We start from the raw sequence: 56,635 nt of genomic DNA, 5'->3' as shown, positions 1-56,635 counted from the left end.
GCGGAGATCACGCCGCCGAGCTTGACGCGGGCGTCGGCGAACTCGGGCGTCGACATGTACTCGACGACCTTCTGCACGTTCTCGTCGTCGGAGAAGGCCGTGACGAACTCGCCACCACCCTCGACCGCGAGCTCACCCTCGGTGACACCGGGGGTCAGGAACGCGTAGACGTCGCCGTCGGGGGCGATCGTCGGCGTCTCGCCCGCGGCGTTGGTGACCGTGAGGAAGTTGGCCGACAGGAACGACGCCTGGTGGGTCATCGGGCAGCTGCCGTCGGCGACCTTGGCGGCGACGTCGGCGAAGGCGGTCGAGTTGATGCTGCTGACGTCGCCGAAGCCGGCGTTGACGTAGGAGGGGTTGAGGAGGATGTCGCCCACCGCGTCGAAGGCCTGCTTGATCTGCGGGTCGGTGAACTTCACCTCGTTGGCGACCCACTGGTCGTACACGTCGGGGCCGGACAGGCGCAGGACCATGTCCTCGACCCAGTCGGTTCCCGGCCAGCCGGAGGCCGCGTCGGACGCGAAGCCCGCGCACCAGGGGGCGGCACCGGTCTTCTGCTGGATGGTCGCGGTCAGCGTCATGAGCTCGTCGAGCGTCTTGGGAACCTCGACGCCCCACTCCTTGAACTTGGCCGGCGAGTACCAGACGTAGCCCTTGAGGTTGGCGAGCATGGGGGCGGCGTAGAAGGTGCCGTCCTCGGTGCCGTACGACTTCCAGTCCTCGCCCCAGTACTCGTCGACGTTGGACGAGACGGCGTCGGACGCCTTCTGCACCTCGCCGGTGCCGATGAGGGTCTTGAGCAGACCCGGCTGGGGGACGATCGCGATGTCGGGGGCGTCGCCGCCGGACACCTTCGTGACGATGTTGCCCTCGAAGCTCTTGTCACCGGTGTAGACGACCTTGATGCCGGTGTCCTGGGTGAACTGCTCGAAGCTCTGGTTCAGCGCGTCGGCCTCGGTACCGGTGATGCCGCCCGAGATGCGGACGGTGGTCTCGCCCCCGGAGCCACTTCCGCTTCCGCCCCCGCTGCTGTCGCCTTCCGCACAGCCCGCGAGCGCGATCGCACCGACCGCCAGCAGGCCGAGGGGCGCCAGCACGCGAGTCCGCTGTGACATACCCATGTGGTTCTCCTCTTTGAGTTCTGTGGTGCACCGGATCCCGTCGGGAACCGATTCCAGGCAACCGTAGAGGCAAACCACAAGACTTGCAACACGCGTCAGGTCACGAACCGGTAACTAGCGGAATGACGCGGAACTCCCCGACGCACGACGCAAGGAACCGGTTCCAGTTTCCCGAATCATCGGATACTCTTTCTCGAACGTCGACACGGACGTCGACCCCTGACGAGGAAGACCACGCATGAGCGGAATCGCCGATGTGGCGCGCCTGGCCGGCGTGTCCAAGTCGACGGCGAGCCGCGCTCTCACGGGCGGCGGCTACGTCTCCGACGACACCCGTCGTCGCGTCGCCGACGCCGCGGCATCCATCGGATACGTCCCGTCGACGAGCGCGGTGAGCCTGGCGACCGGGCGCACGCGGACGATCGCGCTGATCGTGCCGAAGGTGAACCGCTGGTACTTCGGATCGATCGTCGAGGGCGTCGAGCGCACCCTCATCCCCCTGGGCTACGACGTGACGCTCTACGTCGCCGAACCCGGTTCGAACGACCGCGAGAGCCTGTACTCCACCTATCTCGCCCGCAAACGCTTCGACGGGATCATCGCCGTCGCCCTCGAGCCCGACGATGCCGACCTCGAGCGGCTGGCGAACATCGGCAAACCCGTCGTGAGCATCGGCAACGCCCTCACCGGGGTGCCCACGCTCGGTCTCGACAACATCGCCATCACCCGCATCATCACGCAGCACCTCATCGCCCTGGGGCACACCGACATCGCCTTCGTCGGCAGCACGCCGCGCACGGATGCGCCCGCGAAAGACGTCGACGAGCGCTCCATCGGCTACCGCAACGCGATGAACGACCACGGTCTCGCCGTTCGCATCCGCAGCGTCCCGTCGACTCTGACCATCACCGACGCCTACGCCGCTGCCGCCTCCTTCCTCGCCGACGCCGCCTCCCGACCCACCGGGGTCGTCGCCGCCTGCGACGAGGTCGCCATCGGGGTCATCATCGCCGCCCGTCGTATGGGCATCTCGGTGCCCACCGAGCTGAGCGTCGTGGGCATCGACGGCCACGACTACGCCGAGATGTTCTCCCTCACCACGATCGAGCAGTTCCCGCAGACCCAGGGCGAGGAGGCCACGCGGATCCTCGTGTCGATGATCGAGGGCACGGGAGAGCCGGCCTGGCGCACCGAAGCCGACACCCGGCTCGTGGTGCGCGCCTCCACCGCTCCCCCGCGCTCCGCCTGAACAGAACGGGACCCCGGATGCCGCGGCATCCGGGGTCCCGTTCTGTTCAGCGATCAGTCGACCTGACGCGTGCTCCGTCGACGGGCCACGAGACCGAGCCCGAGCAGTGCCAGCGCGGCGAGGACTCCCGCACCCATCCAGGCGGTGTCGGCGCCGGTGGTCGCCAGCGCGCCCGATCCGGCGCCCTGGCCCTGCTGGCCCTGGCCGGCCTGCCCCTGACCGTCGCCCTGGCCCTGGCCCTGGCCCTGGCCGTCACCGGGGGTGCCGACGCCGTCGCCGGCCGCGGCCACCCGCACGGGGACGATGACGGCGGTGCCCGAGGGCTGCGCCGTCAGTCGCAGCTGGAGCGTCCCGGTGGCATCCGCCGGTACGCCCACGGTGACCGTGGCCGCGCCGTCGACGACCGCCACCGTCGCGGCCGAGGGAGCCGCCAGTGCCGACACGCGGGTGGAGGGAGCCGCGAGGGCCGAGACCGGGGTCGCCGCCGCCGCGGCGCCGAAGGAGGCGTCGAGGGTGGTGTTCGCCGGTGCGCCGAGGGAGGTGAGGTCGAGCTTCGACACCGTGACCGTCACGTCAGCACCGGGAGCGACCGGCTGCGTCGAACCCGAGACCTGCACCCCGCGGGCGGTAAAGTCCGGAGCCAGCCCCGGGTTCTCCTCGAGGTACGCGATCCAGGCATCCCGATCGATGAGACCGGAATCGCGGGTGTCCGTCCCCTGCGCGAAGACCGAGAAGCTGTCGCCACCGCCGAGCAGGAAGTTGAACGAGCCGACGCGGTAGCCCTTCGCCGGGTCGACGGCGACGCCGTCGATCCATACACCGGTGATGCGCTGGCCCGCCGGGAGCGAGGCGTCGTAGGTGTACCGGAGGTTCTCGGAGACGCCGAGCGAGAGGTTCGCTGCGTCCTTGCGCTTCGAGAAGTCGCCCCACTGCTGCTCGAGCACCTGCCGCAGCTGATCGCCGGTGAGCGTCGTGGTCCACAGGTTGTTCAGGAACGGCAGGACCGCGTTCGCCTCGGCGAGCGTGATGACGCCGTCCGCGCCGTACAGGAGCTCGTCGCGCAGACCACCCGGGTTGACGAAGGAGACCTCCGCACCGCCCCGGTCGGCGTCGTCGAGGGAATCGAGCAGCGCGTCGGCGACCAGGCCGCCCAGGGCCGACTGCTTCGTGCGGTCGCCCCGCGTGCCACCGGTGTAGACGCCGTCGACGTACGAGCCGCCACTGAAGGCCGTCGTGATGTCGGCCGACACCGAGCCGACGGGCTCGCGACCGACCACGTCGGCCTCGGCGCGCGCGGCCTTGACGATGCCGTCCACCTCCTTCACCCGCGGGTAGGTCGCGATGAGCGACGCGTCGAGCGCCGTGTTCGCCTCGGCGTCCTTGCCCGCGAGACGGGCCACGTTGCGGGCCGTGTAGTCGACCACGTCACCGGCGCTGTCGACGTCGAGCACGATCTGGCCGACGTTCTCGCCGTAGTTACCCGTCTGCACGATCGGACGGGTGCCCTCACCGCCCGGAATCGGAGCGTCCCACGCGTACAGCTGGTGCGTGTGGCCGGTGAAGATGGCATCCACCGAGGGCGAGGTCTCGTTCACGATCTTCGCGAACGGTCCCCCGGCCGCCACGGCCTGCTCGAGCGTCGTCGTCTTCTCGCCGGCGCCGGACCCCTCGTGGTACTGCGCCACGATGACGTCGACCTGGTCGTCGATCTCGGCGACCACGCGGTTGACCTCCGCCACGGGCTCGCGGAACTCGATGCCCTGGATGCCGCTGGGGGTGACCAGCGTCGGGGTCGACTCCGTGATGGCTCCGACGACGCCGACACGCACGCCGTCGACCTCGAAGATCGCGTACTCCGGCAGGAGCGGCTCGCCGTCCTTGAAGACGTTCGCGGCCAGGTAGGGGAAGTCGGCCCGGTCGGAGACGCGATCGGTCAGGTCGGTGGCGCCCTTGTCGAACTCGTGGTTGCCCGCGGCCGAGGCGGCCAGATCGAGCGCGTTCAGCACGTCGATCGTGGGCTCGTCCCCGAAGTACGACGAGGCGAACACCGACGCGCCGATGTTGTCGCCGTTCGAGATGAACAGCGAGTTGTCGTCGCCGTACTCGGCGCGCAGCTGTTCAACCGTCCCCGCGAACCGCACCGTGTTGGCGTCGATGCGACCGTGGAAGTCGTTGATGCCGACGAGGTTGACCTTCGTCGTGTCCTCCACCAGGTCGAGACCGACGATGACCGGGTCGTGGTCGCTGGAGCGGTACGGCGTCGTGTCGTAGAAGTTCAGCACGTTGTAGTTGAAGCGGCTGTACTCCAGGGCGAGGGCTTCCACCGCGTTGATGTTCCAGATGTCGGTTCCGGTCACCAGCTCCCGCGCCGACGGCGAGGCCAGCACGTGATCCAGGGAGCCCGACTGGCCGCTGAACGAGTACGAGTACTTGCCCGTGCCCGCCTCGAGCGGCTCGAAGCCGAACGAGCGGAGCTTCTCGATCGGGTCCTCCTGCGCGTAGGAGTTGAAGTCGCCGAGCAGGAACACGTCGTCGGTGCCGACGGCGGCCGAGCGGCTCTGTGCGAAGGCGCCGAGGGCCTCCGCCTGACGCACGCGGTCGCCGTTGAACGCGCCCTGGATGCCGTTCGCGTTGTCGCCCGTCGCTGCGGGACGACTGTCGCCCTTCGACTTGAAGTGGTTCACGATCGCGAGGATCTTGGCATCCGGAGCGTTCACCGGAGCGAAGGTCTGCGCGAGGGGCTGACGGGCATTGCGGAAGGCGGGGTCGTCGAGGATGACGCTCTCGCCCACCGGGGCGGCGACGGCCTTCTTGTAGATGAACGCCGTACGGATGACGTCCTCGGAGGCGGGCAGGGCTGCGGGCGACGGGACGAACGCCCACTGCTCCGAGCCCAGCGCCGCGTTGAGGGCACCGACGAGGGTCGACAGCGCCGCGTCGCGGTTCTTGCCGAACTTCGCGGAGTTCTCGATCTCCTCCAGCGAGACGACGTCGGCGCCGAGACCGTTGATGGCGGCGACGATCTTGTCCTGCTGGCGCTTCAGGTTGGCGTCGTCCGCCGCACCGCGCGGTCCGGGAGCCGGGCAGGTGTCCGCCGTGATCGGGTTGCCCTCGCGGTCGCGGTACACCGAGGTGCAGCCGACGCTGGCGGCGGTCGTGGTGAAGTAGTTGAGCACGTTGAAGCTCGAGATCTTCAGGTCACCGCCGACGGGAGCGGGCGATGCGGTGCGGGTGTTCGCGAAGGTCGCGGGCTGCACGTCCTGGGCGTTGGCGACCGTCAGTTGCTGGGTCGGCTGGAACTTCCAGGCGTTGTTGCGGTAGTCGAGGATGACCGGCCGGGTGAAGGTCACCGGGGCGCCCACACGGACCGGGTCCGTCAGCGACACGTACGGCAGTGCCGTGCCCTTGTTGGCGTCGCTGAGGAAGTTGATCGACGCACCGTCGTCCAGCACGACACCGCGGGCCTTGTTGTCGGCGACGGCCGCGACGTACTCGGGGGTGTCCGGGCGCGCGACGTCGGTCGGGGTGCGCAGCGGAGTGGTGCCGGCGGCGAGGCCGACCTCGGCGTACTGGTTGGTCGAGTAGGAGTTCGTGACGGTGAAGTCGCCCTGCGGGGCGAGCAACATCCCCTCGAAGCGCTCGCGCTCCTCATCGGTCTTCGGCCACGAGATCTTCGCGGGCAGCACGGCGGCGGCCTGCTCGGTGAGTACGCTCACCCCGGCTGCGTCGGCGGTGATCTGCGTCTGGCCCGAGAACTCCGTGGCCGTGCCCGTCACCTCGACGTGCTGACCGACGGCGACCTTGGCCGTCGCGGCCGAGCCGTAGACGAAGATCGCGTCGGAGGCCCGGTGCGCGGCGGTGTCGATCTCTCCCCCGGTGCCCGGGGTCTGGATGTAGAAGCCGTTGTAGCCCCCACTCGGGTACGCCGCCGTGACCACACCACGGGTGGTGACGGTCTGCCCGGCCAGGGGCGTGGTGGCCCCGGTGCCCTGGATCTCGCGGATCGGGACGACGCTGCCGGGGGTGACCGGGGGTGCCTGCGTCGGCGAGGTCGTCGGCGTGGCGGACGGCGAGCCGGACGGGTCGGGTGCGGGCGTCGTCGTGCCCGAGCCCTGCGGCGTCACCGTCGTGGTGGTCGTGAAGTCCTTCGAGTTGTCGTTCGAGTCGACGAAATCGGTGCGCACGAGCGCGTTCGGCGTGGTGTTGCCCCCGGTGACCGTGGCGGGCGCCGTCTCGAAGCTCACCGCGGAGCCGTACCCGAGGAAGTCGACGACGCGGGAGTCGGCGACGTCGCCCGCTGCCGGGGCGACCGGCTCGCCGACGTTGGCGAGAAGGAGCTGGCCGGTGGTTCCCGACGGCGTGATGTTGGTGCTCGTCAGATCGGCGGAGGGCAGGTCGGCCCCCGTCGTCCCGTTGCCGGGGAGCGCGATGAGGTAGTACCCGCCCGCGGCGATCGACCCGGTCAGCTTCTGAACGTTGCCGTTGCCGACGTTCTTCTCCGCGCGGTACTGCAGCGACCATCCGCTGAGGTCCTGCGCGGCGTCGCCGGCGTTGTACAGCTCCACGAACTTCTGGTTGAAGAACGCGTTGTTGCTCCCACCCTTCAGGTAGGCCTCGTTGATCACCACCTTCGAGCCGACGGCGGCCGAGGCCGGGAGGGGAACGAGCGCGGAACCGAGCAGGGCGACGCCGAGGGCGGCGCTCAGTGCGGTCGTGAAACGGCGTGCGGGCACGCGCGAAGCATCGGAAGGCATGGGTCTCCAAGGACCGACGTGCGCAGGGCGACATCGGAGGTGGGGGGATCGACGGGGGGTCTCAACGACCGTAAACGATCCGCATACCCTTCTCCCAGACTTCTTTATTTCGATCTGGTGAACATCGGTTCCTGCCCCGGTGAAACCGGGTCCCAGACGCTCCCCCGCTCCCCCGGGAACGACGAAGGCCCGGATGCCATCGGCATCCGGGCCTTCGTGTATCGCGGTGAGGCGACGGTGTGAAGCGTGATTACTTCAGGGTCACCGTGGCGCCGGCCTCCTCGAGGGCAGCCTTCGCCTTGTCGGCGGTCTCCTTGTTCGCGCCCTCGAGCACGGCCTTGGGAGCGCCATCGACGACGGCCTTGGCCTCGCCGAGGCCGAGCGAGGTGAGCTCGCGGACGACCTTGATGACCTGGATCTTCTTGTCGCCGGCGGCCTCGAGGACGACGTCGAACGAGTCCTTCTCCTCGACCTCTTCGGCGGGGGCACCACCGGCAGCGCCGGCAGCGGCCACGGCCACGGGGGCGGCGGCGGTGACGTCGAAGGTCTCCTCGAACGCCTTGACGAACTCGGACAGCTCGATGAGCGTGAGCTCCTTGAACGCGTCGAGCAGCTCTTCGGTGCTGAGCTTAGCCATGTTGTATCTCCTTGATCGGGTTAATCAGCCGGGCCGGGTCAGGCCGCGGTGTCCTGCTTCTCGCGCAGCGCGTCGACCGTGCGAACGGCCTTCGACGGAAGCGCCTGGAAGACGTATGCCGCCTTGGTCATCGTCGCCTTCATCGCACCGGCGAGCTTCGCCAGCAGGACTTCACGGCTCTCGAGATCGGCGAGCTTGTTGACCTCATCCGCGGACAGAGCGGCGCCATCGAAGTAGCCGCCCTTCACCACGAGCTGAGGGTTAGCCTTGGCGAAGGCACGCAGGCTCTTCGCGACGGCGACGGGGTCGCCGTGCACGAACGCGATGGCAGACGGGCCCTTGAGCTCGTCGTCCAGTCCCGTGACCCCCGCGTTAGCCGCGGCGATCTTGGTCAGCGTGTTCTTCACCACGGCGTAATCCGCGTCCTGACGGATGTCGTTGCGCAGCTGCTTGAGCTGTGCAACCGTCAGACCGCGGTACTCGGTCAGCAGAACGGCGGTCGAGCTCTCGAAGTTCTTCGTGAGCTCGGCGACCGATGCATCCTTCTGCGCCATGGCCACTCCTTGTGTGAACGAGGCGCTCCGCGATGGCGGGGCGCCGGCCGAAGACACCGGGGTCTGGGCAAAAAAGAAGAGCTCCGGCGCAGGCGCACGGAGCTCGAGAGAGTTTCGTTTACCTGCGTAGGTCCCCTGCTTCTCAGCAGACGCTTCGATCGACGTGCACGCACGCCGATGACCGACGGTCTTTGGCTTGGGCTCTACTGTACCCGACGCTCCCCCGCTTCGCGAATCCGGCCCGCGCCTTCTCCCGCCAGGTCACGTGACGTCGGCGAAACCACGCGCAAGGTCGTGTGTGCTCGACCACACCACGTGACCTCGCGAACGGAACACGGAGGGACGCCGCGCGCTCAATGCGCCGGCTCGACCCCGAAGGCGGCGAGGCGTGCCGCCAGAGCTTCAGGAGTGCCGATGTCGCGGAAGCCGCCCCGACAGACTTTCCAGCCCGTCGTCGCGCGAATCCAATCTTCGCGTCGCTTCTCCTCCAGCAGCACGAGGTCGGCGGACTTGTCGCCGCGGATCCTGGGATCCGTGTACTTCCCGGCACCGTCGAACTCCCAGAAGACCCGATGGTCCGGTAGCGCGAGGTCCGCGAAGTAGGTGGACCCCCGTGGCCCTGCCACCGGCACCTGGGGCTCGACGGCGTAGCCCAGACGGAGGAACTGCACTCGACTCACGCTCTCCCCGACAGACTCGGCGCGACCATCTGCGGACGCGATCACTCGCCGGGCTCGAACGATTCCCCGAGCCCCTGGCGTACGTTGGGCGCGTTCCGCCAGGCGATCACGCCACGCCTCCTGAGCAACCGGGTCGAAGGCGCGACCTTCGACCACCTCCCTTCGCACAGCCCCGTCCGCACAGGCGACCGCCGCCTCGAACGTGCTGGTCCTGGCCACGTCGAAAACCGTGCGATCCACGGACGTGCACAGGATGCCGTCTATTTCGACGACGTCTTCATCGTCCAGCCGGCCCCGATGACGGCGCAGGCCAGGTCTGCTCGACGCGCGACGGCCTCCTGCCAACGTCACCCGGATCGGTTCATTCACGAATCGATACAGAGGTAGATCGTGGAGCACCGCAGCCGACAGATGCGAGACAATCGCCGCTCCACCCCGCATCTGCTCGGCGGCCGCGACGACTCTCAGCCGGTGTTGCGCCGACGGGAGTAGCTCAGTGAATGGTGCGCGTGCGACGTAGGCGTCTCGTTGCAGACGCGCGAGCGCTCCCAGCCCGTTCGCCCGCCGGAGCTCGCTCGATGCGACGTCGCGGTCGACGAGTTGGGAGCGTGTGTAGATCGCGCGTCGGGCTTCCTTGATCGTGAGGTCGTTCGGCATCCTCCGACCCTGCCCATTTCCCGTCCACGCCGGCTCGTCGGCGCCTCGATCCGTGGTCAAAGGTCACGCTTCCTCCACTGGGGAGGAGCCGTCGAGCCCTTCTCCCGCGCCTCCCGCAGTCGCCCCCGCGTGACGCGGGCCCCATCCAGGCGCCGATGTCACGTGACCTCGACCACACCGCATCCCCTTGCGTGCGCCCCGGCCCAGGTCACGTGACCTGGCCGCGCACCACCCGACAGCCCCACCCCACATCACGTGACCTGGGCGAAGCCAAGCGCACCCCACCGGCAGAAGTAGAGGCGCGCGACCACGCCGCGTCAGGAGACCCGCGCCTCCGGCAGCAGGGCCCGCGTCATGCGCACGATGCGCGCGGGGGTGCGGGCACCGAGCCACACCGTGCACACGGGCGCCTCTCCGCACGCCCACTCGGCGCACCACGCGTGGATCGCCTGGGCCAGCCGCTCGCCGCGCGGGCGCAGCTCGCCGTCGAGCGTGCGGTCGAGCCAGGTCACGCGTGCGTCCGCCTCGATCGCTCCGACCTCGCGGGCGTCGTTCACCTCGACCAGCACGGTGACGTGCGCGGCGGGCGACAGCGCCGCGGCGATGCGCTGCATCTCGACGACGTTGCGCGCGTCGCCGCCCAGCAGCACGGCACCCTCGAGGTCGCACCACCGACCTCCGTCGGGGCGCCGAGGCGAGGTGGCATCCGTGGTCATGCGAACAACTTAGGTCACCCTTAGTTCCTCCACAAGACCCCGGATGCCGACGCGCCGCCCCTCCGATGCGTTCCACGGCCGGACGGGGTTAGGGTCGAACGCATGTCCCCCGAGCTCGTCGCCTCCCGCAGCGCCGACCTCGACGCCCGGATCGTCGCCGACTCGCGCGACCGCGTCGCGTGGATCCGTGCGCGCTCGCGCGGCATCACCGCCACCGACGTGGCCGCCCTGACGAGCGCGAACGCGATCTCGAGAGCGGCGGATGCCAAGCTCATGGGGTCGAACTTCTCGGGCAACGCCTTCACGGCTCACGGTCGTCGGCGCGAGCCCGAGATCGCGGCGTGGGTGGCGGCGACCCACGGCATCCGTCCGTCCTCGGCGCTGTACCACGCGGTCGTTGAGAAGCGTCATCTCGCGACCCCCGACGGCGTCGTGGTCGACGGCGAGGGGCGCATCGTGCTCGCCGAGATCAAGACCACCAACAAGGCGTGGCGCTCGATCCCCAAGACGTATATGCGCCAGATCTGGTGGCAGCAGCACGTGCTGGGTGCCGAGCGCACCCTCGTCGCCTGGGAGCAGCACGACGGCTTCGTGCCGATGCACGACGAGCCGCGCTGCCAGTGGATCGACCGCGACGAACGGGAGATCGCGAAGCTCGTGGGCCTGGCGACCTCCCTCATCGACGAGCTCTACCGCCGCACCATGGAGGCGCGGCGACCGGCCCCGGCGCGACCGGAGCCCACGGACAGGTATCGCGCCCTCGCGCTCCTCGATTAATAGTTGACGCAAGTCAATCAACAGGCGTATGGTTGACACCAGTCAACTAATCGCGCCACCGTCGTCGCGGCATCCGTCCCCCTTTCCGTGGAGCTCCGCATGACAGCCACTTCCTCTGACGCGCCCGCCCAGCGGCGCGTCCTGCCGGCCCTGATCGGTCTGCTGCTCGGCACCTTCGTGTCGATGCTCGCCTCGACCGTCGTCTCGACCTCGCTGCCGGTCATCGTGCACGACCTGTCCGGCGACCAGAACGCCTACACCTGGGTCATCACGGCGACCCTGCTCACCACCGCGATCTCGACGCCCATCTGGGGCAAGCTCGCCGACCTGTTCAACCGCAAGGTGCTCATCCAGATCGCCATCGCGGTCTTCGTGCTCGCCACGGCCGCTGCCGGTTTCTCGCAGGACACGAACATGCTGATCGCCTTCCGCGCGATCCAGGGCCTCGGCGCGGGCGGTCTCGCGGCCCTCAGCCAGGTCATCATGGCCGACATCATCAGCCCCCGCGAGCGCGGCCGGTACATGGGTCTGTTCGGCGCGGTCATGGCCGTCGCAACCGTCGGCGGCCCGCTGCTCGGCGGCGTCATCACCGACGCGTTCGGCTGGCGCTGGAACTTCTTCGTCGCCCTCCCCTTCGCCGTCGCGGCCCTGCTCATCCAGCAGCGCACCCTGCATCTGCCGGCCCGTGCGAAGCGGAAGGTCAAGATCGACTACGTCGGCATCGTCCTGCTGTCGGCCGCGGTGTCGCTGCTGCTCATCTGGGTGACCAACGCCGGCAGCAGCTTCGAGTGGGCCAGCACCGAGACCCTCCTCATGGTCGGTGGCGCGGTCATCGCCGCAGGCCTGTTCGTCGTGGTCGAACTGCGCTCCTCAGAGCCCCTCGTCCCGCTGACGCTGTTCCGGGATGCCACCTTCACCCTCGCCACGATCGCGTCGATCGCGACGGGTCTGGCGATGTTCGGCACCTCGGTGTTCCTCAGCCAGTACATGCAGATGGCCCGCGGCGCCACACCCACCGAGGCGGGCATCATGACGATCCCGATGATCGGCGGCCTGCTGGTCTCCTCGATCGTCGTCGGTGCGCTCATCTCCCGCTTCGGCCACTGGAAGCCGTTCCTCATCGCCGGCGGCGTGCTGCTGATCGCGGGATCGTTCCTGCTGTCGACCATCCACTACGACACGAACTTCACCCTCGTCTCGCTCTACATGGCCCTCCTCGGCGCGGGCGTCGGCATGACGATGCAGAACCTCGTCCTCGTCGTGCAGAACACCGCCAACCCCACGCAGATGGGCGCGGCGAGCTCCGGCGTCACCTTCTTCCGCAGCCTCGGCGGCACGATCGGCGTCTCGGTCATGGGTGCGGCCCTCGCGAGCATGGCGACGAGCCTGTTCACCGACCGCGCCGCCGATCTCAAGGCCGCCATCATGGGCCTCGGCGCAGACGGCGCGGCGGTCGCGCAGAGCCTGCAGTCGGGCGCCATCCCGCAGGTCTCGACGCTGCCCGAGAGCGTCCGCGTCATCGTCGAGGACATCTACGCCCAGTCGATCGCGCACTCGTTCCTCATCGCGGTGCCCGTCGCCGTCGTGAGCCTCATCGCGATCCTGTTCCTGCCGAACCGTCCGCTCACCCGCATGACGACGACCGAACGCGTCGCTGCGAGCGAGGCCGACCTCGCCACCGTGTCGGTGCCGGAGGCGATGGCGACCCTCTCGGCGACCGGGACGGTCCCGATCCAGGATGCCGCCGGCTCCCGTCGTTCGCACCGCGAGGGCGGGATGGGAGAATGATCGATGTGAGCGAACAGAGCGAAGAGCGCCAAGAGGCCGTGCAGGCCCTGGAGTCGTCGTTCTCGGAGCTCATGACCGTGTTCCGCCGCTTCGTCTCCGAAGCGGCGGAACGGGTGAGCCCGGGGATGCTCCCGGCCACGTTCAAGGCGCTGTCGGTGGTGAGCCGCTTCGGCCCCCTCACCCTGTCGGCCCTCGCTGAGCGCCTCGCGGCCGACAAGGGGTTCCTCAGCCGCGCGATCAGCGAGCTGGAAGACCTGGGCCTGGTCACCCGCACTCCCGATCCGAACGACGGACGCTCGCGTCTGATCACGGTCACCGAGCTCGGGCACGCGCGTCTCGCCGACGCGCGCGCCCCGCACGAGAGCCGGCTCTACGACGCGATGGCCGACTGGTCGATCGACGACATCCGGCACCTCTCGACGCTCCTGCACGCTCTCGCAGTCGGCGAGGTCCCCGCCCGCGGCTGACCCGGCTTCGCGACACGGTGACGGGGGTGTAACACCGTCGAGACAATGTCGCGATTGACTGAGGGGGTCGCGGCGGAGCCGCCGCCGATGTCGACGCACCGGAGAGAGAGCGCCCGATGAGATTCCGATCGACGCGTCCCGAGACCGCCCTCGCGCCCGCTCCCGCGGTGCCCGACACGATGACGGCGATCGTGCTCGACGCCCCGGGCGCCGCCGATCTGCTCCGGGTCGCAGACGTGCCCGTGCCGAGCCCCGTGCTCAGCGAGGTCCTCGTCCGGGTCGTCGCCGCCGGCATCAACCCGATCGACGCGAAGACCCGCGCCGGGCGCGGGATGTCGGCGGCGATCGGGGCCTGGCCCGCCGTGCTCGGATTCGACGTGAGCGGTGTCGTGGTTCGCGCACCCTTCGACGCGCACCCCTTCCCCGTCGGCACGGAGGTGTACGGCATGGTGGCGGTGCCGCGAACGCCGGGCTCGTACGCCGAATACGCGGTCGTCCCGACCCTCTCGCTCGCCCGCAAGCCCGCTTCGCTGTCGCACGCCGAGGCCGCGGGCGTTCCGCTCGCCGCGCTCACCGCGTGGGGGCTGGTCGTCGAGACGGCGCTCGCCCACCAGGGCCAGCGCATCCTCATCCATGCCGGAAGCGGTGGGGTGGGCCACTTCGCCGTGCAGTTCGCGGCGTACTTCGGGGCTCACGTGATCGCCACCGGCTCCGCACGCAACTCCGACTGGCTGCGCGATCTGGGCGCCGCCGAGGTCGTGGACTACACCGCCACCCGCTTCGAGGACGTCGTCGACGACGTCGACGTGGTGATCGACCTGATCGGCAACGTCTCCGACGACACCGGGACGCGATCGCTCGAGGTTCTGCGTCCCGGCGGTCTGCTGATCGAGGTGCCCACCGGCGCGTGGCCCGGTTTCCGCGAGGCGGCGGCGGCACGCGGCATCCGGAGCACCGATTACAAGACGATCCCCGATGGTGGCGCGCTCACGACGATCTCCCGCCTGCTCGACTCCGGCGCGGTGCGCGTCTACGTGGATCGCGTCTTCGACCTCGCCGACGCCGGCGCCGCCCACGCGGAGCTGGAGCGCGGACACACGCGGGGCAAGATCGTGCTGCGCGTCAGCGAGGACTGACCCTCGTCAGGCTGCGGCGAGGCGTCGGCGCCCCTCGTCGACGACTTCGTCGGCGACCTCGTCGAGCAGCGGAGAGGTGAGGTTCCACTGCTGCCAGAACAGCGGGACGTCGACCGCGTCCGCCCCGATGTGCACGAGATCCCCCGAGGCGAGACCCTCGGCGGACTGGAAGCCGGGGAGCAACCCCCACCCGAGGCCGAGGCCGATCGCCGTGGCGAAATCCTGGGATGCCGGGACACGGTGGCGGGGTGGCACCGCCGGTGAGACTCCGCGCCGCGCGAGCCACTGCGTCTGCAGGTCGTCGCGGCGGTCGAAGTCGACGAGCGGTGCCGCCGCGAGCGCCTCCGCATCGACGCCCCGCGGGAACCAGCGCGCCGCGAACGCCGTCGTCGCCACCGGTTCGTAGCGCAGGATGCCGAGGCGACGCACGCGGCACCCCGCCACCGGCGTCTCGCGCGAGGTGACGGCCGCCATCACGGTGCCCGATTCGAGCAGCCCCGCGGTGAAGTCCTGGTCGTCGCGGTGCAGGTCGAACACCACCGCGCGGCGCGTGGCGACCCGAGCCAACGGCGGCAGGAACCACGTCGCGAGGGAGTCCGCGTTCACGGCGAGCGGGACGGATGCCACGGCCCCGCCCTCCGCGCCGATCGAGGCGAGAGCGTCGTGCTCGAGCAGCGCGAGCTGACGCGCGAGGCGCACGACCGCGCCGCCCGCTTCCGTCGCGGTGACGGGCTTGCTGCGCACGAGCACCACCCGCCCGAGTTGGTCCTCGAGCGCCCGGATGCGCTGACTGACCGCGGACGGGGTGATGTGCAGACGGCGGGCGGCGGCATCCAGAGTTCCCTCCTCGACCACGACGGCGAGGGTGCGGGCGAGATCGAAAGGGATCGACATGAAGCAATGCTAATGGTCCTGCAGAATCCTGAGCTGGTCTACAGGTGGTCGTCCACCTACTCTCGACCTCGTGCTCCCCTCCCTGCTCGCCGGCCTCGGCCTCGGCTTCTCGCTCATCGTCGCCATCGGCGCGCAGAACCTCTTCGTCCTGCGGCAGGGCATCCGCCGGGAGCACCTGCTCGCCGTCGTCGCGGTGTGCGCCCTGTCGGACGCGGTCCTGATCCTGCTCGGGGTCTCGGGCATCGGCCTCGTCCTCCAGGCGGTGCCGTGGCTCATCATCGTCGTCCGGTGGGCCGGGGCCGCGTTCCTCGTGGGCTACGGCCTGCTCGCCGCGCGGCGGGCCCTGCGACCGAGCGGCGCGACGCTGCATCTCGACGCCCCGGCGTCCGCCCCCGCCACCCCCGCCGGGAGCGCGACGGTGCTGACCCGTCCCGCACGCACGACGCTCACCGCCACCGTGCTCACCTGCCTCGCCCTCACGTGGCTCAACCCGCACGTCTACCTCGACACCGTGTTCCTGCTCGGCTCGGTCGCCTCGACGCACGGGGACGGCCGGTGGGCGTTCGCGATCGGGGCGTGCGCGGCGAGCCTGGTGTGGTTCTCGGCCCTCGGCTACGGCGCTCGGTACCTCGGTCGTTGGCTCGACACCCCGCGAGCCTGGCGCCTCCTCGACGCCGTCATCGCCGTGGTGATGTTCGCGCTCGCGATCTCACTCGTCCTCCCCCACTGACCCGCGAAGCCGGAGCCGCCGTGCGTGCAGCAGAATGGCCCGATGCGAACGGTGACGATGACAGTGACGGGGCGCGTCCAGGGGGTCGGCTTCCGGTACTCCCTGCGCGCTGAGGCAGAGCGTCTCGGCGTGAGCGGCTGGGTGCGCAATCGTCGGGACGGGTCGGTCGACGCGTTACTCACGGGCGACCCCGACGCCGTCGAGGCGGTGATCTCGTGGGCGCACGACGGGCCGAGCGGAGCCCGGGTCGACGACGTCGACGTGATCGAGGGCGCCGGGGAGGCGGCATCCGGATTCGAGATCCGCGCCACGGCCTGAGTCAGACCCCGAGGCCCGCCTTCAGCTCGGCGAGGACGTCGACGGCGTCGTCGAAGCGCGACAGCGCGGCCGACTGACCCGCCCACAGCGATACCAGGTCGCCGTCGCCGCGCGCGGTCGCTGCGGCACGGAACACCCCGGTCAGCCAGTTCTGCGCCGGGAACGGGGCGATCATCCCCGAGGCCTCGAGCTCCCGCATCGCCCGGTTCGGGATGCCGCGCGCCAACCGCCCGCTCATCGCCCGGGTCAGGACGGTCTCGGTGTCGGCAGACCCCGCGATCGCCTCGCGGTGCGCGGCGGTAGCCGCCGACTGTCGGGTGCGCAGGAACGCCGTGCCCACCTGCACGCCCTCGGCACCGAGGGCGAGAGCGGCGGCGACGCCCCGTCGATCGGCGATGCCGCCCGCCGCGATGACGGGGACCTCGACCGCGTCGACCACCTGCGGCACGAGGGCGAACGTGCCCACGAGCGAGGCGGTCGCCTCGCGCAGGAACGACACCCGGTGCCCTCCCGCCTCCGAACCCGTGGCGACCACGGCGTCGACCCCCGCCGTCTCGAGGGCGACGGCCTCGGCGACCGAGGTGGCGGTGCCGATCACACGGATGCCGCGGTCCCTCGCGGCGGCGAGGGTGTCGGCATCCGGGACGCCGAACACGACGCTCAGGACGTCGGGGCGCGCCTCCAGCACGGCCTCGAGTTGCTCGCCGATCGGCGGGAGGAACGACGCCGGCCGAGTCGGCACCTCGACGCCGGCCGCCGCGAACAGCGGAGCCGCGGCGTCGAGGAACGGCTGCACGTCGAGGTCGGCGGGGCGCACCTCGTCGCCGCGCGGCAGCCACAGGTTCACCGCGACGGGCCGGTTCGTGGCGGCGCGCAGCTGCGACACGGTGTCGTGGATCCGCTCGGGGCCGTACCCGTAGAGGCCGAACGAGCCCAGGCCCCCGCCGTCGCTGACCGCGGCGGTCAGAGCGACCGACGACAGCCCGCCGAAGGGGCCGAGGACGATGGGGACGTCGATGCCGAACAGGGTCTCGAGGCGGCTCATGCCTCGACGCTACTCCGCGACGAGGAGGAGTTACGCGGCGTCGGGGCCGTCGAGCGGACGCAGCAGACGGTTGAGGAAGCGCTGCGTGCGCTCCTTCTTCGGCTGGCGGAGCAGCTCGGACGGCGCACCGCGTTCGACGATCACTCCCTCGTCGAAGAACAGCACCTCGTCGGCGACCTCTCGCGCGAAGCCGAGCTCGTGCGTGACGATGACCATCGTCCAACCCTCGTTCGCGAGTTCGCGCAGCACCGTCAGGACTTCGCCCACGAGTTCGGGGTCGAGGGCGCTCGTCGGCTCGTCGAAGAGGAGGAGGGAGGGCTGCAGGGCCAGGGCGCGGACAATGCCGACACGCTGCTGCTGGCCTCCCGACAGCTCGGAAGGGTAGGCGTCGCGCTTCTCCGACAGACCGACGCGGGCGAGGAGCTGCTCCGCGCGAGCGACGGCTTCGGCCTTGGGTATGCCGTGCGCCTGGACGGGCCCCTCGATCACGTTCTGGATCACCGTGAGGTGCGGGAAGAGGTTGTGGTGCTGGAACACCATTGCGGAACGGTCCCGGAGGGCCGTGCGATCGGCCTTCGACACCTTCGCGCCGAAGTCCACGACCGGGCCGCTCTCGAACGCCACGACACCGGCATCCGGGGTCTCCAGCCCATTGAGGCAGCGCAGCACGGTCGTCTTGCCGGAGCCGGAGGGGCCGATGAGCACGAGCACGTCACCGCGGTTCACCTCGAGGTCGACGCCGTCGAGCACGCGATTGGTGCCGAAGCTCTTCTCGAGTCCGGTGACCTTGAGCAGCGGGGAGTCAGTGCGCGACATGGCGGTCCAGCCTCTTTTCCAGGGCGTTCTGGCCGAACGACAGCACTAGGCAGAACAACCAGTAGATGAGCGCGGCCTCGAGGTATACGGCCATGAACTCGTACGAGAACGCCGCGATCGCCTGCGCCTGGCGGAAGAGCTCGGTGACGAGGATGAGGGATGCCAGCGAGCTGTCCTTCACGAGCGAGATGAACGTGTTCGACAGCGGCGGCACCGAGACGCGCGCGGCCTGCGGAAGCACGATGCGCGTGAGCGTCTTGCGGGGAGACAGACCCACCGTGTGCGCCGCCTCCCACTGGCCGCGCGGAACCGACAGGATCGCCGCGCGGATGACCTCGGCCGCGTATCCGCCCACGTTCAACGAGAACGCGATCACCGCGGCGGGGAAGGGGTCGATCGTGAGCCCCAGCGAGGGCAGACCGTAGAAGATCACGAACAGCTGCACCAGCAGGGGCGTGCCGCGGATGACCGAGATGTAGAACCGGGCGATCCCCGACAGCACCACGTTCGGCGACAGGCGCAGCAGCGCCATGAAGAGGGCGATGACGAGCCCGATCGCGAAGGACGCCAGCGACAGCGGGATGGTGCCCGTCAATCCGGCCAGCAGCATCGGCCAGAACGAATCGAGCAGCAGCGTCCACAGGTCGTTCATGGGCCTCCTTTCTCACGCGGGCGCGGATCGTCCGCTTCCCACGCTACGGGCGGGAAGCGGACGATCCGCGGGGGTTTACAGTTCGCTCTTACTGCGTGACGTCGGCGCCGAAGTACTTCTGGCTGATCTCGGCGAGGGTGCCGTCGGCGCGGAGCTCCTCGAGGGCGCCGTCGACGGCCTCGGCGAGCTGGTCCTTGCCCTTCTTGAACGCGAAAGCGCTCTCGGAGGTGTCCTCGGTCTCGGCCGCGATCTTCAGGCCCGTCGGGCTGTTCGTCTTCTCGTAGTCGAGGTACGTGAGCTGGTCGTTCACCGTGGCATCCACGCGGCCCTGCTTGAGCAGAGCGACGGCCTGGGCCCAGCCCTCGACGGCCTCGACCTGGGCGCCGCTGGAGGTGGCGAGCTCGTACCAGTTGCTGGTGAGGGACTGCGCGGTGGTCTTGCCCGACAGGTCGGCGAAGCTCGAGATCGCGTTGTCGTCCTCGGTGGTCACGATGACCCCGCGCGAGACGGTGTACGGCGAGCTGAAGGTGTACTTCTCCTCGCGCTCGGGGTTGATCGACACCTGGTTGGCGATGACGTCGAATCGACCTGCATCCAGGCCCGCGAAGATCGCGTCCCACTGGGTCTCCTGGAACGTGACCTGCAGGCCGAGCTTGTCGGCGACGGCCTTGGCGATCTCGACGTCGAAGCCGGTCAGCTCCCCCGCGCCCTCGTGGTACGAGAAGGGGCGGTAGGTGCCCTCGGTGGCGACGGTGAGGGTGCCGCCCGTGACAAGCCCGTACTCCGCTCCGGCGTCGGAGTTCGTCGAGGTGGAGCCGCCGCTGCAGGCGGTCAGCGCGAGGGCGCTCAGGCCCAGGGTGGCGGCGAGGACGGTCAGGCGACGGGGCATAGCTGTTCCAGACATGTGATGGGGACGGTGAGGGGGGGGGTACGCGGTGCAGGCGTACCCTCCAGGAGAACACGAGCGGGCGTCCGACTCTTCCCGGATGACGCCGTGTTGCACGATCGTGCAGCCGCGCGGACGCCGAGAACGCGAAAGCCCCGCCGGCACGAGGCGCGGCGGGGCTTCCGGTGACGAACGTCAGACGATGGCGTTCACGTCCAGCGGGATGCCGGGACCGAAGGTGGTCGAGACGGCGCCCTTCTGGATGTAGCGGCCCTTCGAGCTGGAGGGCTTGAGGCGGACGATCTCCTCGAGAGCGGCCTTGAGGTTCTCGTCGAGCTGCTCGGCCGAGAACGACGCCTTGCCGACCACGAAGTGGACGTTGGCGTGCTTGTCGACGCGGAACTCGATCTTTCCGCCCTTGATCTCCTCGACGGCCTTGGCCGGGTTGGGGGTCACGGTGCCGGTCTTGGGGTTCGGCATAAGGCCGCGGGGTCCGAGGACCTTACCGAGGCGACCGACCTGGCCCATGAGCTCGGGCGTGGCGACGGCCGCGTCGAACGCGGTGTAGCCGGCGGCGACCTTCTCGATGAGGTCGGTGCCACCGACCTCGTCGGCGCCGGCGGCGAGGGCCGCCTCGGCCGCGGGGCCGTTGGCGAAGACGATGACGCGCGCGGTCTTACCCGTGCCGTGGGGCAGGATGACCGTGCCGCGGACCATCTGGTCGGCCTTGCGGGGGTCGACCGAGAGCTTCAGCGCGACCTCGACGGTCGAGTCGAACTTCTTCGAGCCGGTCTCCTTCGCGAGCGCGACGGCGTCGGTCGGGGTGTAGTACGTGTCGGGCGCGATCTTCTCGGCGGCGGCCCGGAATGCCTTGGACTTGGTAGCCATGTTCTTCTCCCCTTAGTCCTCGACCGTGATGCCCATGGAGCGGGCGGTGCCGGCGATGATCTTGGCCGCGGCCTCGATGTCGTTGGCGTTCAGGTCGGGCTGCTTGGTCGTCGCGATCTCGCGCACCTGATCCTTGGTGAGCTTGCCCACCTTGGTCGTGTGCGGGGTGGGCGAGCCCTTCTGCAGGCCGGCGGCCTTCTTGATGAGCTCGGCGGCCGGGGGCGTCTTCAGGATGAACGTGAAGCTGCGGTCCTCGTACACCGTGATCTCGACGGGGATCACGTTGCCGCGCTGCGACTCGGTCGCGGCGTTGTAGGCCTTGCAGAACTCCATGATGTTGACGCCGTGCTGACCGAGCGCCGGGCCGATCGGCGGCGCCGGGTTGGCAGCACCGGCGTTGATCTGGAGCTTGATCAGGCCGGTCACCTTCTTCTTGGGTGCCATGTCCTCTTCCTTTCCTCGAGCACGAGCGGACACCCGTGCTCTCCCGCGCACCCGGCGTCTCCGGGCAGCGGTCGTGACGCGCCGAAGCACGCAACCTCCTCATCATACGCGACGGCCGGCGTTCCGGCATCCGCTGCTCTCCCCGACCGTTCCGGGCTCCCTCGCTCGGGGCCCTGCGCGCGGGTTGCGCTCGCGATCACCGCGATAGCCGCGTCACACCTATAAACGCGGTTCGGGCGTGTAAACGCGGACACGCCGTGTTTATACGCCCGAGGAGCGTTTATGCGTCGGGGGGGGGCGGCGGTTGTCCACAGCCCCGGAACGAGCCGCGTTCGGACCTGGCACCCTCGCCGCATGCAAACCTCTCCGAAAGCGCTGCGCGCGTCGCCGACACCCCTGCTGCGTGTCTCGACCATGCCGCGGTCCGGGCCTCGACTCGCTCGGGACGCATCGTTGGTACGCGTCCGCGCGGGGATCTACACTCCTCGCGCCGCGTGGGAGGGCCTACCGCCGTGGGATCGCTATCTCGTCCGCGTGCACGCCTTCGCCCTGACGAGACCGGATGCCATGTTCTCCCACGAATCCGCCGCCGCGCTCCTTGGACTCCCCGTTTTCGGCCACCCACGCTCCATCCACATCTTCGACACGCGACGCTCCCGGTCGGTGACCTATAGCGATATCACCGCTCACACCAGTGCGGATGCGCGGCCCGCGTGCGAGGTCGCCGGCATCCGCATCACTGCCGTTGAAGACGTCGTCGTCGACCTCGCCCGGGTCCTCCCGCCCGCGTTCGGACTCGCCGTCGCCGACGCCGCACTGCGCATGTACGGCCTCGACCGTCAGAGGCTGTGGGACCGCGCTGCGGGGCAGCGGAACGCCTTCGGGCTGCGGCGCGCGGAATCGACGTTGACGCGTGCCACCCCGCTCGCCGAGTCCCCAGGTGAGTCCATCAGCAGGGCGGTCATCGACTGGTGCGGCTTCCCCGCCCCCGCTCTGCAGACCGAGCACAGGCTCGAGGGACGGACCTTTCGATCGGACTTCTGCTGGCCGGAGCAGCGCATCATCGGCGAGGCCGACGGGTGGGTGAAGTACAGCGCCACAGACGCGGCCGCTGCGGCCGAGGCTGTCCGTGCGGAGAAGCGGCGCGAGGACGCACTTCGACGGGGAGGGTGGCGGATCGCCCGGTGGGACTACGCGGGGGCCCTCGGCGCGGACGGCTTGCGGTCGGCACTCATCGCCGCGGGCCTGCGGCCGGTGCGCTGGCCGGACCTCACCGCCCTGGCATCCCTCAACCGGAATAGCCGCTCGAGGTGAGGGCGCATAAACGCGATCCGTGCGCGCAAACGCGGTCACACCGTGTTTTTGCGCGTCGATCGCGTTTATGCGCCCGCCCACACCACGCCCGCCGAACGCGAGGGGCGTCAGATCATCTTGGTGACCTGGTCGAACGACAGCTCGACGGGGGTCTCGCGCTCGAAGAGCGACACGAGCACGGTGAGCTTGCCGCTCTCGGGCTTGATCTCGCTGATCGTGCCGGGCAGGCCCGCGAACGAACCTTCCTTGATGGTGATGGTCTCGCCGGCTTCGAAGTCGACCTCGGCGGGGATGACGCGCTGCGCGGTGGGGGCGCCCTTGGCGGCACCGGCCTTGGCGGGCGCGGACTCCTTGACCTCGACGAGGCTCTTGAGCATGTTGAACGCCTCTTCGAAGCGCAGCGGCGTGGGGTTGTGGGCGTTGCCCACGAAGCCGGTGACGCCGGGCGTGTGACGCACGACCGACCAGGTGTCCTCGTTGAGGTCCATGCGCACCAGCACGTAGCCGGGGATGCGCACGCGGTTGACCATCTTGCGCTGGCCGTTCTTGATCTCGACGACGTCCTCCATGGGGACCTCGACCTGGTAGATGTCGTCCTCGACCTCGAGCGTCGACTTGCGCTGCTCGATGTTGGCCTTCACCTTGCGCTCGAAGCCGGCGTAGGAGTGGATGACGTACCACTTGCCGGGGAGCATCCGCAGCTCGGTGCGGAACGTCTCGTACGGGTCGGCGTCCTCGTCGATGTCGTCGTCGCCCGCGGCGTCGGCGGGCGACTCGCCGGCCTCCACCTCGTCGACCACGCCGGCGGCGGCGGAGACCTCGTCGACGAAGTCCTCGTCGAGCACGGGAGCGTCGGGCTCGCCGTTGACGTCGGGACCGTCGTAGGGGGTGACCTCGTCTTCGGCCTCGGCGGCCTCTTCGGCCTGCTCCTCGGCGAGGGAGTCGTTCAGGACCTCGGCAGCGGCCTCGGCCTCGCTGGTCTCGTCGATCTCGAGAGCGTCGTTCACGATCGCGTCCGCCTCCGGGTCGGTGATGTCGATGTCGCCCAGGTCGGCGTCGTCGGTGTCGGTCTCGTCGTCGACGATGTGGACGGCGGAGTGCTCGGCCGAGTCGGAGGCGCGCTCCTGCGAGGCGAGCACGTTGCCCTCTTGGGCTTCGTCGTCCTCGCTGGACTGCTCGGCGGCCGTCGCCCAATCGGCGTCGTCGACATATCTTTCAGACACTGTGATCTCTTCCGTTCAAAGGCGGCCGCTCTTGGCGCCGCTCGTCCGCACAGACGCCGGTCAGGCGCCGGCGGTACCGGGGACGCCGAAGACGGCGGTGGTGATCCACACGAACAGCACGTCGAGGCCGTAGACGATCGCCATCATGACGACGACGAAACCGAGGACCACGGCGGTGAACTTCAGCAGCTCCTGCCGCGTCGGCGTGACAACCTTGCGGAGTTCTGCGAAGACCTGGCGGATGAACAGAGCGATCCGCGCGAAGAAGTTGAGCTTCTTCTCACGGGGAGCGCCGCGCTCGGCGACGATCTCGCCCTTCGCCTCGTCCTGCGTCATCGAACCACCTTGGTCTGTGTCTGTGCCAGCGTGCGCTGTGCGCAGGGCGGACAGGAATCGAACCTGCAACCTGCGGTTTTGGAGACCGCTGCTCTGCCAATTGAGCTACCGCCCTAAAATCCCGAGGGATCCAGGATTCGAGACCGGCACGCTTTCGCCTGGAATCTCACGGGGGAGGATGCCGCGCACCCGAAGGCACAGCGAAAGAATGCAGATTTCGACTGCACTACCCAGTCTATGTCATGTCCCCCGGCGAGGCGAACCGGGCCGGGGGACGGACACGGATCAGACGGTGCGGATGAGCTTCTTGTTCACGAATTCATCGGCCGCGAGCAGCCCGAGCTCGCGCGAGGTGCCGCTGCGCTTGACGCCGCCGAACGGCAGCTCGGGCGAGTCGGCCAGCACGACGTTGACGTAGACCATCCCGGCCTCGAGGCGGTCGGCCACGCGCTGAGCCTGCTCGGCATCCGTGGTGAAGACGTAGGACCCGAGACCGTAGCCGGTGTCGTTCGCGAGGGCGACGGCCTCGTCCTCGCTCGAGACGCGGTAGACGGTGCCGACGGGGCCGAAGAACTCCTCGCCGTACGCGTCCATGTCGCTCGTGACGCCCGTGAGGACCGTGCCCGGGTAGAACGCGCCGTCGCGGGTCCCCCCGACCTCCACGGTGGCGCCCTGAGCGACCGCGCGCTGCACCTGCTCGTCGAGGCGCTGGGCGGCAGCGAGCGAGGACAGCGGGCCCAGCACGGTGTCGTCGGCGAAGGGGTCGCCGACCTTGGCCTCGCCCAGCGCGGCGGCGAACTTCTCGAGGAAGGCGTCGTACAGCTCGTCGATGACGATGAAGCGCTTCGCGCCGTTGCACGACTGCCCGTTGTTGTCGAGGCGCGCGTCCACCGCCGCCTGCACCGCGGCATCCAGGTCGTCCGTCGACAGCAGGATGAACGGGTCGGATCCGCCGAGCTCGAGCGCGACCTTCTTGAGGTTGCGACCGGCGATCTCGGCCACAGCCGCCCCGGCCCGCTCGGAGCCCGTCACCGACACGCCCTGCACGCGGCGGTCGGCGATGATGGTCGCCGCCTGGTCGTTGGTGGCGCGGATGTTCACGTACGCCCCCTCGGGCAGGCCCGCGTCGCGGTAGATCGCCTGCAGCGCCTCCGCCGACTCCGGGCACTGGGGCGCGTGCTTGAGCAGGATCGTGTTGCCGACCGCGAGGTTCGGGGCGGCGAAACGGGCGACCTGGTAGTACGGGAAGTTCCACGGCATGATGCCCAGCAGCACCCCCAGCGGCGAGCGGCGGACCACGGCCGTTCCTTCGCCCAGGATCTCGAGCGGGCTGTCGCCGGTGATCTTGTCGATGTTGTCGGCGTAGTACTCGGTGATGTCGGCGGCGAAGTCGACCTCGCCCAGCGCCGCTTCGAGGGGCTTGCCCATCTCGCGGACGATGATGGCGGCGAGCTCGTCCCGACGCTCGCGGTGGAGTTGCGCGACCTGGCGCAGTCCCTCGGCCCGCTGGGCCGGGGCCGTGCGCGACCAGACGCGGTATCCGTCATGGGCGGACGCGATCGCGGCCTCGACCCCGGAGTCGCTCAGCGTGTCGTACTCGGCGAGGGTCTCACCGGTGGCGGGATTGACGACGGCGTAGTCGCTCATGGTGCTCCTATTCGTTTCGTGGTCAGGACGTGACGCGGCGGCGGCGTGCGCTGGCGGGGGCTTCTCGACCCAGCGTCTCACCCCGGAAGAACCCGGGGCTCGCGATGCGCTGGGCGATCATGAGCACGACCCCGACCACGATGATCACGACCGTGATCACGAACACGAGGCCGACGCCGCCGATCTCGGATCCCGAACCGTAGTCGGGGCTCGCGCTGTCGATCAGGGTGGTGACGAACAGCACGGCGAGGATCACCCCGCCGATGAGGGGGGCCAGCAGCGTCAGGAAGACGTTGCGCACCGAGTCGAACCACTGCTTGCGGAAGTACCAGACGCACGCGAACGCGGTGAGGCCGTAGTAGAAGCAGATCATCGCGCCGAGGGCCGTGATCGTGTCGGTGAGCACGTTCTCGCTGAGCACGCGCATCACGGCGTAAAACGCCGAGGCGACGATCGCCGAGACGATGGTGGCGTACCCGGGGGTGAAGAACCGCGGGCTGACCGTCGCGAACCTCTTCGGCAGGGCGTCGTAGTGCGCCATCGCCAGGAGCGTGCGCGCCGGACCCACGAAGGTGGCCTGCAACGAGGATGCCGAGCTGGTGAGCACCGCGAGCGAGACGAGGAACGCCAGGGGTCCGAGGATCGGGCCCGACAGGTGGAAGAAGACGTTCTCCTGGATGTCCTCGTTCCCGAGCCCCAGCTCCCCCGTCCCGTTGCCGGCGAACATGAGCAGCGCGACGGCGATCAGCAGGTACAGGGCGACGATGAGGAACACCGTGACCGTGGCGGCTCGACCGGGGGTCTTGTCGGGGTCCTTCGTCTCCTCGTTCATGGTGAGGATGACGTCCCACCCCCAGAAGATGAAGATCGACAGCGACAGGCCCGCGGCGAACGCGCTGAACGAATCGACCTCGAACGGGTTGAACCAGGACGCCTGCACGGGGCTCGCGTCGAACGCGTTGCCGTTCATCATCTCGACGACGGCCGCGCCCGCGAACACCAGCAGCACGAGCACCTGGAAGCCGACCAGGCCGTACTGCAGACGCTGGGTGGTCTGCAGGTCGCGGTAGGACACGATCGTGGCGAGCAGCATGAAGAGCAGGCAGACGGCCACGTTGATGGGAACCACGCGAGTCAGCTCGGCGATGTCGGCGTTGCCGGTGACCTGCGCGATGAGCAGGAAGAGGAAGTCGACCGCGATGCCCGCGAGGTTCGACAGCACGATCACCGTGGCGGCGATCAGCCCCCAGCCGGCCATCCACCCCACCCACGGCCCGAAGGCGCGGGCGGCCCAGGTGAAGGAGGTGCCGGCATCCGGCATCCGCGAGTTCAGCTCGCGGTAGCCGAGGGCGACGAGGAGCATCGGGATGAAGCCGACGAGGATGATCGCGGGGACCTGGAAGCCGACGGCCGACACGGTGGGGCCGAGGGCTCCGGTGAGCGTGTACGCGGGGGCGATGGTCGAGATGCCGATGACGACGGCGCCGATCATGCCGATCGAGCCGACCCGGAGTCCCTTGTTGGAGATGCCGGTGGTGACGGCGCTGTCGGGCGCCGGGCTCGCGCCGTTGCGAGGGGTGGTCATGAGGAGGCCTCCGAGGTGCGCGGCACCACGATCATGGGGACGGGGAGGGCGCGGAGGATGCGCCCCGCGGTGGAGCCGAGGAACAGACGCCGGGGCTGCGCGAGACGGCTGGAACCGACGAGCGCGACGTCGCCGGGCTGCCAGTCGATGCGCGAGACGGCGTCCTCGATGTCGGAGCCGGCGCCGACGAGGGCCTCGGCCTCGATCTCGGCGGGAAGCGCCGCACGAACGGTCTCGAGCACGTCCTCGGCGTGCGCCTGACCGGTCAACCGGGTCAACGACGGGTCCACCCGCCCGGGCAGGTCGACGCCCGCGAGCGAGAGCAGTCGCAGGGGTGCCTTCGCGCGACGAGAGAGGGATGCCGCGGTTTCGAGCAGGACGTCGGCTCCGGGGCGGGTGCCGATCGCGGCAGTGACGCGCGGCAGCCCGACGGACGGATCGACGTCGCGCGCGCCCTCGGGAGCGAGGGCCACGGGGACGGGTGCCGAGTGGACGAGCTCCTCGGCGGTCGTGCCGAGGCGGTGGCGACCGCGGGGTCCTCCCCCGCCGGTGCCGACGACGATGACTCCGGCGTCGAACTCCTCGGCGGCCGCGACGAGTCCGTCCGACACCGCGTGGGCGGAGCGGACGTGACCGCGGATGCCGGGGTAGGACGCCAGGGCCTCGCGCAACCAGCCGCGGGCGGTGTCCTGCACGAGACGCTCGTAGCCGGCATCCGTCGGGATCGACACGTTGTTCTCAGCCGAGGGGAGCACCACGACCGCGTGCACGGGGGCGTCGAGGGCCGCGCCCAGCCGCGCACCGAGCGCGAGGGCGTCGGCCCCCGCGTCGGTCGCGGTGTAGCCGACCACCACGCGACGCGCGCTCATCCGCGCGTCCGCTCGAGGATCTCCTCGGCCGCGCGGTGGCCCTGACGGATTGCGCCGTCGACGTGCTGGAAGCCGGCGCCGGCCATGTCGCTGCAGGCGAGGTGGAGCGCTCCGACGGGCTCGCGCAGGTCGGCTCCGTAACGGTGCAGGCCGCCCAGGTCGAAGCTCGCGGCGTAGGCGCCGCGGGTCCATTCCTCGGTGCCCCAGTCGCTCTCGTAGTAGACGACGGGGTTCTTCGCCTCGGGTCCGTAGTAGTGCGACAGCGACTCGAGGATGCGCTCCTTGCGCTCTTCGGCGCTGAGACGGAACAGGTCGTCGGCGTTGTGGTCCGAGACGAAGCCCACGAGCGTTCCGCGCTCGTCGCCGTGGTTGGTGTTGTCGTATGCCTCGTGGCACAGCTCGTAGGGGCTGAAGGCGGTACCGGAGAGCCCCTGCTCGCGCCAGAACGGCGTCTCGTACACGGCGTGCACCTTGATCACGAAGCCCATCGAGATGTGCTGGTGCATCTGGTGCTGCAGGCGCGGCAGCGGGGGCTCGAACGAGATGCGCGAGTACAGCACGGGGGCGAGCGCGAGGATGGCGAAGCGGGCACGGACCGTGACGCCGTCGGCGATCACGGTGACCCCCGCCGAGGCGGTCTTCGCCGCGTCGACGCGGGCCGTCAGCGCCTGCAGGTCCGCCACCTTCTGGCCCGTGTCCGCGGAACGCTCCGGTGCCGCCGTGTCGGCGCCCCAGATGATGCGGCGCACCGGCTGATTCAGCAGGACGTCGTCGCCGAGACGCTCGGCGAGCAGCTCGGGCACCTGCTGGAGGCCGCCGGTCACGCGCTTGTCGAGGATGAAGTCGGCGTCGACGAGGTTCGAGTACGAGCCCGCGGATGCCGCCATGTGCAGCGACTGCAGGAGAGAGAACGAGTGCGTGGGCTTGGTGAGCATCGCGGAGCCCGTCGCGAAGGCGAGGTTGCGGATGGCCTCGTCGTCGTCGGTCTGCTCGCGCAGCCAGGCGTCCCACGAGATCGTGTCCCACTCGGCGGCCCGGGGGTGCTCCCAGGGGCGGTCGGGGTCGATCTCGGCGACCATCGCGTCGAGGCGCGCGGTCACCTCGTCGATGACTCTCTCGGTCTCGGGCGCGACGGGGAACATCTCGCCCGTGAAGCGCTTCGTCTCGCCGTCGGGACCGACGTAGACGCTCTCGCCCTCGCGGTAGCGGCTGTAGGTCGACAGGCCCAGGTCGGCGACCGTGTCGATGAGGGCCGTCTGGTCGGGCGAGACCCACTGACCGCCGAGCTCGAGCATCGCTCCGTCGACCACGTCGGTCCACAGGCGCCCGCCGACGCGGTCGCGCGCCTCGAGCACGACGACCGACAGGCCGGCTTTGCGCAGGTCGTTGGCGGCGGTGAGTCCGGCAGCGCCGGCTCCGATGACGACCACGTCTCGGGTGATCTCGTCCATGGTGTTCTCTCTTCGTCGGTGATCGAGGGGCGAGGAGGCGGCGTCCGTCGGGTCAGCGCCCCCTCGGGTCGGGTCAGTGGGCGGCGAGCGCCGCCGCGACGACGTCGAGGCCCTCGTTCAGGAGGTCGTCGCCGATCGACAGCGGGGGCAGGAACCGGATGACGTTGCCGTAGGTGCCGCAGGTGAGCACGATGACCCCCTCGGCGATCGCGGCCTTCGCCACGGCGGTGGTGAGGGCCGCGTCGGGGGCACCGGTGGCGGGGTCGACGAACTCGGCGGCGATCATCGCGCCGTGTCCGCGCACGTCGCCGACGCGGGGGTCGCTCCGCTTCAGCGCCTGCAGGCGGTCCATGAGGAGTTCGCCGATCTGCTGAGCGCGCTCGATCAGACCGTCGTTCTCGAAGGCGTCGATGGATGCCAGAGCAGCGGCGCACGCGATCGGGTTACCGCCGTACGTGCCGCCGAGCCCGCCCGTGTGGGTGGCATCCATGATCTCGGCGCGCCCGGTCACCGCGGCCAGCGGCAGACCCGCGGCGATGCCCTTGGCGGTGGTGACGAGGTCGGGGACGATGCCGAAGTGCTCGCTGGCGAACATGGCGCCGGTGCGGGCGAAGCCGGACTGCACCTCGTCGGCGATGAAGACGACGCCGTTGTCGCGGCACCAGTCCACGATCGCGCCCAGGAAGCCGTCGGCCGGGACGATGAAGCCGCCCTCGCCCTGGATGGGCTCGATGATCACGGCGGCGAGGTTGTCGGCACCGACCTGCTTCTCGATCAGCGAGATGGCCTTGGCCGCGGCCTCGGGGCCCGAGAGCCCGTCGCGGAAGGGATACGACAGCGGAGCGCGGTACACCTCGGCCGCGAAGGGGCCGAAACCGCTCTTGTACGGCATGTTCTTCGCCGTGAGCGCCATCGTCAGGTTGGTGCGCCCGTGGTACGCGTGGTCGAAGGCGACGACGGCCTGGCGGCCGGTGAACTTGCGGGCGATCTTGATCGCGTTCTCGACGGCCTCGGCGCCGGAGTTGAACAGCGCGCTCTTCTTCTCGTGATCACCCGGGGTGAGGCGGTTGAGGGCCTCGGCCACCGCGACGTACGAGTCGTAGGGCGAGATCATGAAGCACGTGTGGGTGAAGGCGGCCACCTGCTCCTGCACGGCCTTCACGACGGCGGGGTGGGCGTTGCCGACGCTGGTGACGGCGATGCCCGAGCCGAGGTCGATGAGCGAGTTGCCGTCGGCGTCGACGACGACCCCGCCGCCCGCGGCGACGGCGTGGATGGGCACGGTGTGGCCGACTCCGGATGCCACGGCGGCGGCCTTGCGGTCCAGCAGCTCCTGCGAGCGCGGGCCGGGGATGGCGGTGACGAGGCGGCGCTCCTGGGCGAGGGACGGACCGCCGACGAGGGGAAGGGTGTCGAGGCTCATGGCCGCGATGCTACGGACGCCGCGACGGGGCATGCACTCTCCTGGATGTACAGTCGCAGGCACCGTCGTATACGAGCCGTACAGGAGTCCCATGGCCGACACCGCCGTCGCCCCGCCGAGTCTGCGCGCGCTGCTCGGGCGTTCCGACCTGCACCTCCGTCTCGTCGTCGACGAGGACGCCCTGCCCGCCGACAGCATCGACCGGCCCGTCCGATGGGTGCACTCGAGTGATCTCGCCGACCCCACGCCGTTCCTCAGCGAGGGCCTCGTGCTGCTCACCACCGGGACGCAGTTCGACGACGCCTCCCCCGCCGACTACGAGGCGTACGTGGGACGCCTGCGCGCGCGGGGCGTGCGCGGCCTGGGCTTCGGCACCGAGGTGGTGCGCGACGGCATCCCCTCCGCTCTGCTGGAGGCGTGCCTGCGCAACGGGATGCCGCTGTTCGAGGTGCCCTATCGCACGCCCTTCATCGCGGTGGCCCGCGCCGGCGCCGAGGCGATCGCCGCCGACGCCTATGCGCGACGCAGCTGGTCGCTCGCCGCGCAACGCGCCGTGTCGCTCGCGGCGCTTCGACCGGACGGCCTGTCGGCGACGCTCGCGGAGCTGTCGCGGCAGCTGGGCTGCGGCGTGGGTCTGTTCGATGCGGCCGGCGCGCTGCGCACCGAGCATCCGGCCGGCGCGTTCAGCGGCGACCGGCTCCCCGCGGTCGCGAGCGAGGTGACGTCGATGCTGCGCCGCGGTACGCGCGCCGCCTCGACGGTTCGCGTGGACGACGTGACGGTGAGCGTGCAGACGCTCGGCCGCGGCGGCCACCTGCGCGGCGCCCTCGCGATCGCGTCCGACGACCTCGACCACGAGGGGCGCAACGTCGTGACCGCGGTGGTCGCGATGGCCGCGCTCGCCCTCGAGCAGCAGGACGGTCTCGGGCGCGCGATCGGCACGTTCCGCGCCGGTCTCGTGCAGGCCCTCTCCACCGACGACCCCTCACTGGCGCGTCGCGCGGGCCGCGACCTGTTCGGGCCCCTGCCCGCGGCACCGGTGGTGGTAGCGGTGACGCCCGCGGCATCCGTGCGCTCGACCGCCCTCGCGGAGTGGCTGGAGGTGCGCGCGCAGGACCGGCGTGGCGACGTGTTCTTCGGGCGCGGCGACGACGGGGTCGTCGTCGTGGTGCCCGCCGCGGGGCGAGGCGTCCTCGAAGAGATCGCCGAGCGGTTCGAGATCGTGGTCGGATGCTCGGCGCCCGCCGGATACGACGGTTTCTCGCACGCCCTCGCCCAGGCCCGCACCGCGCGCGACCGGGTAGCCGCCCCGGGTGTCGCCGACTTCACCGACACAGCCCGCGCGGGCCTTCTCGCGGCGCTCGACTCCGAGGCGGCGCGGGCCATCGCGACCGGGACGCTCACGCCGCTGCGCCGTCACGACGACGCGCAGGGATCCGCGCTGCTCGACACCCTCGATGCCTGGCTGGCGCACGACTGCTCGCACGAGGCGACGGCCCAGGCGCTCGGCATCCATCGCCACACCGTGCGCGCCCGCATCGCTCAGGCCGAACGGGTGCTCGGACGCGACCTGTCGTCGTTCGCCGCCCGTGCGGAGCTGTGGGCGGCGCTGCGGCTGGCGGAGTAGCGACCCCCCAGCGCCTCACCCCGGCGCGTGCGCCTGCAGGAACTCGTACATCTCGGTCGTGTCGACGCCGGGGAACGCCCCGGTCGGCAGGGTCGCCAGGAGCGTGCGCGGCGTGCGGACGTTCGGCCAGGCCGCACCCCGCCAGGCGGCCTCCAACTCGGCCGGCGCTCGACGACAGCAGGCCTCCACCGAATGACGTGAGACACCACGGTTGGGGGTGTCGCGGCCGCGGAACCAGCGCGTGTCGTCGAAGCGCACGCCCACGCTCACCGAGTGCGCGCCCTCGCTGGACTGCTCCACGCGCGCGGTGCACCAATAGGTTCCGTTGCCGGTGTCGGTGTACTGGTAGTAGGGGTTGAACAGGTCGTCCTCGTCGAAGACCACGCGGCTCGTCCAGCGCCGGCAGCACATCTGCCCCTCGATCGAGCCGAGCCGGTCGGTGGGGAAGTTCACGTCGTCGTTCTCGTACGCCTTCGTGATCGTCCCCGACTCGTGCACCTTCAAGAAATGCACCGGGATGCCGAGGTGCACCGTCGCGAGGTTCGTGAAACGGTGCGCGGCGGTCTCGTACGACACCGAGTAGGCGTCGCGGAGGTCCTCGATGCTGATCGTGCGCCGCTCCTTCGCCTCGCGCAGCGCCCGGACGACGTGGCCCTCGGGCATGAGCAGCGCCCCGGTGAGGTAGTTCGTCTCGACCCGCTGCCGCAGGAACTCGTCGTAGCTCCTCGGCTCGCCGTGGCCGAGGATGCGACTCGACAACGCCTGCAGCACCGCCGCGCGCGGATCGCCCTTCGCGACCGTGGTCGACAGGTACAGCCGGCCGTTCTTGGCATCCGCGATGCTCCGCGTCGACGAGGGCAGGTCGGGCACGTAGTGCAGCGTGAAGCCGAGGTGGGCGGCGATGTCGCTCGCCCCGCGCTGCGTCAGAGGTCCGCCCGGGTGCTCGATCGCGGTGAGCATCTCGGATGCCACCTTCTCGAGCTCCGGGAAGTGATTGTCCTGCGTGCGCATGAGGCGACGCAGGGCGACGTTCGCACGGCGGGCCTCCTCCGGCGTGGCCGAGCGCTCCTCCCGCAGGCGCTCGATCTCGGCCTGCAGCGCGAGCATCGCGGCGAGCGCTTCGTCGGGCACCGACCGCCCGATCCGGAACGGCTCGATGCCGAGGGCTTGGAACGTCTGCCCGCGCATCGCGCGTTCGACCGACAGCTCGAGGGTCGCGCGGGGGTCGAGGGGCTCGGCATCCAGGATCTGGTCGAGCTTGCACTCCAGCGCCCGGGCGATCGCCTGCAGGAGGGTGAGTTTCGCCTCGCGACGACCGTTCTCGATCATCGACATCTGGCTCGGCGCCCGCCCGACGGCGCCGGCGAGGTCGTCGAGGGTCATGCCGCGCGCGGTGCGCAGCTGGCGGATGCGTCGGCCGATGGTGAGGGTGTCCACCTCTTCATCGTCGAGCGGAAGGGATGCCGACACAGCAGAGACTCCGGTGTCCATACGCCAGAGTCTCACAGCCGCAGAAGATCGGGCAATCTTCACACTGCGGATGTGGTTTCAGAGTGTTGATCTTCGCCCACAGTGGTCGTCACGGGGCACCGAGGCCCCGGCATCCGAAGGAGAAGCTCATGACGATCAGCCCCCTGCGCCCCGGCGACCAGACCGAGACCGCCGCCGAGCTCCGTGCCTCGTGGGAGGCCGACCCCCGGTGGGACGGCATCGAGCGCACGTTCTCGGCGGAGGACGTCGTCCGCCTCCGCGGCACCGTCCGCGAAGAGGCGACGCTCGCCCGCCGCGGGGCCGAGAACCTCTGGAACCTCATCCACACCGAGGAGTACGTCCGCGCGCTCGGCGCCTACACCGGTGGGCAGGCCGTGCAACAGGTGCGCGCCGGGCTCAAGGCCATCTACCTCAGCGGCTGGCAAGTCGCCGCCGACGGCAACCTCGCCGGGCAGACCTACCCCGACCAGAGCTTGTACCCGGCCAACTCGGTGCCGGCCGTCGTGCGTCGCATCAACAACGCCCTGCTGCGCCAGGACCAGATCGAGGGCGCCGAAGGCGAGGTGACGCAGGACTGGCTCGCGCCGATCGTCGCGGATGCCGAGGCCGGCTTCGGCGGGCCGCTCAACGCCTACGAGCTCGCGCAGTCGCTCATTCAGGCGGGGGCCGCCGGCATCCACTGGGAGGATCAGCTCGCCAGCGAGAAGAAGTGCGGCCACCTCGGCGGCAAGGTGCTCGTTCCGATCCAGCAGCACATCCGCACGCTCAACGCTGCGCGTCTGGCGGCGGATGTCGCGGGGGTGCCGACCGTGATCATCGCGCGCACCGACGCGCTGGCCGCCGACCTGCTCACGAGCGACGTCGACGAGCGCGACCGCGAGTTCCTCACCGGCGAGCGCACGAGCGAGGGCTTCTACCGTGTGCGTCCGGGGCTGGACGCCGTCATCGCCCGCGGCCTCGCCTTCGCGCCCTACGCCGACCTGCTGTGGGTCGAGACGGGCGAGCCCGACATCGAGCTCGCGCGCCGCTTCGCCGAGGCGATCCACGCCCGTTACCCGGGCAAGAAGCTCGCCTACAACTGCTCGCCGAGCTTCAACTGGAAGCGCCACCTCGACGACGAGCAGATCGCCACGTTCCAGGCCGACCTGGCCGCTCTCGGCTACGCCTTCCAGTTCATCACGCTGGCCGGTTTCCACGCCGTGAACCACTCGATGTTCGACCTCGCCCGCGGCTACGCCGAGCGCGCCATGAGCGCGTACGTCGAGCTGCAGGAGGCCGAGTTCGCCGCCGAGGCCGTCGGATACACCGCCACGCGCCACCAGCGCGAGGCGGGCACCGGCTACTTCGACGTCGTCTCGACCGCGCTCAACCCCGACAGCGCCACCCTCGCCCTGGCCGGCTCGACGGAGACGGCCCAGTTCCACTGACCCACTTCCCTCGCCCACCCTCCCCCTCCGCCCAAGCCCCGGCCCCGGCCCCGGCCCCGGCCCCGGCCCCGGCTTGAGTGTCCAAAACACCCGGACCTTTCCGAGTTCCATCCGGGTTTCTTGGACACTCAGCACGGCTCAGACCGCACGAACGGGGCGCGGGCGAAGCGGAGCGGAGCAGCGACACAGACAGAAAGACACGATCATGACCCTCATCACCTCACCCCCGCCGACCACCGAAGGATCCCGGATGCCGCAGCCCCCGGCATCCGTCCCCCACCTGCGCCTCGAACGCCCCCTCGAGGGCCGGGATGCCGAGATCCTCACGCCCGCGGCGATCTCCTTCCTCACCGAGCTGCACGACCGCTTCGCCCGGCGCCGGCACGACCGGCTCGCCGCGCGCGAGCGCCGCCGCTTCGAGATCGGCACGGGCGACGACCCGCACTTCCGCGCCGACACCGCGCACATCCGCGACGATCCCTCGTGGCAGGTGGCCGGGGCCGGCCCGGGTCTGGAGGACCGCCGCGTCGAGATCACCGGCCCCACCGACCCGAAGATGACCATCAACGCACTGAACTCCGGCGCGCGGGTCTGGCTCGCCGACCAGGAGGACGCCACCAGCCCCACCTGGCGGAACGTCATCGGCGGGCAACTGTCGCTGTTCGACGCGATCCGCGGGCAGCTGTCGTTCACGAGCCCCGAGGGCAAGCGCTACGAGGTCACCGCCGAGCGCACCCCGACGATCGTGATGCGCCCGCGCGGCTGGCACCTCCCCGAGAAGCACGTGACGTTCATCGATCGCTCCGGCCGGGAGCTGGCGGCATCCGGATCGCTCGTCGACTACGGGCTGTACGTGTTCCACAACGCGCACGCGCTGATCACGGCGGGGCGCGGGCCGTACTTCTACCTGCCGAAGATCGAGTCGGCCGAAGAGGCGCGACTGTGGGACGACGTCTTCTCGTTCACCGAGGAGCGCCTGGGCCTCGCCCATGGCACGATCCGCGCGACCGTGCTGATCGAGACGCTGCCCGCGGCGTTCGAGATGGAGGAGATCCTCTTCGCCCTGCGTGACCACTGCGCGGGCCTGAACGCCGGCCGCTGGGACTACATCTTCTCGATCATCAAGACCTACCGGGGTCGCGGGGCGCGGTTCGTGCTCCCGGACCGCAGCGAGGTCACGATGACGGTGCCGTTCATGCGGGCGTACACCGAGCTGCTCGTACGCACCTGCCACAAGCGGGGCGCGTACGCGATCGGCGGCATGAGCGCGTTCATCCCCAATCGCCGAAAGCCCGAGGTGACCGAGGCGGCGTTCGAGAAGGTCGCCGCCGACAAGCGCCGCGAGGCCGGCGACGGCTTCGACGGCACGTGGGTCGCGCACCCCGACCTCATCCCGGTGGCGCGCGCCGAGTTCGATGCGGTCCTCGGCTCCCGGCCGAACCAACTCGAGCGCCGACGGGAGGACGTCTCGATCGAGCCCGGGCAGTTGCTCGACCTGCGCATCGGCCTCCCGGTGACGACGGCGGGCGTGCGCGGCAATGTCTCGGTGGCGATCCGCTACCTCGAGGCGTGGCTGCGGGGCCTGGGGGCCGTCGCGATCGACGACCTCATGGAGGATGCCGCGACCGCGGAGATCTCGCGCTCGCAGATCTGGCAATGGATCCACCAGGACCGCGAGACGGCCGAGGGCGACACGATCACCCGGGCCTTCGTGGAGTGTCTGCTCGACGAGGTGCTGGTCGAGGTGCCGCGCTCCGACGGCGACCGCTTCGACGACGCCGCGGAGATCTTCCGCGAGGTCGCCCTCCGGCCGGAGTTCCCGGCGTTCCTCACCCTGCCGGCGTACGCGACCTACCTCGACTGACACCGGCCGCCGTGCGAGCCCTCTCCCCGACCGGGGAGGGGGCTCGCGTCACACCGTCGCGGCGGACCGGAAGCGCCGGGGCTTGCCCTCACCGAGGTCGATGAGGCGGTCCACGCGCGTCACCTCGACGGGCTGGTCCAGTAGCGCCTCGAGTGCACCGCGGATCGCCCGCGCATCTCCCCCGGCGACCGTCACCTCGACGGCGCCCCCGGCGCTCTGCGCGACCGACCACCCGAGCGCACCGTGGCTCTGCAGCTGCTGCGTGAGGTCGACGGACGGGACGCGAACCCCCGAGCCCGTCACGAACTCGGTGTGCTCGCGCCCCTCGAGGTCGGCGATCCCCACCGCGCCGTCCGGGAGACGCACCCGTCGTCCGACGTCTCCCGTGCGGTACCGCACCAGCGGCAGCAGCGGGTTCTCGCCGGCGGTGACGACGATCTCGCCCATCTCCCCCTCGGGCACCGGGTGTCCCTCGGCATCCAGGACCTCGACGAGGACCCGCCGGTCCAGCACGCGGAACGGGCCGTCGTCGACACGAGCCGCGATCGGCCGCGTCTCGTGCAGCCCGTAGACGTCGATCACGGGGCAGGCGAACGCCACCCTGAGCTCGGCCCGCAGCGGGGCCGACAGCGCCATCGCGCCCGAGAAGATCACGAGGGGGTGCAGGATGCGGCGGAGGTCGTCGCTCAGCAGCTCGGCGAGGCTGGTCGGGTTGCCCGAGATCGCCTGCGGATCCGCGTCGCCCAGGAAGAGGGAGCGATCGGATGCCGCCCCCCAGGCGCGCGCGTCGAGGTTCACGCGCGCCATAGCACGGTGCGCGAAGCCGCTGATCAGCGAGACGTAGGTGAAGGCCTGCCGCTGCTGGAGCACCCAGACGAGCGCGAGCCGCTCGGCATCCGGTCGCCAGTCGACTCCCGCGCGACGGGCGAGATCGACGAGCAGGTGGAAGCCGCGGGCGACCTCCTCGACGTCGTCCGGGATCACGAGCGCCGCGCCCGTCGATCCCGAGCTCGTGCCGTGCAGCATCCGGTCGAGGTCCGCGTCGAGGGGCACGAACGCCGACACATCGGTGACGAGATCGGAGCGCCCGATGGGCGGGAAGTCGTCGAGGGTGCGAAGCCCCGGCATCCCGCGGTAGAACGGCAGCCTCCGCGCGACGGCGAGGTGCTCGTCGAGCCAGCCGTCGAGCGGGAGCGGCTCGCGCGTGCGCTCCACGGCCTCCGCGGTCAGCCGGTCACCGGTGGCGTGCACCCATGACGGCGCCGCCGGGTGGGTGCGCCAGCGCTCGAGACGCGCGGCGCCGTCGTCGTCGAGGGTCGGCCACCTCTCGGCATCCGTCAGCACCGCCGCCGAGCCGGGGCGGTACTCCCCCAGGGCGAGCGGGTCGTCGAGGTCACTCACTCGAATACCTCGCCGCGGCCTCCCTCGCGCGGGCCTCGGCCAGACGCCGGGCGATCTCCTCGCGGTGCTCGTACGCCGCGTAGGCCTCGGCGAGCGCGCTGCTGCGCCGGAGGGAGTCGCGGGCCTGCCAGAGAGCCTGCGCGGTCGCCCGATCCTCACCCGCGGGCAGGAAACCCGCCCACAGCACGAAGGTGCGCGCGGCCTCCTCGCGACGTTCGTCGTCGGCGAGCCAGTCGAGCGGATCGACCACCGGCGCGACCCGCAGGGCGAGAGCGTCGACGGCGCGCACGGCCCAGGGGCCCGCGAGCGCCGGGCGGAAGGGCTCGACGAGCTGCTCGCTGGCGAGGAGCCAGAGCCCGATCGCGGCTCCCCGACGCACGCGCGGGTCGGCGGCGTGGGCCGCGGCGGCGCAGGCCACCCCCGCCACATCGCCCGAGAGAGCGGTGATCGACACCTCGTCGTCGAGGAACGACCGCGGCACGCTCGAGAGCCGCGCGGCGACCGCCTCGAGCGGGGGGCCGGGACGCGCGAGGGCCCAGGTCTCCCCCTCCGTCGGGACGAGGGTCGACCAGATCTTCAGCAGTTCGTCGGCCTCAGCCATTCAGCACCTCCGCCAGGTCGGCGCAGACCGTGGGCGCATCATCCATGGACTCCAGGTAGAGGATCTCGTAGCCCGCGGCACGGGCCAGGGGTTCCACGCGGCGCGAGCGATCGAGAACGACGAGCGTGCCGGTCGACAGCGTGGAGCGCACCTGGGTCGCCACGCCCGCCCGATCCGGATCGCCCTCGCCGAACATCGAGACCAGGCCGTCGTCCGAGAGGACGACGAGGTGGCGGCGGTCCTCGTCCGACGCCGGGCCCCGCGCGTGGGAACGATGCTCGAGCAGGTCGAGGGGGAAGGTCGTCCCGCCGCCGAAGAACAGGGCGAGGTCGCGCACGATGCGCACGGGATCGCGCGAGAACTCCTCGCTCCCGCCCACCTGTCCCCGCCCCGAGAAGCTCGCCACGCGCACCCGTCCTCCGCCGCGCAGGATCGACAGCGCGAGAATCGTCCCCGCCAGCACCGCGGGTGAGCCCGTCTGCGGGTTCGGCATGGAGCCCGACGAGTCGATGTACAGATCGAGGGTGATGCTCGTGTCCCTCGGCAGGGGGTCGTCGGCCAGGTACGAGCGACGGCGCGTGGTGATCCCCGGCACGAGGACGCCACCGGCACGGAGAGTCGCGGGCCAGTCGAGGTCGGCGAGATCGTCCCCGGTCTCCCACGTCTCCACCGGTCCGGGCAGCTCCTCGGACGGCGCCGACGCAGCGCGCCCTGTGACGGGGCGCACCCACCGCGCGGCCTCCGACCGGTACCAGGCCGCGATCACGGCATCCCGGTCGGCGCTCGCGTACAGCTCGAGGGTCTCCGAGATGCCGAGGGCCTGCCCCGACCCGTTCCCCGCGGACCGGGCGGCGGCGGGCCCGCGGCCGGTGGGAGCGGGAAGCGGTGCCTGCAGCCGGCGGTCCGCGAGGACGCGACCGAGCTCCCCGGCTCCCGCGGGAGCCTCGTCGGCGGAGCACTCGCCACCCGGCATCGGGACCCCGGCCGCGCGTTCGGCGACGACGTAGGGGGCCATCAGCACGCCGAAGCGCAGGGCGCCCGCGACCGCGTCGCCCGCGAACGTGCGCACGAGCTCGGCGAGCGTGTCGGCGTCGAGACCGGGGCGCGTGATGGTCGCTTCCGCGAGCTCGCGCGCCGTCCGCTCGGCTTCGGCCCGCGCTTCGCGCAGCCGGTCGTCGCGGCCTCGGTAGCCCGCCCGGGTCTTCTCGCCGGCGGAGCGAGCGGTGGCGGCCCGCTGCGGGGGCGCCGACGGAGGATCGACCGCGCACAGGGTCCCGGCGGGCAGGTTCCACAGCAGCTCGTACGTGCGCAGATACACCCACCACAGCCGGCCGCCCGTGTCTCGCGAGGAGCGGTAAAGCGCGCGCGACAGCCGCACGATGCCCGGCTCCCCGGCCCCGTCGCGCCGCCGCTGCAGCAGGGCCACCCGCGCGTTGACCAGCAGATCGGTCCACAGGTTCGACAGCATCGCGACATCGTCGTCGCGCACCGAGCTCGCTCCGGCGGCCACGAGGGTTCGCGCCAGCTGGTGGCGGATCTTCAGCGCGTCCAGGCGCGTCCCCGGCGCGAGGGCGTGATGGCCCAGCTCGTGCGCGAAGACGCTCTCCATCTCGTCCTCCCCGCCCAAGGCGGCGACCATCCGCGGATCGACGACGATCGCGGGCGGGAAGCGGAACCACGCCGGAGCCCCGTGCCTCGCCCCCGCGCCGGGCTGCAGCTCGGCGTCGTGCATGTGCACGCCCCAGAGCTCCTGCGCGTCCTCCCACGCCCGGCGGGCCTCGCCCTCGAGCGGCGCCGTCTTCACGCGTGCTCCGCGACGTGGACCCACGCCAGGTAGGACTCGGCGAAGGTGAGGAGGGATGCCGCGCGCCCCGCGCCCCCGCCCACCGCGGACGGCTCGCCCTCGAGGGGGACCAGCCGCGAGCCCCAGACATCGGCATCCACCCGCCACCACCGCTGGCCCGTGAGCACGGCGAAGGAGCCCTCGTCGTCGAGCGGTCGCGTCTCGGTGGGCGGGGCGGTCCACGCACCCCCGAGGCCCGCGAAGCCGCCCACCGCGCACACGTACCCGCGCTGGGCCGTGCGACCGGGCCACCAGAAGCGGTCGGTGCGCTGACGCTCGAGGAAGGCGTCGAGGTCGCTTTCGGCGAGACCGAGCGCGGCCGAGGCGGCCGTCCGCGGAAGATCGGCGAGGTGGCCGAACGCGTCGGCTCGGAGCCCGAGGACTCCGGCACGCCACCCCGCGACGCCCGCGAGCGCCACGAGGCGGTCGGTCGCGGTGTCCGGCGGGAGGTGCGCCTGACCCGCAGCGAACGCGTGCCGGAACCGCTCCGCCGATCCGCCCGACGCCCGCACGATCGTCGCCGCACGCTCGAGATCGAGACCCGGGACGTCGGCGGGCACCGCGGTCGGCGGCTCGGCGTCGGCCAGGTGGCCGGGGCGACGGATCACGCCCGCCCCTCTGCCCAGCGCAGGTACGCGGTGTATCGCTGGTGCAGGTACTTCAACGCCGTGAGGTCGTCGAAGTCGCGGCCGTAGAGCTTGCCCGTCGCGGACGCCGCTCGCAGGCGCGCCTCGATCGCGGTGAGTCGACGCGACGCCTCGACGGCGGAGACCCCGTCGAGGCCGGCCTCCACCTGCGTCAGCAGATCGCGCACGGGGTCGTGCGTGCCGCGCCCGAGGGCGTCGTACTGGCGGCACGACTCGGCGAAGATGTCGCTCAACCAGCTCATCGTGTCGGTCGACAGCTCGCGCTCGACGCCCACGTCGAAGCGCGGGTGGGTGGGGTTCGGCAGCAGCTTGCCGCGCAGCACGAAGGGCACCATCGCCGCCACGTCGGCGAGCGAGACGGCGTCGCGTCCGCGGAACCAGGCGACGGCCTTGGCGTAGACGATGAGGGTCTGCAGCGCCCGTACCGACAGACCGTTCAGCGTCTGGGAGCCGAGGTCGGCCATGAGGTCGGCCCCCGAGTTCGCCTCGATCGCCTCGGCCACCCGCCCTCCCGCGGTGGTGACCGTGTCTTTCGTGCGGTATTCGAACCGCCGCCCGCCGCCCTGCACGAACTCGAAGTGACTGAGGAAGAACTCCAGGCGCCGGCGCACCTCGGCCGGCACCGGCACCGCCCGGATCGCCGCGCGCATCGCGGTCTGCTCGTCGGGGGCGAACACCAGTTCGGCGGGGACGTGCTCCTCGGGTTTCTCGCCCGCCTCCACGCGCGTGATGAGCTCGTCGAGGAACCGGCTGTTGAAGCCCGCCGCGGGCACCGTGACGTCCATACGGTCACGCAGGGCCTGGATGACGGGGAACGTGCCGCCGCCCGCATCGTCGTTGGCGGTGAAGAACCAGCTCTCCACCCCCGCGGCCGGGGCGGTACGGCGCATCTGGTCGTGACTCTCGACGTAGCCCTCGGCGACCATCGTCAGCAGCGCCGACTGCGTCTTGGTGGGGATGCGGTTGTACTCGTCGACGATCTTCACCGGCCGTGACAGCCAGTCGCGCCACGCGACGCCCACCTCGGCGAGGCTCGACGCGTTCATCAGGTCGCGCGGGAGGGGGATGCCGACGAGGTCGCTGATCGTGAGCTGCGGCTGCCCCTGCTGCACCCCGCGGCGCACGTCCTCGGGCGTCGATCCCGAGAGCACGCCCATGAGCACCGCGACGGTGGTCTTGCCGCGACCCGGACCCCCGATGAGCAGGCACCGACCGCCGACCGCCAAGCTCAACAGCGGCAGCAGGACGTTCGACGAGAACGACGGCTCGCTCGGCAGGGTGAGCTCGGCGCCCGCGTCGCCCAGACTGAACGCCAGCGGCGCCCCCGACGAGAACTCCACGTCGTAGTAGGGCGAGATGACGGCGCGGTTGACGATCCAGTAGTAGGTCTGTCGCAGTTTCTCGTCGAGAGGCACCGCCGCGGCCTCGGGGGCGGGACGGAAGAGGTCGGCCGCGCTCATCGGCGCCACGCCGTCGCCGGGTCCCGAGGTCGTGGGTGACTGCGAGAGCTTGTGCCAGCGGTCCGCCATCGCGCCAGCCTAACGGGCCGCTCTCCGGCGCAACTCCTCCTGCTCGGCGTACGGTCGCCCCTCCATGGGTGCCGCGAACGAGGTCGCCTCGGTCACCGCCCGACGGATGGCGGGCAGAGCGGATGCCACCCGCTCGGGCACCGAGCCGCGCACCTCGAGCCACGGCACCGGCTGCTCCGCGAGCACCTCGCGGAAGCGCTCCTGCATGTCGGCGCGGATGTGTTCGCCGTCGCGCATCCCGTCCTGCACGAAGGGGATCTCGTCGCCGGTGAGCACGTAGAGGGCCGGTCGGTGCGCGGCGGCCCGCTCGAAAATGCGCGGGGCCGTCGCCCCGACGTATCGCTCGTGCCACAAGGCCGTCGCGAGCACGTCGGTGTCGCACACCAGCACCGAGCGCGGGGCCCGGCGCACGGCATCCTGTTCCCACGCGATCTGACGGTCGACGACGAGGTCGAACTCGTCGCTGCGCCACGGGGCGTCGAGGCCGCCCTCGCGGGTCTCGCTCAACTCGCGCCCGTACTCGGGCACCCAGATCGTGCCGAGCTCGGCGGCGAGGGCCTCGGCGAGGGTGGTCGACCCCGTCGACTCGGCGCCCAGCACCACGATCCGCGCGGTCAGGTCGGCGCGCACGGCGGCCGAGAGCTCGTGCCAGTGCGCGTCGAGATCGGCGCGGATCGCGGTCCCCGACACGGGGTTGATCCGCCGGCCGGGGTCGACCTGCACCCAGTCCGCCCCGAGGCGGCGCGCGAGCTCGGCCCCGTACTCGTCCGAGGTGAAGACCACGTCGACCGGCTCGTCGAGCAGCCCCGCGATCGTCGCCGTATGCGCGTCCCACGCGGTGTCGGAGGCGAAATCGACCGGGGTGTCGTCGAGCAGGTCGACCACGCGCACGGTCGGGTGCTCCTCCCGGATCCACGCCGCCCGCCGTTCGAGCGGGATGGACTCCACGGATGCCGCGATCACCTCGACCGTGACCCGCTCGCACGCCCGCACGGCGGAGCGGATGAGGTGCGCGTGGCCGACGTGCAGGGGGTAGAACTTGCCCACCACCACCCCGTGCCGGTACCGGCGCTCAGACACGCGCGTCGCTGAGGTCGTCGGCATCCGTCGACTCCCGCTGGACGCTGCGCCACGACCGCAGACCGCCGAGGCACAGGGCGATGAACAGGACGTATAGGGCCGCGATGATCCACAGCCCCGTGGCGATCGACAGCGCGACGAAGGCCACGTCGACGCCGATCCACACCCACCAGTTCTCGATCCACTTGCGGTTGAGCATGTATTGGGCGACGAGGCTGAACGAGGTCGTCGCGGCGTCGGCGAGCGCGACCTGCGAGTCGGTGTAGGTGCCGAGCAGCCAGGTGAGCGCGAGCGTTCCCGCCACCGCCACGAGGATCAGCCACGGCACGGCCCTGCGGGGTGTGCGCGCGACGTACTCGCGGTCGTTCTCGACCCGACGGGTCCACCGGAACCAGCCGTGCACGCCCAGCACCAGGTAGATCACCTGCAGGCCCGCCGCGGCGTAGAGCCCAGCCGGCACGAACACCGCGAGGAAGACGAGGTTGTTGGCGATGCCGATCGGGTAGGTCCACACGTTCCGCCGGGCAGCGAGGAACACGCACGCCGCCCCCGTGGCGAAACCGAGGATCTGCATCCACTCGGCGAGAATCCAGTCGATCACCCGACGAGCCTAGGGGGGTTCTACGGGCGGGCCGGGTCGACCGGTGCGAAGCCGCGCAGGCTCTCGCGCGAGGTCAGCCTGGACGCCGCGAGCGACCCGGCGACGGCGAGGAAGATCGGCAGCAGCAGCGTGAACCCCGTGTCGGTGAACTCGATGACCAGGGCGATCGCGGTGAACGGCGCACGCATGTTGGATGCCAGGAACGCCGCGGCCGCGACGATCGCCAGGGCCGTGCCGTCGGCGCCCGGCCAGACGAACGCCCAACCGGCCGCCGCGGCCGCACCGAGGGCGGACCCGATCGCGACGGAGGGCTGCAGGGTGCCGCCGATCGCCCCGGCGCCGAGGGAGACGCTCGTGGCGACGTACTTCATCACCGCGAGGGCGAGCAGCAGCAGCGCCGGTTGGGAGAGGTCGAAGCCGGCCGAGGCCAGGGCGCGGCCGTTGCCCAGGATGAGGGGGAAGGCCGCCCCGAGGGCCCCGACCGCCGTGAAGGCGAGCGGCATCACGACGAGCAGCTTCCACCCCTGCGGACGGAACCGACCGAGCTTCTTCGTCACCGTCGAGAAGCTCGTCGCGCCCCACCCCATGAGCGGGCCGATGAGCACGGCCGCCACGATGAGGGAGGCGTTCACGTCGACGGCGCCAACGGAGTAGAGCGAGCCGTCGCCCACCAGCGGGCGCGCGACGAGGGTGGCGATGGTGCTGGCGGCGAGCGCGACGACCGCCGCACCGACGCTGAACTGCGCGAGGAGGATCTCGATCGCGAAGAGCGCCCCGCCCAGCGGCACGTTGTACACCGCCGCCAGACCCGCCCCGGCCGCGGAGGCGATCACGATGCGGCGCCAGCGGGCATCGAGGCGGAACCAGCGCACGATCTTGGAACTCGCCATCGCGGAGAGCTCGCGCGGAGCGACCTCCTTGCCGATCGACGCGCCGAAGGCGACCGATCCGACCTGCAGCACGGTGTCGACGAGCGTCTCCCACCACGGCATCCGGGACCCGGCAACACCCTGCTCGACGGTGGCCAGCGGCCGCCCGAACCGACGGATCAGGTACCAGCCAACGGCGGCGACGACGCCCGCACCGCCGACCGTCACGATCGGCAGCCACCACACGCTCGGGTACGCCAGCCCGTCGAGGAACGGCCCCTCCTCGTGACCCCAGACGAGGTGCTCGAGGCTGTGCACGATCCACACCAGCAGCAGCACAGCCAGTCCCGCACCGACGCCGGCGATGAGGGTCGCCACGCCGAGGCGCACGAGGGTACCGAGACCGCGACGTCGAGAGCGCACGGGAGAGGGCAGCGAAGCGGTCACCTCGCCACGCTAACGGACCCGTGTTTCGTGTTCCGCACGCGGTCGCCCTCGGCGGGGACGGGCGCGAACAGTAGGCTCTGACTCGTGACTTCCCGCGCCCCGCTCTCCCGCAAGCTGTCCGCCATCGCCGAGTCCGCGACCCTCAAGGTCGATGCCAAGGCCAAGGCCCTCCAGGCCGCCGGTCGACCGGTCATCTCGTATGCGGCGGGCGAGCCGGATTTCGCCACGCCGTCGTTCATCGTGGATGCCGCCGCCCAGGCGCTGCAGGACAAGAAGAACTACCGGTACACGCCCGCCGCGGGCCTTCCCGTGCTGCGCGAGGCGATCGCGGCCAAGACGCTGCGCGACTCGGGCCTCGAGGTGGCCCCCTCGCAGGTGATCGTGACCAACGGCGGCAAGCAGTCCGTCTACCAGGCGTTCCAGACGGTGGTGAACCCCGGCGACGAGGTGCTGCTGCCGGCGCCCTACTGGACCACCTACCCCGAGGCCATCGCCCTCGCCGACGGCACCCCGGTCGAGGTCTTCGCCGGTGCCGACCAGGACTACAAGGTCACCGTCGCACAACTCGAGGCCGCCCGCACCGACAAGACCACGGTGCTCGTGTTCGTGTCGCCCTCGAACCCCACCGGCTCGGTGTACACGCCCGAGGAGACGGCCGAGATCGGCCGCTGGGCGCTCGAGCACGGCATCTGGGTCATCACCGACGAGATCTACCAGAACCTCACCTACGAGGGCGTCCGCGCGGTCTCGATCGTCGAGGCCGTCCCCGAGCTCGCCGAGCAGACGATCCTCGTCAACGGCGTCGCGAAGACCTACGCCATGACCGGGTGGCGCGTGGGCTGGATGGTGGGACCGGCGGATGCCATGAAGCTCGCCGGCAACCTTCAGTCGCACCTGTCGAGCAACGTCAACAACGTCGCGCAGATCGCCGCGGCGGCGGCCCTGAACGGCCCGCAGGACGAGGCCGAGCAGTTCCGTCTCGCCTTCGACCGGCGCCGTCAGCTGATCGTGTCGGAGCTGTCGAAGATCGACGGCGTCGAGGTGCCCAACCCGCTCGGCGCGTTCTACGCCTACCCCGACGTGCGCGGCCTGCTGAACCGCGAGTGGGGCGGCGTGACGCCGCGCACCTCGCTGGAGCTGGCCGACCTCATCCTCGAGCAGGCCGAGGTGGCCGTGGTCCCTGGCGAGGCCTTCGGCCCGAGCGGTTACCTGCGCCTGTCGTACGCCCTCGGCGACGACCAGCTCCTCGAGGGCGTCCAGCGCCTACAGCGCCTCTTCTCCTGACCCCGCCCTTCTCGCGCGTGAGTCGCCAGATTTTGTCGCTTCGGCACCGGTTGAAGCGACATATCTTGGCGACTCACGCGCGGGGCGACGGGGGGTTGTGGAGAGAAAAGCGGGAGCCGGTGGGGGAACGAGCATGATCGGCGGATGCCGAGAAACCGCCGTCTCACCGGACCCGCTGCCGCGTTCACCGTCGCCGAAGGCGCGCATCACGGCCTGACCCCCAGCACGCTGCGCGCGGCTGCGTGGGCCACTCCGCACGCCGGCATCCGCGTCGCGGAGTCCTCGACGCAGACGGATCAGCTCGCGGCGCTGCTGCGTGCGTTGCCCGATCACGCGTTCTTCTGCGGCCCGACGTCCGCCGCCCTGCAGGGGCTCCCCCTGCCGTACGCCCTGTCGGAGACGGCGCTGGAGCAACCGTTCGTCGGGGTCCCCGCGGGCCAGAACCGGATCCGCCGCCCTCGCACCACCGGTCGGGCTCTCTCGGTGCTGCCCGACGACATCGTCGAGGTCGGCGGCATCCGGTGCACGTCGCCGCTTCGGACGTGGGCGGAGCTCGCGGAGATGCTCGGGGTCGGCCAGCTGACGGCCGTCTCCGATCACCTGATCTCGCACCGACAGCCGATCGCCACACGCGAGGAGCTCGAGAAGATGCACCGACGTTTCCTGGGCGGTCGAGGGTCGAAGAGACGCCGGCTCGCGGTGGATCTGGCCGATGAGCGCGCCGAATCGCCGCGTGAATCCGAGCTGCGCGTTCTTCTGATCCAGTCCGGATTACCCGCGCCGCAGTGCAACGTCGAGATCTTCGACGGTGCGCGGTTCGTGGCGCGCGTCGACCTGTTGTATCCCGACGAACGCCTGATCCTCGAGTACGACGGGGACTACCACCGGGACCCGCGACAGTGGAGCAGAGATCAGTCGCGTCGAGCCCAACTCGAGTCGCTCGGCTACCGGGTGACGACCGTCACGGCACGCGACTTCGATGATCCTCCGGCTCTGCTCGCGCGCATTCGCCGTCTACTGGCCGTCACCCCCGCGTGAGTCGCCAAGATTTGTCGCCTGAACAGGTCGTGAAGCGACAAATCTTGGCGACTCGCGCGAAAGAGACGGGGGGCGCTACAGCTCGACGTTCACCAGGACGGGCTCGGGCTGCAGGAGCAGGCCGAACTCGGAGTGCACGCGCTGCTGCACGAAACGGGCCAGCTGCGCGATCTCGGCCGCCGTGGCCTCGCCGCGGTTGGTCAGCGCGAGGGTGTGCTTGGTGGAGAGGCCGGCGCGCGAGCGCGGGAAGCGGAAACCGCGCGAGAGCCCGGCGTTCTCGATAAGCCACGCGGCGCTCACCTTCACCTCGCGCCGCTCGATCGGAGGCGGGGGCAGGATGCCGTCGAACGCGGCCAGGGGGATCACCGTCACCGGGTCGAGATCCGGCGCCAGCGGCCACTTCGGGCACTCGGCGGGCAGCGTCCGGGCGAACGACTCCGACACGATCGCGTTCTGGAAGAACGAGCCGGCACTCCAGGTGTCGGGATCCTCCGGATCGAGCACCATGCCCTTGCGCGCGCGGGTCGCCAGCACGTGATCGCGGATCCAGCGCAGCGACACCGCGTCGGCGGCATCCAGGCCCAAGGCACCGCGCAGTTGCGCGCCCGCGATGGGACGCTCCCCCGCACCGACGCGGGCGAGTTCGAGCGTCACCGACAGGATGACCGCGGACCGCTCCGGGACGGAGCCGTAGTGCTGCTTGAGCACCGAGGTGCGAAAGCCCAGGCCCAGTTCGGATGCCGGAACGGTCGACACGTCTCCCGTCGCCTCGTCGATCAACTCGACCTCGACGAGGGTCTGCACGATCTCCTGACCGTAGGCGCCGACGTTCTGCACGGGGGCGGCGCCCACGGTGCCGGGGATGCCGGACATCGCCTCGATCCCGGCGAGACCGCGCTCGACGGTCTCGGCCACGAGGGCGTCCCAGTCGTGGCCCGCCTGCACGCGCAGACGCACGGTGTCGGGACGGGTTCCGGGCAGCTCCTCGATCCCGCTCGAGCGTACGCGGATCACCGTGCCCTCGAACGGTTCGTCGCCGACGAAGAGGTTCGAGCCGCCGCCGAGGACGAACCACGGCTCCCCCGTCGCCCAGGTCTCGCGCAGGGCGGCGACGAGCTCGTCGGCGGATGCCGCCTCGACCAGGCGCGCGGGTACGCCACCGGTGCGCAGCGTCGTCAGCTGCGAGAGCGGGACGGCGTCGACCTCGGGCATCAGGACGGCCGCACCCGCACCTGCGCCTTGCCGAGCACGGTGGTGCCGCCGAACGTCATGGTGAGGTCGATGCGGGCGGTGTCGTCGTCGACGGCGCCGACCTTGGCGCTGACGTGCAGATCGGCACCGGTCTCGGGGTCGACCACGACGGGGCGCGTGAAGCGCACACCGTACTCGGCGATGCGGCCGGAGTCGCCCAGCGCCTCGGCCAGGGTGCCGACGGCGATGCCCATCGTGAGCATGCCGTGCGCGAGGACCCCGGGGAGACCCACGGCGGCGGCGACGTCGTCGCGGTAGTGGATGGGGTTGAAGTCGCCCGACGCGCCCGCGTAGCGCACGAGCGACTCGCGGGTCAGGTGCACGGAGCGCTCGGCGATCACGTCGCCCACGGTGAACGCGCTCATGCGCCGCCCTCCCCGGCCAGCAGGACGCTGGTGGTCGTCACGACGTGGGCGCCGTCGGCATCCACGATCTCGGCCTCGCTGGTGATCATCGCGTTGCCGCCCATCGAGCGGATGCCGGTGACCGACAGCGTCGCGACGAGCTCGTCGCCGGCAACGATCGGGCGCGAGTAGCGGAAGCGCTGCTCCGCGTGCACGAGCCGCGAGAGCTCGATCCCCGAGTCGGGGTCGCCCAGGAGCTGCTGGAGCGTGAGGTCCTGCACGACCATCGCGAAGGTCGGCGGCGCGACGACGTCGGCGTAGCCGAGCGCGCGAGCGGCCTCGGGGTCGGAATGCTGCGGGGCGTCGGCGAACACGGCGCGGGCGAACTCGCGCACCTTCTCGCGGCCGACCAGGTACGGCGCGGTCGGCGGGAAGGCACGACCGACCAGTTCGGGGTTCACGGGCACCGCCTCAGTGTACCGAGGGCGGGTCGCCCGTCGTCCGGCGTCAGCGCTGGTGGCGTCCGCGGACGGCCTTGACCGCGATCTGCGTGGCGATGAACACGAGGAACACCGAGAACAGGACGTTGGCGACGAACGGGTCGATGGCCTTGGCGATCTGCGCACCGAGCGCCGTCGTCGCGCACGCCGCGATCCCGACGCACACCGCCGCGGTCAGATCGACGTTGCGCCGGCGGATGTTGCCGACCGTTCCCGACACGGCCGTGGGAATCATCATGAGCAGCGAGGTCCCCTTGGCCACCAGATCGCTCGTTCCGAAGACCAGCAGCAGCGCGGGCACGACGATGATGCCGCCACCCACGCCCAGCAGACCCGCCAGGATGCCGGTGACGACACCGAGCGCGGCGAGCCCGGGACCCGTGATCCAGGTCAGCTCGAGCTCGGCGTCGCGGGAGGGGATGACGAAGTAGAGGCTGACGATCACGGCGAGGAGGAACGTCACGAACGCCCACCGCAGCGCCGTCTGCGACAGCTTCGGCAGGAGCCACGTGCCGATCTGCGCACCCACCACCGCTCCGGACGCCAGGATCAGAGCGGGCAGCCACGCGACATGGCCGTCAACGGCGTACGTGATGACTCCCACGGACGCGGTGGGCACGATCGCCGCGAGCGAGGTGCCGGCGGCCAGGCGCTGATCGAAGCCGAGGATCAGCACGAGCAGCGGGACGATGACGGTGCCGCCGCCCACGCCGAAGAGCCCCGACAGCAGGCCCGCGAGCAATCCCACCCCGATGCAGACCAGATACAGGCGGGTGGTGCGAAGCGGGCGGGTGTCGCTGGTCACGTCGATGATTCCTCGGGGAGGGCGGGGCACGGGAGATGTCCCGCGCCCTCCAGTGTCGCACCGCACTGTCGCCGTCCCGGGCGAGCGGGCGGGAGGGGGCGGAACGAAAGCGGCCCCCGGTGGTCCGAAGCCGCGTCCACCGGGGGCCGTCGCCCTCACAGGTCAAGCAGGACGGTGACCCGAACACCGGACTGCGACCACTCGCGTGAGGGTGCGACAGAAATGACGATAAGCGCCGCACGCGTAGAGAACAGACCGGTTGACGAAGGTCCTTAAAACTGCTAATTATTTAGGTCGCTGAAGACATGGAACCGCTCCCGGGAATGTCCGACAGGATGCCGCGGTTGACGAGCCCATGACAACCGTAGGAATCATCGGCGCAGGACACATCGGCTCGGCTCTCGCGAAGGGCTTCGCACAACACGGCTACGACGTCGTGATCGCGAACTCCCGAGGCCCCGAAACCCTGTCCGACCTGGTCTCCTCCGTCGGCGAGCGCGCCCGCGCCGCCACCGCGGAGGAAGCGGCCCGGGCCGGCGACATCGTGGTGGTGACCGTGCCGCTCAAGGCGTACACCGAGGTCCCGGTCGCCCCGCTCGCGGGAAAGATCGTCCTCGACACGAACAACTACTACTTCGAGCGCGACGGGCACATCGCCGAGCTCGACGAGAAGAAGACCACCACCTCGCAGATGCTGCAGGAGCACCTTCCCGAGTCGCACGTCGTCAAGGCGTTCAACCACATCATGGCCGCCGACATCCTCACCGACGGCTCCCCCGCCGGCACAGAGAACCGTCGCGCCCTCGCCACCTCGAGCGACTCCGACGAGGCCGTGGCCCTCGTGACCCGCATCTACGACGAGTTCGGCTTCGACGCGGTCAACATCGGGCCCCTGAGCGAGAGCTGGCGGGTCGAGCGCGACCAGCCCGCCTACGTCGTGCGCCAGAACGCCGAGGAGCTCGAGCAGAACCTCACCCGCGCCGAGCGCTGACCCCGCCCCTCCCTCGCGTGAGGTGCCAGTTTTTGTCGCTTCGAGGCCCTCGCAAGCGACAGAAACTGGCACCTCACGCGAAACACTGAACCCGGCGCCCGCACTCGCGGGACGCCGGGTTCGTGCGTTCGTCAGAGCGACGCGAGCGCTTGGTCGACGTCGGCGACGAGGTCGTCGACAGACTCGATGCCCACCGACAGGCGCACGATCGTCTCGGGCACCGCGAGCTCGGTCCCGCGGACGGAGGCGTGGGTCATGGCATCCGGGTAGTTCACGAGCGACTCGACACCGCCCAGCGACTCCGCGAGCGTGAACAGACGCGTCGACTCCGCGAAGCGCCGCGCCGCGGCCCCGTCGGCCAGTTCCAGCGACACGATGCCCCCGAAGCCGCTCATCTGCGACGCGGCGAGCGCGTGGCCGGGGTGCGTGGGCAGGCCCGGGTAGTACACCTTCGCGACGCGACCGTGTCCGGCCAGGTGCTCGGCGACGGCCTGGGCGTTGGAGCTGTGTCGCTGCATGCGCACGGCCAGCGTCTTGATGCCGCGGGTGGTCAGGTAGGCGTCGAACGGGCCCGACACCGCGCCGGCGGCGAACTGCAGGAACTGCACCTTCTCGGCGAGGTCGGCGTCGGCGAAGGCGAGCGCCCCGCCCACGACGTCGCTGTGCCCGCCGAGGTACTTCGTCGCGGAGTGCACCACGACATCGGCGCCGAGCGGGATCGGACGCTGCAGCGCCGGCGAGGCGAAGGTGTTGTCGACGACGACGATCGCGCCGGCGGCGTGCCCGAGACGAGCGAGCCCGGCGATGTCGGTGATGCGCAGCATCGGGTTGCTGGGGGTCTCCACCCACACCATCCGCGGCGCGCGCTCCTCGATCGCGGCGGAGACGGCATCCAGGTCGCTCATGTCGACCACGCGCAGCTTCACGCCCCACGGGCCCAGCACGCGGGCAAGCAGGCGGTAGGTGCCGCCGTAGACGTCGTTGCCGAGCAGCACCTCGTCGCCCGGGACGAGCGCCGCTCGCAGCAGCGCGTCCTCGCCGGCGAGACCCGACGAGAACGACAGCGCCCGCACGGCCCCCTCGAGAGCGGCGACCTGCGTCTCCAGAGCGGTGCGCGTGGGGTTCCCGCTGCGCCCGTACTCGTAGCCGTTGCGGAGACCGCCGATCCCGTCCTGCGCGTAGGTCGTCGACACGTGGATCGGCGGGATGACCGCACCGGTGGTCTCGTCGGGCGCCTGCCCGGCGTGGACGGCGAGGCTGTCGAAGCCGCGGGCGGCGTCGTGGGTGCTCATGCGGAGTGCTCCTGGCTGCTCGGGGGGATGACGGATGCCACGGGTGCAACGTCGTAGCCCCGCTGGATCATCCAGTCGTCGTCGAAGATCTTGCTGAGATAGCCGCGCCCGTGGTCGGGGAGGACGACGACGACGACCGCGTCGGCGGGGAGATCGCGGGCGACGCGGAGGGCGCCGACCACGGCCATGCCGCTGGATCCGCCGACCAGCAGGCCCTCCTCGCGGGCGAGGCGCCGGGTCATGGCGAAGGACTCGGCATCCGAGATGCGCTCGTAGCCGTCGACGATCGCGGGATCGAAGGCCGGGGGCCAGAAGTCCTCGCCGACGCCCTCGACGTCGTACCCGTGGATGTCGCCGCCCGAGTAGATCGAGCCGACGGGGTCGACGCCGATGATGCGCACGGCCGATCCGGCGACCTCGCGAAGGTAGCGCCCGGTACCGCTGATCGTGCCGCCCGTGCCGACGCCGGCGACGAAGTGCGTGAGCTCCCCGTCGGTATCGCGCCAGATCTCGGGGCCCGTGGTCTCGTAGTGGCTGCGCGGGCCGTTCGGGTTGGCGTACTGGTTCGGCTTGAAGGCGCCGGGGATCTCGCGCACGAGACGGTCGGACACGCTGTAGTACGAGTCCGGGTCCTCGGGCTCGACGTTCGTCGGCGTCACCACGACCTCGGCGCCGTAGGCGCGCAGCACCGCGCGCTTGTCTTCGGCGACCTTGTCGGGCACCACGAAGACGCACCGGTAGCCGCGCTGCTGCGCGACGAGGGCGAGACCGACGCCGGTGTTGCCGCTGGTCGGTTCGACGATCACCCCGCCCGGTTTCAGCAGACCGTCGCGCTCGGCGGCGTCGACGATGTTGGCCGCGATGCGGTCCTTCGCAGAACCGCCGGGGTTGAAGTATTCGATCTTCGCGAGGACCGTGGCGGCGATGCCGTCGGTGACGCGGGAGAGGCGGACGAGGGGGGTGTTGCCGACGAGGTCGGCGACGCTCTGGGCGTAACGCACGATGGAGTCCTGGAGGTTGGTGCGCCCGATCCGGGCACGGCTGACGGGGTCGTCGAAAAAGAACGCGGGGCGTTCAGCGACAACAGCGACAGGTCAGCACGCCGTCAGCATACCCGACGCACCTTCCTCAGGACACGGCGCCGAGGAACTCCTCGAAACTCTGCGCGGGGCGGCCGGTGACCCGTTCGACATCGGTCGACACCACGGCGAGGTCACCGCTGGCGATCGAGGTGTACGTGCTCACCCATGCATCGACCTGCCAGCGCGGAGCGCCGAAGGCCGCACGCGAGACGTAGGCCTCGTCGACCGTCTCATCCACGAACCGCACGGGGTGACCGCGCACCGCCGAGATCTTCTCGGCCACCTCCGCCATCGTCAACGCCTCGGGACCGGTGAGGTCGTACGCGGCGTCGGCGTGCGCCGAGGGTTCGAGCAGCACCGCCACCGCGGTCGCTGCGACGTCGGAGCGCGACACCAGGGAGCAACGTCCTTCGCCGGCCGGACCGCGGATGACGCCGTCGTCGCCGGCGAACAGCTCCATCATGTCCATGTAGAAGTTGTCGCGCAGGAACGTCCAGCGCATTCCCGACGCGCGGATGATCTCCTCGGTGGCCGCGTGATCGCGGCCGAGCGTGAACACCGCGTCGGGTGCCGCCGCCAGGAACGAGGTGTACACGATCGAGCGCACGCCGGCCTGGGCGGCCGCCTCGACGAAGGTGCGGTGGTGCTCCACCCGGTCGGCGGTCTCGGAGGCCGAGACCATGAAGAGCGTGTCGACACCCTCGAGCGCCGTGCGGGCGGCATCCGCGTCGGAGTACCGCGCGACGTGCACCTCGGCGCCGTCGAGTCGCGGAGCACGGGAGGCATCGCGCACCAAGAGGCGCTGCGGGATGCCGCGGGCGGCGAGATCGCGAGCGACGCGGCCGCCGACTGCTCCGGTGGATCCGGTGACGGCGATGACGGGCGACGTGGGCATACGGCCTCCGGTGGGCGGGTTCTCGACCCCTCCAGAGTATGCCGCCTCGACGTGTCGCGGCCGAGAACTCCTCAGGAAGCGGGAGCGATCAACCGCGCCACGCGCACCCGCACGGATGCCGGTACGTCGTCGTCGCCCGCGCCGCGGGCGGCCTCGGCCACCGCGCCGGCCACCTCGGCGGCGTCGTCGAGGTCGGACACACCGATGCACACCGTGATGGCCCGGGCGCCCGCGACGTCCTCGACGGCGGCGAGCGAACCCTCCACGTCGGCGACGCGTTCGAAGGCGCGCGCCACGACCGGACGCGCCGAGTAGCTCTCGCGCACGCCCTCCACCGCCGTCACGGCGAGATCGATGCGCGGGGCCAGTTCTGCGGCGGTGTTGCGGGTCATGAGTCCTCCCCCTCGTCCAGGTGCACGTCGCCCACGGTGATGTCGACGCGACCCACCCGGAGCTCGCCGTGTCTCTCGATGGCGGAGCGCACGCCCTCGCGCATCTCGTCGACCGCGGAGGTCATCCGGCGGCCGAACCGCACGCTCACCGTCGCGCGGACGTCGAGCGCCCCGTCGTCGGGGCGGTCGATGCGCACGCGCCCCACCAGCAGACCCTCGATGCCGTCGCCGACCGAGCGGATCAGCTCGTACAGAGCGCCCTCGGTCACGACGAGCT

General features: G+C 70.7%; 52 protein-coding genes and 1 tRNA gene (2 of these 53 cut by a window edge). 14 read left to right on the top strand and 39 right to left on the bottom strand.

Annotation, left to right across the window (positions count from 1 at the left end):
- Positions 1-1,121: the 5' portion of an extracellular solute-binding protein gene (locus tag Q9R20_RS10135; protein WP_311249225.1), read on the bottom strand. 217 nt of this gene lie to the left of the window's left edge; only the first 1,121 of its 1,338 coding nucleotides appear in the window; its start codon is at positions 1,119-1,121; its stop codon lies off the left edge, out of view.
- 238 nt (positions 1,122-1,359) lie between these two features.
- Here Q9R20_RS10135 and Q9R20_RS10130 point away from each other — a divergent pair, with 238 nt between their 5' ends.
- Positions 1,360-2,370, top strand: a complete 1,011-nt coding sequence (locus tag Q9R20_RS10130) for a LacI family DNA-binding transcriptional regulator (RefSeq protein ID WP_311249224.1) — start codon at positions 1,360-1,362, stop codon at positions 2,368-2,370.
- Between the two features lie 53 nt (positions 2,371-2,423).
- Here the strand turns inward: Q9R20_RS10130 and Q9R20_RS10125 are convergent, their stop codons facing one another.
- From Q9R20_RS10125 to Q9R20_RS10105, 5 genes are all read right to left on the bottom strand, one after another.
- Positions 2,424-7,103: an ExeM/NucH family extracellular endonuclease gene (locus Q9R20_RS10125; protein ID WP_311249223.1), complete on the bottom strand. Its 4,680-nt coding sequence runs from the start codon at positions 7,101-7,103 to the stop codon at positions 2,424-2,426.
- A gap of 271 nt (positions 7,104-7,374) precedes the next feature.
- The gene (gene rplL / locus Q9R20_RS10120; RefSeq protein WP_058595390.1) at positions 7,375-7,761 is read right to left on the bottom strand and encodes a 50S ribosomal protein L7/L12; all 387 of its coding nucleotides are present in this window, start codon (positions 7,759-7,761) and stop codon (positions 7,375-7,377) included.
- Positions 7,762-7,799: 38 nt separating this feature from the next.
- Positions 7,800-8,315, bottom strand: a complete 516-nt coding sequence (gene rplJ, locus Q9R20_RS10115; RefSeq protein WP_150958360.1) for a 50S ribosomal protein L10 — start codon at positions 8,313-8,315, stop codon at positions 7,800-7,802.
- Positions 8,316-8,668: 353 nt separating this feature from the next.
- Positions 8,669-9,652, bottom strand: a complete 984-nt coding sequence (locus Q9R20_RS10110) for a hypothetical protein (protein WP_311249222.1) — start codon at positions 9,650-9,652, stop codon at positions 8,669-8,671.
- Between the two features lie 317 nt (positions 9,653-9,969).
- Entirely contained in the window at positions 9,970-10,368 is a 399-nt protein-coding gene (locus tag Q9R20_RS10105; protein ID WP_311249221.1) for a hypothetical protein, read from the bottom strand.
- A gap of 102 nt (positions 10,369-10,470) precedes the next feature.
- Here Q9R20_RS10105 and Q9R20_RS10100 point away from each other — a divergent pair, with 102 nt between their 5' ends.
- From Q9R20_RS10100 to Q9R20_RS10085, 4 genes are all read left to right on the top strand, one after another.
- Entirely contained in the window at positions 10,471-11,145 is a 675-nt protein-coding gene (locus Q9R20_RS10100; protein ID WP_311249220.1) for a YqaJ viral recombinase family protein, read from the top strand.
- 99 nt (positions 11,146-11,244) lie between these two features.
- Complete coding sequence (locus tag Q9R20_RS10095) at positions 11,245-12,933, top strand: MDR family MFS transporter (RefSeq protein ID WP_311249219.1); 1,689 nt, start codon at positions 11,245-11,247, stop codon at positions 12,931-12,933.
- Positions 12,930-13,400: a MarR family transcriptional regulator gene (locus Q9R20_RS10090; protein WP_311249218.1), complete on the top strand. Its 471-nt coding sequence runs from the start codon at positions 12,930-12,932 to the stop codon at positions 13,398-13,400. The genes Q9R20_RS10095 and Q9R20_RS10090 overlap by 4 nt, the downstream gene beginning before the upstream one ends.
- Before the next feature lie 116 nt (positions 13,401-13,516).
- Positions 13,517-14,536 carry an NADP-dependent oxidoreductase gene (locus Q9R20_RS10085; protein WP_311249217.1) on the top strand — a complete coding sequence of 340 codons (1,020 nt, stop codon included), beginning with the start codon at positions 13,517-13,519 and terminating at the stop codon, positions 14,534-14,536.
- Positions 14,537-14,542: 6 nt separating this feature from the next.
- Here the strand turns inward: Q9R20_RS10085 and Q9R20_RS10080 are convergent, their stop codons facing one another.
- Positions 14,543-15,430, bottom strand: coding sequence for a LysR family transcriptional regulator ArgP (locus Q9R20_RS10080; protein WP_311249216.1), 888 nt, complete (start codon positions 15,428-15,430; stop codon positions 14,543-14,545).
- Positions 15,431-15,500: 70 nt separating this feature from the next.
- On the opposite strand from Q9R20_RS10080, the gene Q9R20_RS10075 reads away from it, so the two are divergent.
- Positions 15,501-16,160, top strand: coding sequence for a LysE/ArgO family amino acid transporter (locus tag Q9R20_RS10075; protein WP_311249214.1), 660 nt, complete (start codon positions 15,501-15,503; stop codon positions 16,158-16,160).
- Positions 16,161-16,202: 42 nt separating this feature from the next.
- Positions 16,203-16,478: an acylphosphatase gene (locus Q9R20_RS10070; protein ID WP_311249213.1), complete on the top strand. Its 276-nt coding sequence runs from the start codon at positions 16,203-16,205 to the stop codon at positions 16,476-16,478.
- A 1-nt stretch (position 16,479) separates the two neighbouring features.
- Here Q9R20_RS10070 and Q9R20_RS10065 read toward each other — a convergent pair whose 3' ends face one another.
- From Q9R20_RS10065 to rplK, 6 genes are all read right to left on the bottom strand, one after another.
- Entirely contained in the window at positions 16,480-17,523 is a 1,044-nt protein-coding gene (locus tag Q9R20_RS10065; protein ID WP_311249212.1) for a nitronate monooxygenase, read from the bottom strand.
- 30 nt (positions 17,524-17,553) lie between these two features.
- Complete coding sequence (locus Q9R20_RS10060; RefSeq protein ID WP_311249211.1) at positions 17,554-18,339, bottom strand: amino acid ABC transporter ATP-binding protein; 786 nt, start codon at positions 18,337-18,339, stop codon at positions 17,554-17,556.
- Positions 18,326-18,991, bottom strand: coding sequence for an amino acid ABC transporter permease (locus tag Q9R20_RS10055; RefSeq protein ID WP_311249210.1), 666 nt, complete (start codon positions 18,989-18,991; stop codon positions 18,326-18,328). Before Q9R20_RS10055 ends, Q9R20_RS10060 begins: the two co-directional genes overlap by 14 nt.
- 88 nt (positions 18,992-19,079) lie before the next feature.
- Positions 19,080-19,880 carry an amino acid ABC transporter substrate-binding protein gene (locus Q9R20_RS10050; RefSeq protein WP_311249209.1) on the bottom strand — a complete coding sequence of 267 codons (801 nt, stop codon included), beginning with the start codon at positions 19,878-19,880 and terminating at the stop codon, positions 19,080-19,082.
- 192 nt (positions 19,881-20,072) lie between these two features.
- Entirely contained in the window at positions 20,073-20,765 is a 693-nt protein-coding gene (rplA, locus tag Q9R20_RS10045) for a 50S ribosomal protein L1 (RefSeq protein WP_311249208.1), read from the bottom strand.
- A 12-nt stretch (positions 20,766-20,777) separates the two neighbouring features.
- Entirely contained in the window at positions 20,778-21,209 is a 432-nt protein-coding gene (rplK, locus tag Q9R20_RS10040; protein WP_295839746.1) for a 50S ribosomal protein L11, read from the bottom strand.
- A gap of 663 nt (positions 21,210-21,872) precedes the next feature.
- Between rplK and Q9R20_RS10035 the strand changes: the two genes are divergently transcribed.
- Positions 21,873-22,523 carry a hypothetical protein gene (locus tag Q9R20_RS10035; protein ID WP_311249207.1) on the top strand — a complete coding sequence of 217 codons (651 nt, stop codon included), beginning with the start codon at positions 21,873-21,875 and terminating at the stop codon, positions 22,521-22,523.
- Between the two features lie 107 nt (positions 22,524-22,630).
- Here Q9R20_RS10035 and nusG read toward each other — a convergent pair whose 3' ends face one another.
- From nusG to gabT, 8 genes are all read right to left on the bottom strand, one after another.
- Entirely contained in the window at positions 22,631-23,746 is a 1,116-nt protein-coding gene (gene nusG, locus Q9R20_RS10030) for a transcription termination/antitermination protein NusG (RefSeq protein ID WP_311249206.1), read from the bottom strand.
- Positions 23,747-23,806: 60 nt separating this feature from the next.
- Positions 23,807-24,082, bottom strand: coding sequence for a preprotein translocase subunit SecE (gene secE / locus Q9R20_RS10025; protein WP_115919456.1), 276 nt, complete (start codon positions 24,080-24,082; stop codon positions 23,807-23,809).
- A gap of 42 nt (positions 24,083-24,124) precedes the next feature.
- A tRNA-Trp gene (locus Q9R20_RS10020) sits at positions 24,125-24,197 on the bottom strand.
- Positions 24,198-24,367: 170 nt separating this feature from the next.
- Positions 24,368-25,729 (bottom strand): NAD-dependent succinate-semialdehyde dehydrogenase, encoded by a 1,362-nt coding sequence (locus Q9R20_RS10015; protein WP_311249205.1) that lies wholly within the window; start codon positions 25,727-25,729, stop codon positions 24,368-24,370.
- A 22-nt stretch (positions 25,730-25,751) separates the two neighbouring features.
- The gene (locus Q9R20_RS10010; RefSeq protein ID WP_311249204.1) at positions 25,752-27,314 is read right to left on the bottom strand and encodes an APC family permease; all 1,563 of its coding nucleotides are present in this window, start codon (positions 27,312-27,314) and stop codon (positions 25,752-25,754) included.
- The gene (locus tag Q9R20_RS10005) at positions 27,311-28,183 is read right to left on the bottom strand and encodes a universal stress protein (protein ID WP_311249203.1); all 873 of its coding nucleotides are present in this window, start codon (positions 28,181-28,183) and stop codon (positions 27,311-27,313) included. Before Q9R20_RS10005 ends, Q9R20_RS10010 begins: the two co-directional genes overlap by 4 nt.
- The gene (locus tag Q9R20_RS10000) at positions 28,180-29,634 is read right to left on the bottom strand and encodes an NAD(P)/FAD-dependent oxidoreductase (RefSeq protein WP_311249202.1); all 1,455 of its coding nucleotides are present in this window, start codon (positions 29,632-29,634) and stop codon (positions 28,180-28,182) included. Before Q9R20_RS10000 ends, Q9R20_RS10005 begins: the two co-directional genes overlap by 4 nt.
- Before the next feature lie 73 nt (positions 29,635-29,707).
- Complete coding sequence (gene gabT / locus Q9R20_RS09995) at positions 29,708-31,057, bottom strand: 4-aminobutyrate--2-oxoglutarate transaminase (protein ID WP_311249201.1); 1,350 nt, start codon at positions 31,055-31,057, stop codon at positions 29,708-29,710.
- Between the two features lie 91 nt (positions 31,058-31,148).
- Here gabT and Q9R20_RS09990 point away from each other — a divergent pair, with 91 nt between their 5' ends.
- Entirely contained in the window at positions 31,149-32,684 is a 1,536-nt protein-coding gene (locus Q9R20_RS09990; protein ID WP_311249200.1) for a PucR family transcriptional regulator, read from the top strand.
- A gap of 15 nt (positions 32,685-32,699) precedes the next feature.
- Here the strand turns inward: Q9R20_RS09990 and Q9R20_RS09985 are convergent, their stop codons facing one another.
- Entirely contained in the window at positions 32,700-34,175 is a 1,476-nt protein-coding gene (locus Q9R20_RS09985; protein WP_311249199.1) for a helix-turn-helix domain-containing protein, read from the bottom strand.
- A 128-nt stretch (positions 34,176-34,303) separates the two neighbouring features.
- On the opposite strand from Q9R20_RS09985, the gene aceA reads away from it, so the two are divergent.
- Together aceA and aceB are read left to right on the top strand one after the other, a co-directional pair.
- The gene (gene aceA / locus Q9R20_RS09980) at positions 34,304-35,602 is read left to right on the top strand and encodes an isocitrate lyase (RefSeq protein ID WP_311249198.1); all 1,299 of its coding nucleotides are present in this window, start codon (positions 34,304-34,306) and stop codon (positions 35,600-35,602) included.
- A 205-nt stretch (positions 35,603-35,807) separates the two neighbouring features.
- On the top strand, positions 35,808-37,466 hold the full coding sequence (aceB, locus tag Q9R20_RS09975; RefSeq protein ID WP_311249197.1) for a malate synthase A: 1,659 nt from the start codon (positions 35,808-35,810) through the stop codon (positions 37,464-37,466).
- A 48-nt stretch (positions 37,467-37,514) separates the two neighbouring features.
- On the opposite strand, the gene Q9R20_RS09970 is transcribed toward aceB, so the two are convergent.
- The 8 genes from Q9R20_RS09970 to Q9R20_RS09935 are packed head-to-tail and all read right to left on the bottom strand — an operon-like array spanning position 37,515 to position 46,484.
- On the bottom strand, positions 37,515-38,867 hold the full coding sequence (locus Q9R20_RS09970) for an AMP-binding protein (protein ID WP_311249196.1): 1,353 nt from the start codon (positions 38,865-38,867) through the stop codon (positions 37,515-37,517).
- A complete protein-coding gene (locus Q9R20_RS09965) occupies positions 38,860-39,468 on the bottom strand; it encodes a phosphohydrolase (RefSeq protein WP_311249195.1) in 609 nt (202 codons plus the stop codon). Before Q9R20_RS09965 ends, Q9R20_RS09970 begins: the two co-directional genes overlap by 8 nt.
- Positions 39,461-41,272, bottom strand: a complete 1,812-nt coding sequence (locus tag Q9R20_RS09960; RefSeq protein ID WP_311249194.1) for a VWA domain-containing protein — start codon at positions 41,270-41,272, stop codon at positions 39,461-39,463. Before Q9R20_RS09960 ends, Q9R20_RS09965 begins: the two co-directional genes overlap by 8 nt.
- Positions 41,269-41,919 carry a potassium transporter Kef gene (locus Q9R20_RS09955; RefSeq protein ID WP_311249193.1) on the bottom strand — a complete coding sequence of 217 codons (651 nt, stop codon included), beginning with the start codon at positions 41,917-41,919 and terminating at the stop codon, positions 41,269-41,271. Before Q9R20_RS09955 ends, Q9R20_RS09960 begins: the two co-directional genes overlap by 4 nt.
- Positions 41,916-43,487: a MoxR family ATPase gene (locus tag Q9R20_RS09950; protein ID WP_311249192.1), complete on the bottom strand. Its 1,572-nt coding sequence runs from the start codon at positions 43,485-43,487 to the stop codon at positions 41,916-41,918. Before Q9R20_RS09950 ends, Q9R20_RS09955 begins: the two co-directional genes overlap by 4 nt.
- A gap of 9 nt (positions 43,488-43,496) precedes the next feature.
- Positions 43,497-44,591 (bottom strand): AAA family ATPase, encoded by a 1,095-nt coding sequence (locus Q9R20_RS09945; protein ID WP_311249191.1) that lies wholly within the window; start codon positions 44,589-44,591, stop codon positions 43,497-43,499.
- The gene (gene pnuC / locus Q9R20_RS09940; RefSeq protein ID WP_311249190.1) at positions 44,560-45,168 is read right to left on the bottom strand and encodes a nicotinamide riboside transporter PnuC; all 609 of its coding nucleotides are present in this window, start codon (positions 45,166-45,168) and stop codon (positions 44,560-44,562) included. Before pnuC ends, Q9R20_RS09945 begins: the two co-directional genes overlap by 32 nt.
- A 20-nt stretch (positions 45,169-45,188) precedes the next feature.
- Entirely contained in the window at positions 45,189-46,484 is a 1,296-nt protein-coding gene (locus Q9R20_RS09935; RefSeq protein WP_311249189.1) for a chloride channel protein, read from the bottom strand.
- An 84-nt stretch (positions 46,485-46,568) separates the two neighbouring features.
- On the opposite strand from Q9R20_RS09935, the gene Q9R20_RS09930 reads away from it, so the two are divergent.
- Together Q9R20_RS09930 and Q9R20_RS09925 are read left to right on the top strand one after the other, a co-directional pair.
- Complete coding sequence (locus Q9R20_RS09930) at positions 46,569-47,768, top strand: pyridoxal phosphate-dependent aminotransferase (protein WP_311249188.1); 1,200 nt, start codon at positions 46,569-46,571, stop codon at positions 47,766-47,768.
- 144 nt (positions 47,769-47,912) lie between these two features.
- Positions 47,913-48,806, top strand: coding sequence for a DUF559 domain-containing protein (locus Q9R20_RS09925; protein WP_311249187.1), 894 nt, complete (start codon positions 47,913-47,915; stop codon positions 48,804-48,806).
- 75 nt (positions 48,807-48,881) lie between these two features.
- On the opposite strand, the gene Q9R20_RS09920 is transcribed toward Q9R20_RS09925, so the two are convergent.
- From Q9R20_RS09920 to Q9R20_RS09905, 4 genes are read right to left on the bottom strand one after another with little or no spacing between them, the layout of a single operon-like run.
- Positions 48,882-50,018: a UDP-N-acetylmuramate dehydrogenase gene (locus Q9R20_RS09920; RefSeq protein ID WP_311249186.1), complete on the bottom strand. Its 1,137-nt coding sequence runs from the start codon at positions 50,016-50,018 to the stop codon at positions 48,882-48,884.
- Complete coding sequence (locus Q9R20_RS09915) at positions 50,018-50,422, bottom strand: MaoC/PaaZ C-terminal domain-containing protein (protein WP_311249185.1); 405 nt, start codon at positions 50,420-50,422, stop codon at positions 50,018-50,020. Before Q9R20_RS09915 ends, Q9R20_RS09920 begins: the two co-directional genes overlap by 1 nt.
- On the bottom strand, positions 50,419-50,868 hold the full coding sequence (locus Q9R20_RS09910) for a MaoC family dehydratase N-terminal domain-containing protein (RefSeq protein ID WP_295839781.1): 450 nt from the start codon (positions 50,866-50,868) through the stop codon (positions 50,419-50,421). Before Q9R20_RS09910 ends, Q9R20_RS09915 begins: the two co-directional genes overlap by 4 nt.
- 40 nt (positions 50,869-50,908) lie before the next feature.
- Positions 50,909-51,706, bottom strand: coding sequence for a sulfite exporter TauE/SafE family protein (locus tag Q9R20_RS09905; RefSeq protein WP_396653678.1), 798 nt, complete (start codon positions 51,704-51,706; stop codon positions 50,909-50,911).
- 355 nt (positions 51,707-52,061) lie between these two features.
- On the opposite strand from Q9R20_RS09905, the gene Q9R20_RS09900 reads away from it, so the two are divergent.
- Positions 52,062-52,697, top strand: coding sequence for an NADPH-dependent F420 reductase (locus tag Q9R20_RS09900; protein ID WP_311249184.1), 636 nt, complete (start codon positions 52,062-52,064; stop codon positions 52,695-52,697).
- Positions 52,698-52,828: 131 nt separating this feature from the next.
- Here Q9R20_RS09900 and Q9R20_RS09895 read toward each other — a convergent pair whose 3' ends face one another.
- The 5 genes from Q9R20_RS09895 to Q9R20_RS09875 all read right to left on the bottom strand — a co-directional run.
- Complete coding sequence (locus tag Q9R20_RS09895) at positions 52,829-53,989, bottom strand: cystathionine gamma-synthase (RefSeq protein ID WP_311249183.1); 1,161 nt, start codon at positions 53,987-53,989, stop codon at positions 52,829-52,831.
- Positions 53,986-54,990, bottom strand: coding sequence for a pyridoxal-phosphate dependent enzyme (locus tag Q9R20_RS09890; protein WP_311249182.1), 1,005 nt, complete (start codon positions 54,988-54,990; stop codon positions 53,986-53,988). Before Q9R20_RS09890 ends, Q9R20_RS09895 begins: the two co-directional genes overlap by 4 nt.
- A 127-nt stretch (positions 54,991-55,117) precedes the next feature.
- Positions 55,118-55,966: an SDR family oxidoreductase gene (locus Q9R20_RS09885; protein WP_311249181.1), complete on the bottom strand. Its 849-nt coding sequence runs from the start codon at positions 55,964-55,966 to the stop codon at positions 55,118-55,120.
- A gap of 71 nt (positions 55,967-56,037) precedes the next feature.
- A complete protein-coding gene (locus Q9R20_RS09880) occupies positions 56,038-56,358 on the bottom strand; it encodes a hypothetical protein (RefSeq protein WP_311249180.1) in 321 nt (106 codons plus the stop codon).
- Positions 56,355-56,635 carry the 3' end of an Asp23/Gls24 family envelope stress response protein gene (locus tag Q9R20_RS09875; RefSeq protein WP_311249179.1) on the bottom strand. Its footprint extends 289 nt past the window's final position, so only the last 281 of its 570 coding nucleotides appear in the window; the start codon falls outside the window, past its right edge — the gene reads right to left on this strand; its stop codon occupies positions 56,355-56,357. Before Q9R20_RS09875 ends, Q9R20_RS09880 begins: the two co-directional genes overlap by 4 nt.

The sequence above is a fragment of the Microbacterium sp. PRF11 genome, assembly GCF_031844085.1.
GTDB lineage: Bacteria > Actinomycetota > Actinomycetes > Actinomycetales > Microbacteriaceae > Microbacterium.
The sequence above is the reverse complement of the archived record's forward strand: the minus strand, read 5'-3'. Positions and strand labels throughout refer to the sequence as shown.

Coding starts and splice junctions, on each gene's coding strand:
- Q9R20_RS09945 (WP_311249191.1), bottom strand. CDS start 44,591: ATGCCGACGACCTCAGCGACGCGCGTGTCTGAGCGCCGGTACCGGCAC.
- Q9R20_RS09880 (WP_311249180.1), bottom strand. CDS start 56,358: ATGACCCGCAACACCGCCGCAGAACTGGCCCCGCGCATCGATCTCGCC.
- Q9R20_RS10100 (WP_311249220.1), top strand. CDS start 10,471: ATGTCCCCCGAGCTCGTCGCCTCCCGCAGCGCCGACCTCGACGCCCGG.
- Q9R20_RS10110 (WP_311249222.1), bottom strand. CDS start 9,652: ATGCCGAACGACCTCACGATCAAGGAAGCCCGACGCGCGATCTACACA.
- Q9R20_RS10010 (WP_311249204.1), bottom strand. CDS start 27,314: ATGACCACCCCTCGCAACGGCGCGAGCCCGGCGCCCGACAGCGCCGTC.
- Q9R20_RS09990 (WP_311249200.1), top strand. CDS start 31,149: ATGGCCGACACCGCCGTCGCCCCGCCGAGTCTGCGCGCGCTGCTCGGG.
- Q9R20_RS09965 (WP_311249195.1), bottom strand. CDS start 39,468: ATGGCTGAGGCCGACGAACTGCTGAAGATCTGGTCGACCCTCGTCCCG.
- rplL (WP_058595390.1), bottom strand. CDS start 7,761: ATGGCTAAGCTCAGCACCGAAGAGCTGCTCGACGCGTTCAAGGAGCTC.
- Q9R20_RS10130 (WP_311249224.1), top strand. CDS start 1,360: ATGAGCGGAATCGCCGATGTGGCGCGCCTGGCCGGCGTGTCCAAGTCG.
- Q9R20_RS10060 (WP_311249211.1), bottom strand. CDS start 18,339: ATGTCGCGCACTGACTCCCCGCTGCTCAAGGTCACCGGACTCGAGAAG.
- Q9R20_RS09925 (WP_311249187.1), top strand. CDS start 47,913: ATGCCGAGAAACCGCCGTCTCACCGGACCCGCTGCCGCGTTCACCGTC.
- gabT (WP_311249201.1), bottom strand. CDS start 31,057: ATGAGCCTCGACACCCTTCCCCTCGTCGGCGGTCCGTCCCTCGCCCAG.
- Q9R20_RS10105 (WP_311249221.1), bottom strand. CDS start 10,368: ATGACCACGGATGCCACCTCGCCTCGGCGCCCCGACGGAGGTCGGTGG.
- aceA (WP_311249198.1), top strand. CDS start 34,304: ATGACGATCAGCCCCCTGCGCCCCGGCGACCAGACCGAGACCGCCGCC.
- Q9R20_RS09950 (WP_311249192.1), bottom strand. CDS start 43,487: ATGGCGGACCGCTGGCACAAGCTCTCGCAGTCACCCACGACCTCGGGA.
- Q9R20_RS10090 (WP_311249218.1), top strand. CDS start 12,930: ATGATCGATGTGAGCGAACAGAGCGAAGAGCGCCAAGAGGCCGTGCAG.
- Q9R20_RS09900 (WP_311249184.1), top strand. CDS start 52,062: ATGACAACCGTAGGAATCATCGGCGCAGGACACATCGGCTCGGCTCTC.
- Q9R20_RS10015 (WP_311249205.1), bottom strand. CDS start 25,729: ATGAGCGACTACGCCGTCGTCAATCCCGCCACCGGTGAGACCCTCGCC.
- Q9R20_RS10050 (WP_311249209.1), bottom strand. CDS start 19,880: ATGCCCCGTCGCCTGACCGTCCTCGCCGCCACCCTGGGCCTGAGCGCC.
- rplA (WP_311249208.1), bottom strand. CDS start 20,765: ATGGCTACCAAGTCCAAGGCATTCCGGGCCGCCGCCGAGAAGATCGCG.
- Q9R20_RS10095 (WP_311249219.1), top strand. CDS start 11,245: ATGACAGCCACTTCCTCTGACGCGCCCGCCCAGCGGCGCGTCCTGCCG.
- Q9R20_RS10085 (WP_311249217.1), top strand. CDS start 13,517: ATGAGATTCCGATCGACGCGTCCCGAGACCGCCCTCGCGCCCGCTCCC.
- Q9R20_RS10055 (WP_311249210.1), bottom strand. CDS start 18,991: ATGAACGACCTGTGGACGCTGCTGCTCGATTCGTTCTGGCCGATGCTG.
- Q9R20_RS09895 (WP_311249183.1), bottom strand. CDS start 53,989: ATGAGCACCCACGACGCCGCCCGCGGCTTCGACAGCCTCGCCGTCCAC.
- Q9R20_RS09985 (WP_311249199.1), bottom strand. CDS start 34,175: ATGGACACCGGAGTCTCTGCTGTGTCGGCATCCCTTCCGCTCGACGAT.
- Q9R20_RS09915 (WP_311249185.1), bottom strand. CDS start 50,422: ATGAGCGCGTTCACCGTGGGCGACGTGATCGCCGAGCGCTCCGTGCAC.
- Q9R20_RS10065 (WP_311249212.1), bottom strand. CDS start 17,523: ATGAGCCGCCTCGAGACCCTGTTCGGCATCGACGTCCCCATCGTCCTC.
- Q9R20_RS10070 (WP_311249213.1), top strand. CDS start 16,203: ATGCGAACGGTGACGATGACAGTGACGGGGCGCGTCCAGGGGGTCGGC.
- rplJ (WP_150958360.1), bottom strand. CDS start 8,315: ATGGCGCAGAAGGATGCATCGGTCGCCGAGCTCACGAAGAACTTCGAG.
- Q9R20_RS10080 (WP_311249216.1), bottom strand. CDS start 15,430: ATGTCGATCCCTTTCGATCTCGCCCGCACCCTCGCCGTCGTGGTCGAG.
- secE (WP_115919456.1), bottom strand. CDS start 24,082: ATGACGCAGGACGAGGCGAAGGGCGAGATCGTCGCCGAGCGCGGCGCT.
- Q9R20_RS10005 (WP_311249203.1), bottom strand. CDS start 28,183: ATGAGCGCGCGTCGCGTGGTGGTCGGCTACACCGCGACCGACGCGGGG.
- Q9R20_RS10000 (WP_311249202.1), bottom strand. CDS start 29,634: ATGGACGAGATCACCCGAGACGTGGTCGTCATCGGAGCCGGCGCTGCC.
- rplK (WP_295839746.1), bottom strand. CDS start 21,209: ATGGCACCCAAGAAGAAGGTGACCGGCCTGATCAAGCTCCAGATCAAC.
- aceB (WP_311249197.1), top strand. CDS start 35,808: ATGACCCTCATCACCTCACCCCCGCCGACCACCGAAGGATCCCGGATG.
- Q9R20_RS09885 (WP_311249181.1), bottom strand. CDS start 55,966: ATGCCCACGTCGCCCGTCATCGCCGTCACCGGATCCACCGGAGCAGTC.
- Q9R20_RS09920 (WP_311249186.1), bottom strand. CDS start 50,018: ATGCCCGAGGTCGACGCCGTCCCGCTCTCGCAGCTGACGACGCTGCGC.